Annotated in this window: 49 protein-coding genes and 1 pseudogene (1 of these 50 cut by a window edge); 19 read left to right on the forward strand and 31 right to left on the reverse strand. The window is 71.6% G+C overall.

Annotated elements, in window-relative coordinates; genetic code table 11:
- Positions 1-133: 133 nt before the first annotated feature.
- Positions 134-1,309 carry an FAD-dependent monooxygenase gene (locus ACFZCY_RS40580; RefSeq protein WP_391185480.1) on the reverse strand — a complete coding sequence of 392 codons (1,176 nt, stop codon included), beginning with the start codon at positions 1,307-1,309 and terminating at the stop codon, positions 134-136.
- 596 nt (positions 1,310-1,905) lie between these two features.
- Between ACFZCY_RS40580 and ACFZCY_RS40585 the strand changes: the two genes are divergently transcribed.
- The 3 genes from ACFZCY_RS40585 to ACFZCY_RS40595 all read left to right on the forward strand — a co-directional run bounded on the left by ACFZCY_RS40585 (position 1,906) and on the right by ACFZCY_RS40595 (position 6,264).
- Positions 1,906-4,275 carry a glycosyltransferase gene (locus ACFZCY_RS40585; protein WP_391185483.1) on the forward strand — a complete coding sequence of 790 codons (2,370 nt, stop codon included), beginning with the start codon at positions 1,906-1,908 and terminating at the stop codon, positions 4,273-4,275.
- Positions 4,272-5,519, forward strand: coding sequence for an acyltransferase family protein (locus tag ACFZCY_RS40590; protein ID WP_391185485.1), 1,248 nt, complete (start codon positions 4,272-4,274; stop codon positions 5,517-5,519). The genes ACFZCY_RS40585 and ACFZCY_RS40590 overlap by 4 nt, the downstream gene beginning before the upstream one ends.
- A gap of 124 nt (positions 5,520-5,643) precedes the next feature.
- Complete coding sequence (locus ACFZCY_RS40595; protein WP_391185488.1) at positions 5,644-6,264, forward strand: extensin; 621 nt, start codon at positions 5,644-5,646, stop codon at positions 6,262-6,264.
- 49 nt (positions 6,265-6,313) lie between these two features.
- On the opposite strand, the gene ACFZCY_RS40600 is transcribed toward ACFZCY_RS40595, so the two are convergent.
- Complete coding sequence (locus ACFZCY_RS40600) at positions 6,314-7,093, reverse strand: GH25 family lysozyme (RefSeq protein ID WP_391185491.1); 780 nt, start codon at positions 7,091-7,093, stop codon at positions 6,314-6,316.
- A 181-nt stretch (positions 7,094-7,274) separates the two neighbouring features.
- Between ACFZCY_RS40600 and ACFZCY_RS40605 the strand changes: the two genes are divergently transcribed.
- On the forward strand, positions 7,275-7,421 hold the full coding sequence (locus ACFZCY_RS40605; RefSeq protein ID WP_391185494.1) for a hypothetical protein: 147 nt from the start codon (positions 7,275-7,277) through the stop codon (positions 7,419-7,421).
- On the opposite strand, the gene ACFZCY_RS40610 is transcribed toward ACFZCY_RS40605, so the two are convergent.
- From ACFZCY_RS40610 to ACFZCY_RS40625, 4 genes are read right to left on the reverse strand one after another with little or no spacing between them, the layout of a single operon-like run.
- Entirely contained in the window at positions 7,408-8,037 is a 630-nt protein-coding gene (locus ACFZCY_RS40610; protein WP_391185497.1) for a TetR family transcriptional regulator, read from the reverse strand. The genes ACFZCY_RS40605 and ACFZCY_RS40610 overlap by 14 nt on opposite strands.
- Positions 8,038-8,047: 10 nt before the next feature.
- Positions 8,048-10,222, reverse strand: coding sequence for a molybdopterin cofactor-binding domain-containing protein (locus ACFZCY_RS40615; RefSeq protein ID WP_391185501.1), 2,175 nt, complete (start codon positions 10,220-10,222; stop codon positions 8,048-8,050).
- Positions 10,219-11,220: an FAD binding domain-containing protein gene (locus ACFZCY_RS40620; RefSeq protein WP_391185503.1), complete on the reverse strand. Its 1,002-nt coding sequence runs from the start codon at positions 11,218-11,220 to the stop codon at positions 10,219-10,221. The genes ACFZCY_RS40615 and ACFZCY_RS40620 overlap by 4 nt, the downstream gene beginning before the upstream one ends.
- Complete coding sequence (locus ACFZCY_RS40625) at positions 11,217-11,813, reverse strand: 2Fe-2S iron-sulfur cluster-binding protein (RefSeq protein ID WP_391185506.1); 597 nt, start codon at positions 11,811-11,813, stop codon at positions 11,217-11,219. Before ACFZCY_RS40625 ends, ACFZCY_RS40620 begins: the two co-directional genes overlap by 4 nt.
- A gap of 50 nt (positions 11,814-11,863) precedes the next feature.
- Between ACFZCY_RS40625 and ACFZCY_RS40630 the strand changes: the two genes are divergently transcribed.
- A complete protein-coding gene (locus ACFZCY_RS40630) occupies positions 11,864-13,015 on the forward strand; it encodes an XdhC family protein (RefSeq protein ID WP_391185508.1) in 1,152 nt (383 codons plus the stop codon).
- A 79-nt stretch (positions 13,016-13,094) separates the two neighbouring features.
- On the forward strand, positions 13,095-14,486 hold the full coding sequence (locus tag ACFZCY_RS40635) for an MFS transporter (RefSeq protein WP_391185511.1): 1,392 nt from the start codon (positions 13,095-13,097) through the stop codon (positions 14,484-14,486).
- A gap of 50 nt (positions 14,487-14,536) precedes the next feature.
- On the opposite strand, the gene gndA is transcribed toward ACFZCY_RS40635, so the two are convergent.
- Complete coding sequence (gene gndA / locus ACFZCY_RS40640) at positions 14,537-15,991, reverse strand: NADP-dependent phosphogluconate dehydrogenase (RefSeq protein WP_391185514.1); 1,455 nt, start codon at positions 15,989-15,991, stop codon at positions 14,537-14,539.
- 347 nt (positions 15,992-16,338) lie between these two features.
- Here gndA and ACFZCY_RS40645 point away from each other — a divergent pair, with 347 nt between their 5' ends.
- Entirely contained in the window at positions 16,339-17,307 is a 969-nt protein-coding gene (locus ACFZCY_RS40645) for an STM4015 family protein (protein ID WP_391185517.1), read from the forward strand.
- Here ACFZCY_RS40645 and ACFZCY_RS40650 read toward each other — a convergent pair.
- Positions 17,286-18,563 (reverse strand): MFS transporter, encoded by a 1,278-nt coding sequence (locus tag ACFZCY_RS40650; RefSeq protein WP_391185520.1) that lies wholly within the window; start codon positions 18,561-18,563, stop codon positions 17,286-17,288. The two genes, ACFZCY_RS40645 and ACFZCY_RS40650, sit on opposite strands and share 22 nt — an antisense overlap.
- A 98-nt stretch (positions 18,564-18,661) precedes the next feature.
- On the opposite strand from ACFZCY_RS40650, the gene ACFZCY_RS40655 reads away from it, so the two are divergent.
- Positions 18,662-19,114 carry a winged helix-turn-helix transcriptional regulator gene (locus tag ACFZCY_RS40655; RefSeq protein ID WP_391185522.1) on the forward strand — a complete coding sequence of 151 codons (453 nt, stop codon included), beginning with the start codon at positions 18,662-18,664 and terminating at the stop codon, positions 19,112-19,114.
- Between the two features lie 28 nt (positions 19,115-19,142).
- On the opposite strand, the gene ACFZCY_RS40660 is transcribed toward ACFZCY_RS40655, so the two are convergent.
- On the reverse strand, positions 19,143-19,988 hold the full coding sequence (locus tag ACFZCY_RS40660; protein ID WP_391185525.1) for an NAD(P)H-binding protein: 846 nt from the start codon (positions 19,986-19,988) through the stop codon (positions 19,143-19,145).
- A gap of 81 nt (positions 19,989-20,069) precedes the next feature.
- Here ACFZCY_RS40660 and ACFZCY_RS40665 point away from each other — a divergent pair, with 81 nt between their 5' ends.
- The 3 genes from ACFZCY_RS40665 to ACFZCY_RS40675 all read left to right on the forward strand — a co-directional run bounded on the left by ACFZCY_RS40665 (position 20,070) and on the right by ACFZCY_RS40675 (position 24,515).
- Positions 20,070-21,041 (forward strand): cupin domain-containing protein, encoded by a 972-nt coding sequence (locus ACFZCY_RS40665; protein WP_391185528.1) that lies wholly within the window; start codon positions 20,070-20,072, stop codon positions 21,039-21,041.
- Positions 21,042-21,091: 50 nt separating this feature from the next.
- Positions 21,092-22,075, forward strand: a complete 984-nt coding sequence (locus ACFZCY_RS40670; RefSeq protein ID WP_391185531.1) for an SUMF1/EgtB/PvdO family nonheme iron enzyme — start codon at positions 21,092-21,094, stop codon at positions 22,073-22,075.
- A 172-nt stretch (positions 22,076-22,247) separates the two neighbouring features.
- Positions 22,248-24,515: a sulfatase-like hydrolase/transferase gene (locus tag ACFZCY_RS40675; RefSeq protein ID WP_391185534.1), complete on the forward strand. Its 2,268-nt coding sequence runs from the start codon at positions 22,248-22,250 to the stop codon at positions 24,513-24,515.
- 82 nt (positions 24,516-24,597) lie between these two features.
- On the opposite strand, the gene ACFZCY_RS40680 is transcribed toward ACFZCY_RS40675, so the two are convergent.
- From ACFZCY_RS40680 to ACFZCY_RS40715, 8 genes are read right to left on the reverse strand one after another with little or no spacing between them, the layout of a single operon-like run.
- On the reverse strand, positions 24,598-25,395 hold the full coding sequence (locus ACFZCY_RS40680; RefSeq protein WP_391185537.1) for an SDR family oxidoreductase: 798 nt from the start codon (positions 25,393-25,395) through the stop codon (positions 24,598-24,600).
- 5 nt (positions 25,396-25,400) lie between these two features.
- Complete coding sequence (locus ACFZCY_RS40685) at positions 25,401-26,891, reverse strand: aldehyde dehydrogenase family protein (protein WP_391185539.1); 1,491 nt, start codon at positions 26,889-26,891, stop codon at positions 25,401-25,403.
- Positions 26,892-26,896: 5 nt separating this feature from the next.
- A complete protein-coding gene (locus tag ACFZCY_RS40690) occupies positions 26,897-27,769 on the reverse strand; it encodes an ATP-binding cassette domain-containing protein (protein ID WP_391185542.1) in 873 nt (290 codons plus the stop codon).
- Positions 27,762-28,823: an oligopeptide/dipeptide ABC transporter ATP-binding protein gene (locus ACFZCY_RS40695; protein WP_391185545.1), complete on the reverse strand. Its 1,062-nt coding sequence runs from the start codon at positions 28,821-28,823 to the stop codon at positions 27,762-27,764. Before ACFZCY_RS40695 ends, ACFZCY_RS40690 begins: the two co-directional genes overlap by 8 nt.
- The gene (locus ACFZCY_RS40700) at positions 28,820-29,698 is read right to left on the reverse strand and encodes an ABC transporter permease subunit (RefSeq protein ID WP_391185548.1); all 879 of its coding nucleotides are present in this window, start codon (positions 29,696-29,698) and stop codon (positions 28,820-28,822) included. The genes ACFZCY_RS40695 and ACFZCY_RS40700 overlap by 4 nt, the downstream gene beginning before the upstream one ends.
- On the reverse strand, positions 29,695-30,645 hold the full coding sequence (locus ACFZCY_RS40705) for an ABC transporter permease subunit (protein WP_391185551.1): 951 nt from the start codon (positions 30,643-30,645) through the stop codon (positions 29,695-29,697). The genes ACFZCY_RS40700 and ACFZCY_RS40705 overlap by 4 nt, the downstream gene beginning before the upstream one ends.
- A gap of 16 nt (positions 30,646-30,661) precedes the next feature.
- Positions 30,662-32,176 (reverse strand): ABC transporter substrate-binding protein, encoded by a 1,515-nt coding sequence (locus ACFZCY_RS40710; RefSeq protein ID WP_391185554.1) that lies wholly within the window; start codon positions 32,174-32,176, stop codon positions 30,662-30,664.
- A gap of 5 nt (positions 32,177-32,181) precedes the next feature.
- The gene (locus tag ACFZCY_RS40715; protein WP_391185557.1) at positions 32,182-33,255 is read right to left on the reverse strand and encodes an isocitrate/isopropylmalate family dehydrogenase; all 1,074 of its coding nucleotides are present in this window, start codon (positions 33,253-33,255) and stop codon (positions 32,182-32,184) included.
- Positions 33,256-33,379: 124 nt separating this feature from the next.
- On the opposite strand from ACFZCY_RS40715, the gene ACFZCY_RS40720 reads away from it, so the two are divergent.
- Positions 33,380-34,843, forward strand: a complete 1,464-nt coding sequence (locus ACFZCY_RS40720) for an amidase (RefSeq protein ID WP_391185560.1) — start codon at positions 33,380-33,382, stop codon at positions 34,841-34,843.
- A complete protein-coding gene (locus tag ACFZCY_RS40725; protein ID WP_391185562.1) occupies positions 34,840-35,607 on the forward strand; it encodes a GntR family transcriptional regulator in 768 nt (255 codons plus the stop codon). The genes ACFZCY_RS40720 and ACFZCY_RS40725 overlap by 4 nt, the downstream gene beginning before the upstream one ends.
- A gap of 27 nt (positions 35,608-35,634) precedes the next feature.
- On the opposite strand, the gene ACFZCY_RS40730 is transcribed toward ACFZCY_RS40725, so the two are convergent.
- Positions 35,635-36,096: an Lrp/AsnC family transcriptional regulator gene (locus tag ACFZCY_RS40730; RefSeq protein WP_361482571.1), complete on the reverse strand. Its 462-nt coding sequence runs from the start codon at positions 36,094-36,096 to the stop codon at positions 35,635-35,637.
- 129 nt (positions 36,097-36,225) lie between these two features.
- Here ACFZCY_RS40730 and ACFZCY_RS40735 point away from each other — a divergent pair, with 129 nt between their 5' ends.
- The gene (locus ACFZCY_RS40735) at positions 36,226-36,468 is read left to right on the forward strand and encodes a hypothetical protein (RefSeq protein WP_391185565.1); all 243 of its coding nucleotides are present in this window, start codon (positions 36,226-36,228) and stop codon (positions 36,466-36,468) included.
- Positions 36,469-36,546: 78 nt separating this feature from the next.
- Here the strand turns inward: ACFZCY_RS40735 and ACFZCY_RS40740 are convergent, their stop codons facing one another.
- The 4 genes from ACFZCY_RS40740 to ACFZCY_RS40755 all read right to left on the reverse strand — a co-directional run bounded on the left by ACFZCY_RS40740 (position 36,547) and on the right by ACFZCY_RS40755 (position 39,857).
- Positions 36,547-37,098 (reverse strand): hypothetical protein, encoded by a 552-nt coding sequence (locus ACFZCY_RS40740; RefSeq protein WP_391185568.1) that lies wholly within the window; start codon positions 37,096-37,098, stop codon positions 36,547-36,549.
- A 117-nt stretch (positions 37,099-37,215) separates the two neighbouring features.
- A complete protein-coding gene (locus tag ACFZCY_RS40745; protein WP_391185573.1) occupies positions 37,216-37,773 on the reverse strand; it encodes a DoxX family membrane protein in 558 nt (185 codons plus the stop codon).
- 107 nt (positions 37,774-37,880) lie between these two features.
- Positions 37,881-39,206, reverse strand: coding sequence for an MFS transporter (locus ACFZCY_RS40750; RefSeq protein WP_391185576.1), 1,326 nt, complete (start codon positions 39,204-39,206; stop codon positions 37,881-37,883).
- A 144-nt stretch (positions 39,207-39,350) separates the two neighbouring features.
- Positions 39,351-39,857 carry a YfcE family phosphodiesterase gene (locus ACFZCY_RS40755; RefSeq protein ID WP_391185579.1) on the reverse strand — a complete coding sequence of 169 codons (507 nt, stop codon included), beginning with the start codon at positions 39,855-39,857 and terminating at the stop codon, positions 39,351-39,353.
- Between the two features lie 55 nt (positions 39,858-39,912).
- On the opposite strand from ACFZCY_RS40755, the gene ACFZCY_RS40760 reads away from it, so the two are divergent.
- Positions 39,913-40,380 carry a DUF1348 family protein gene (locus tag ACFZCY_RS40760; protein WP_391185582.1) on the forward strand — a complete coding sequence of 156 codons (468 nt, stop codon included), beginning with the start codon at positions 39,913-39,915 and terminating at the stop codon, positions 40,378-40,380.
- A gap of 55 nt (positions 40,381-40,435) precedes the next feature.
- Positions 40,436-40,996 carry a tyrosine-type recombinase/integrase gene (locus ACFZCY_RS40765; protein ID WP_391185585.1) on the forward strand — a complete coding sequence of 187 codons (561 nt, stop codon included), beginning with the start codon at positions 40,436-40,438 and terminating at the stop codon, positions 40,994-40,996.
- Between the two features lie 47 nt (positions 40,997-41,043).
- Here the strand turns inward: ACFZCY_RS40765 and ACFZCY_RS40770 are convergent, their stop codons facing one another.
- The 5 genes from ACFZCY_RS40770 to manD all read right to left on the reverse strand — a co-directional run bounded on the left by ACFZCY_RS40770 (position 41,044) and on the right by manD (position 49,235).
- The gene (locus tag ACFZCY_RS40770) at positions 41,044-44,562 is read right to left on the reverse strand and encodes a phosphodiester glycosidase family protein (protein ID WP_391185588.1); all 3,519 of its coding nucleotides are present in this window, start codon (positions 44,560-44,562) and stop codon (positions 41,044-41,046) included.
- 140 nt (positions 44,563-44,702) lie between these two features.
- The gene (locus ACFZCY_RS40775) at positions 44,703-45,110 is read right to left on the reverse strand and encodes a YchJ family metal-binding protein (protein WP_391185591.1); all 408 of its coding nucleotides are present in this window, start codon (positions 45,108-45,110) and stop codon (positions 44,703-44,705) included.
- A gap of 47 nt (positions 45,111-45,157) precedes the next feature.
- A complete protein-coding gene (locus ACFZCY_RS40780) occupies positions 45,158-46,552 on the reverse strand; it encodes an MFS transporter (RefSeq protein WP_391185595.1) in 1,395 nt (464 codons plus the stop codon).
- Between the two features lie 44 nt (positions 46,553-46,596).
- Positions 46,597-48,021, reverse strand: coding sequence for a mannitol dehydrogenase family protein (locus tag ACFZCY_RS40785; protein WP_391185598.1), 1,425 nt, complete (start codon positions 48,019-48,021; stop codon positions 46,597-46,599).
- Complete coding sequence (manD, locus tag ACFZCY_RS40790; RefSeq protein ID WP_391185601.1) at positions 48,018-49,235, reverse strand: D-mannonate dehydratase ManD; 1,218 nt, start codon at positions 49,233-49,235, stop codon at positions 48,018-48,020. The genes ACFZCY_RS40785 and manD overlap by 4 nt, the downstream gene beginning before the upstream one ends.
- A 104-nt stretch (positions 49,236-49,339) precedes the next feature.
- Between manD and ACFZCY_RS40795 the strand changes: the two genes are divergently transcribed.
- Positions 49,340-50,095 (forward strand): FCD domain-containing protein, encoded by a 756-nt coding sequence (locus ACFZCY_RS40795; RefSeq protein WP_391185604.1) that lies wholly within the window; start codon positions 49,340-49,342, stop codon positions 50,093-50,095.
- Positions 50,096-50,148: 53 nt separating this feature from the next.
- On the opposite strand, the gene ACFZCY_RS40800 is transcribed toward ACFZCY_RS40795, so the two are convergent.
- From ACFZCY_RS40800 to ACFZCY_RS40810, 3 genes and pseudogenes are all read right to left on the reverse strand, one after another.
- Complete coding sequence (locus tag ACFZCY_RS40800) at positions 50,149-52,707, reverse strand: alpha-L-arabinofuranosidase C-terminal domain-containing protein (protein WP_391185607.1); 2,559 nt, start codon at positions 52,705-52,707, stop codon at positions 50,149-50,151.
- 251 nt (positions 52,708-52,958) lie between these two features.
- A pseudogene (locus tag ACFZCY_RS40805) lies at positions 52,959-53,867 on the reverse strand (formate dehydrogenase); the annotation flags it as partial.
- 36 nt (positions 53,868-53,903) lie between these two features.
- Positions 53,904-54,500 (reverse strand): DUF4291 family protein, encoded by a 597-nt coding sequence (locus tag ACFZCY_RS40810; protein WP_391185610.1) that lies wholly within the window; start codon positions 54,498-54,500, stop codon positions 53,904-53,906.
- Between the two features lie 121 nt (positions 54,501-54,621).
- Here ACFZCY_RS40810 and ACFZCY_RS40815 point away from each other — a divergent pair, with 121 nt between their 5' ends.
- Both ACFZCY_RS40815 and ACFZCY_RS40820 read left to right on the forward strand, forming a co-directional pair.
- Positions 54,622-54,840 (forward strand): hypothetical protein, encoded by a 219-nt coding sequence (locus tag ACFZCY_RS40815; protein WP_391185613.1) that lies wholly within the window; start codon positions 54,622-54,624, stop codon positions 54,838-54,840.
- 7 nt (positions 54,841-54,847) lie between these two features.
- On the forward strand, positions 54,848-55,579 hold the full coding sequence (locus tag ACFZCY_RS40820; RefSeq protein WP_391185615.1) for a DUF429 domain-containing protein: 732 nt from the start codon (positions 54,848-54,850) through the stop codon (positions 55,577-55,579).
- An 85-nt stretch (positions 55,580-55,664) separates the two neighbouring features.
- Here ACFZCY_RS40820 and ACFZCY_RS40825 read toward each other — a convergent pair whose 3' ends face one another.
- Positions 55,665-56,560, reverse strand: partial view of a transglycosylase family protein gene (locus tag ACFZCY_RS40825; protein ID WP_391185618.1) — the 3' portion only. It continues 292 nt past the right edge of the window; 896 of the gene's 1,188 nt are visible here — the last part of the coding sequence; its start codon lies beyond the right edge, outside the window; its stop codon occupies positions 55,665-55,667.

The raw sequence follows: 56,560 nt of genomic DNA on the forward strand, positions 1-56,560 counted from the left end.
AGCTACCTCGCCGGCCTCCACCTCCGTGCCTCGATGATCTGGATCGACGACATCCTGAAGGCAACTGGCTGATCACAACATCACACAGGCCCTAGCGGCCGAAACCGGTGGGAAGGTCAGTGGCCCTTGAGAGTCAGTAGTCCTTGAGGGGCAGCGAGTCGACCAGCTTGTAGAAGTCCTCCGCGTACTCGTCCTGGCCCGGTTCGGTACCGTCCCCCGCGATCTCGGCTTCCATCCGCTCCTGGTTGACCAGGGCGAGCTCCTGGTTGGCGGTCACGAAGTCGCGCAGCTCGCGCTCGTAGGCGGCGAAGGCCGTGGTGTGGTCACCACCCGCGGCCTTCAGCTCACCCGCCAGGACATACGCGCCGATCAGGGCCATGGAGGTGCCCTGGCCGGAGGCGGGCGAACCGCAGTAGCCCGCGTCGCCGAGCAGCGCCACCCGGCCGCGGGACCAGGTGTCCATATGGATCTGGGCGACCGCGTCGAAGTGGAAGTCGGGCGCGCCCCACATGTACTCCAGCAGCCGTGGCATCTCCCAGCGCGCACCCGCGTACCGCTCGGCCACCAGCCGCTTGTGTTCCGAGGGGGTCCGGTCGCCGAGGACTCGGGCGGGCGGCTCGTCCGAGTCGAACCCGACGTAGACCCGGGCCTCGGTGTTGTCGCGGACGCTCATCACCATCCCGCCCCACGCGCCGCCCTTCATCGGGTAGACGACCTGCCAGCGGTCCAGGCCGAGATAGTTCGGCACGGTCCACACCGCCAGATAACTCCCCAGCGGCCGGAGGAAGTTCTCCTCGGGGCCGAATACCAGCCCTCGGGTGCTGGAATGCACTCCGTCGGCGGCCACCACCAGGTCGAAGGTGCGCGACACGCCGCTGCGGAAGGTGACGGCCACCTCATCGGGGCCCTGGGTGAGTGCCGCGATCGAGTCGTCGAAGAGATATTCGATGTTCTTTCTGCCCGCGCCCACGAGAATCGTCGCCAGATCGTCGCGGAGAATCTCGACGTCGGGGCGGTCGAGCTGCCCGCCACTCACCGTCCGTTCGGTGGTGCTGAACAGTTCCTTTCCGTTGTCGTCGACCGTCGACATCCCGCGCAGACCGGTGCTGTGAGCGTGAATTTCCGCCAGGACTCCCATGCGCTCGCACACCTCCAGCGCCGAGCCCCGGACATCGATGGCCTGCCCACCGGGCCGCAGCCGGGCGGCCCGCTCCACCACGGTGACCTGGCATCCGTACCGGTCCAGCCAGTACGCCAGGGCCGGTCCCCCGATACTGGCACCGGAAATCAGGACTCTCATATTCCGCATCGTGAACTCCCTTTCGATTCCCCGAATCCGTTCTTTCCAGCAAGAGTGAGCGATGCCACCGACACCGCACCTACGTGCCGCCTACGCGGCACCGACAGGCCGCCGACAAGGCCGGATCCCGAGGGAAGCACCGGCGGGCAGTGATCGATTAATGAGAGTGTTACCTGATGGTGTTGTGCCGTTCTGTTGTCATCGATGAGACTGGGGCTTCCGACTGGCCCGTACAAAAGGCCGGTTGGTCGCACTGGTGACGTTCGGTCCTCCCCCCACGATCCGAACAAGGATGGGACCCATGCACACTTCGCCGGCACACGTTCGCGTGTCCCGAGGCCCGGCAAGAGCCGTACGCGCCTGTCCAGGGCAGCGCCGGAGACTCGGCCCTTGCGGCAGCGGACCGGCCACGGCTGCCGCGTAGAGCCTTCGAAAACCCACCCGCGAAGCCTCACCAACGGCGAGTCGCCACCCCACGGCCCCATCGGGCACATGAACGGCCACGCTCGGCATGCCCCCGCGCGGACGGGACGTCCGCGTGCCCGGCATCGCGCCTCCGTGCCCCGTTCGGTGACGCACGACTTGGCAAGGAAGGAACTCCTCAGGTGCTCATTTCGCACCATCCGCGGTCCCTCGCATCATCCGAAGAGCCGTCCGACGGATCGTCCGAACCCGGCGAGTCCGGAACTCCCCAGGCCATCGCCGGCGGCCCGAGCGGACATGTGCTGGCGGTCGGCGCGCCCGGCCCGGGAATCGACCAGCTGACCCGGACCCTGGTGTCCGCGGGCCACGAGGTGAGCCACGCCCGGCCCGGCGAAGTCGGCCGGCAGCTCCGGCAGACCCCGCCCGACGCGATCGTCGCCCTCGACGGCGGCCACGACGGACTGGAGGTGATCCGCGAGGTCCGCGCCGCCCCCGCGGGCCGGGCCCTGCCCCTGCTCATGGTCACCACCGACCCCGGGCCCACCGGCGTCGCCGACATGCTGCGCGGCGGCGCCGACGACTGCGTACCGGACACCTCCGACCCCGTCGAGCTGTCCGCCCGCATCGAGGCCAAGCTGCGCCGGGTCCCGGTGCCGGTCGAGAACCTGCTGCTGGACCCGCGTACCGGCCTCTACTCCCAGCCGCACTTCCTGGGCGAACTCGACCGGGAACTCAAGCGCGCCGACGACAGCCGCAGCGGCGGGGTCGTGGCCATGGTCGGTGTCGCCGAGATGGCCGCGCTGGAGGCCCGGCTGGGGCCCCGGGTGCGCCGCGAGGTCGCCGAGCGGCTGGCCGGTGTGGCGGAGAAGCTGGGCGGGGTGTGCGACCGGCTCGGCTGGGACGACGACGGGCGGCTGCTGATGCTGATGCCGGGCGTCGACGAGGACACCGCGCGCCGCGGCCTGCAGAAGTTCGCGAACACCGTGGCCGGCACCCGCTTCGTGGTCGCCGACGAGAACGTCCGGCTGACCCCGGCCATCGGCTGGACCCCGCTCGCCGACTGCCCCGACCGCCACCAGGCCGTGGACCAGGCCCGGGACGCCGTGGCCGAGTCCATCCGCCACCGGGATCTGCGCCCGGTGAAGTACGCGGCCTGGATGCGCGGCGCGACCCGGGGGCGACGCCGTCTCACCGTGGCGGTGCAGGCCCTGCTCTCGGCACTCTCGCCCTTATTCGTCCTCGTACTCGGCGTCGCCATCCCCTTCGTGTTCTACCAGCAGACGTACGAACTGGGCTGGGACATCGGATCGGCCGCCTACTGGGTGGTGGTCGGCGGCCTCATCGTCTCGGCCGTACTCATCGTGCTGGAATGCCTCTTCTCGCTCGACGCCATGTCCCGCCCCGAACGGCCCGCGCAGCCGTATCCACCGGCCAGCGCGGTCATCGCCGCCTACCTCCCCAATGAGGCCGCGACCATCGTCGACACCGTCGAATCGTTTCTGCGGCTGGACTACCCCAACGAGCTCGAAATCGTGCTCGCGTACAACACCCCGCACCCGATGCCCGTCGAGGAAACCCTCCGGGACATGGCCCGCCGCGATCCGCGCCTGGTGCTGCTGCCGGTGGCAGGATCCACCTCCAAGGCGCAGAACATCAACGCCGCCGTCACCCGGGTGCGCGGCGACATGGTCGGCATCTTCGACGCCGACCACCACCCGGCCCCCGACGCCTTTCGGCAGGCCTGGCACTGGCTCTCCCATGGCTACGACGTCGTCCAGGGCCACTGCGTGATCCGTAACGGTGACAGCTCCTGGGTCGCCAAGCTGGTGGGTGTGGAGTTCGAGGCCATCTACGCCGTCAGCCACCCCGGCCGCACCCGGCTCTACACGTTCGGCGTCTTCGGCGGCTCCAACGGCTTCTGGCGCACCGATCTGCTCGCCCGCACCCGCATGCACGGCTCGATGCTCACCGAGGACATCGACGCCACCATGCGCGCCCTCCACGAGGGTGCCAAAATCGCCACCGACCGCACCCTCGTCTCCCGTGAGCTGGCCCCCACCACCGTCAAGGCGCTGTGGAACCAGCGGTCGCGCTGGGCGCAGGGCTGGCTGCAGGTGTCGCTCAAGTACCTGTGGCGCGCGATGCGTTCCCCGGACCTCACCTTCCGCCAGAAGGCGGGGCTGTTCGTCCTCCTCGGCTGGCGCGAGGTGCAGCCGTGGCTGACCCTGCAGATCCTGCCCGTCCTGCTGTACGCGGCCTGGCGCGCGGGCGGTCCCGGCGAACTCGACTGGGCCGTGCCGCTCTGCCTGCTGGCCACGCTGTTCACGCTCTCCGCCGGAGTGGTGCAGGCGCTGTTCGCCTGGCGGCTGGCGATACCCGAGCTGCGCCGCCGCAGGGCATGGTTCTGGCGGTATCTCTTCGTGTCGACCTTCTTCTACAGCCACTTCAAGAACATCGTGGCCCGTCAGGCGCTGCTCAAGGAGGTGCTGCGGGACCACCAGTGGCGGGTCACCCCGCGGTCCGGCGGCGGCAAGGCGGTGCCCCGGGCATGAGCACCCTGTCCACGGTCAACAACCACAGCCACCCCGCCGCGGCCACCGCGGTGAAACCGGCGCGGTCCGCGAGCGCCCGCCGCCGCAACGGTGAGATCCAGGGCTACCGGGGGCTGGCCGCGATGGCCACGGTCGTCTTCCACGTGTGGCAGCAGTACTTCACGTACGACGCGAACGGCTCGCATCCGCCGGTGTCCAACACCTACGCGAACGCGCTCGTCTCGCTGGAGGTCATCGACTTCTTCTTCGTGCTGTCCGCGTATTTGCTGACCCTGTCGTACGCGCGGGCCGCGATCGACGGCGGCTCGACGAAACCCGCCCGGGTGTTCCTCTTCCGGCGCGCCATCCGCATCGTGCCGCTGTACTTCCTGGCCATCCTGTTCATCTGGGCGACCCGCAATCCGTCGCTGCCCGGAGACTGGCCGGACCTGCTCCGGCATCTCACCTTCACCCAGGTGTTCGACAAGGAACAGATCTTCTACACCATCGGCCCGACCTGGTCGCTGTCGCTGGAGATCATGTTCTATCTGGCGCTCGTCGCACTCGGCCCGCTGGCCGCCCGTGCCTGCCGCCGGCTGCGGCGCAGGGCCGCGCGGGTGGCGGTGTGCGCCGCCGGATGCGCGCTGCTGTACGTGGGGCCGATGGTCTGGATCGCCGTCGCGCACTACGGGTTCGAGGTGCCGCACACCGAATGGCCGGTGTACTTCGGGCCGCAGGCCCGCTTCGGCGGTTTCGCGGCGGGCATGGGGCTCGCGGTGCTGACCGTCGCCCTCGGGGAGCGCGGGCGGCTCGGTCCGAAGGCCACGATCCCGCTGCGGGTGGCACCGCTGGTGGCCCTGTACGCGCTGTCGCTGCTCAGCGCGGATCCCGAGGACTTCGCCACCACCTTCTACCATCCGCTCTCCGCTCTGCTGTGGACCGTGCTGCTGTTCGCCACGCTCCATGTGCGGACACAGGGCCGTTTGGAAGCGTGGCTGTCCGCCCGGTGGCTCACCGGGATCGGACTGGCCAGCTACAGCCTCTTCGTCTGGCACGAGCCCATCATGCTCGGTCTCTACGAGGCCGGACTGCTGCCGCCCGCGGGTGAGCAGGGGTTCCCGCTCGCCGTGCTGATCGTGCTGGTGGTGGCGGTCGCCGCGGCGCTGGTGAGCTACTGGGTCATCGAGTACCCGGCGAGCCTGCTCGGGCGGCTGAAGGACGCCAAGGGACAGTCGCGGGACTTCTATCCGGAAGTGGCGCGCTAGGACTGTGCCACCTTGAATGCCGGTGTGTCACTGGTTGTCCCCGGTGTGCGGCCCTTCGCACACCGGGGACCTGTGACTATCATCTGGCTTGTTCTTGACGTGATAACGGGGAGACATCAGCGATATGGGCCGACACAGCCGCCCCACGCCTGCCCAGCAGGCCCGAGCCACATCCCTCAAGGCAGCCGCCGCCCTCGGAGTGGCCGGGACCATAGCCTTCGGCCTTCACTCCTCGGTCGGGGGCGACAAGTCCACCGAGGCCCGTTCCGATGTCCACGCGTCTCAGGAGCAGGTGCCGGACATCGATCCCACGGCCGATGAAAAGCCCACGGGCAGCCATGTTTCGCCGTCCGAGTCGGCGAAGCCGCGGCCGCTCGCGGACCAGACGGATCAGACGGACCGGGCCGACCGCACGGGCGGTACGGGCGGCGGCGGTACGGAGCCCTCCGCGGCGGCCACCCCGTCGCACACGCCGAGCGCGACGCCCTCCACGCCCGCGCACACCGATGTGGCCACCTCGCCCCAACAGCGTGGCGACCAGACCCCCACCGCCCCCTCGTCGCCCACCCGGACACCCAGCGGCGACCCGGCCACGCCCGGCACTCCGAGCGGGCAGCCCGGCGATTCGCCGCAGCCGGGGAACGGCGGCGGCCAGGGGAAGGGTGTGGTCGGGGATGTGGTGGACGGCCTCGGCAACACGCTGGACGGTGTGGTCGGTGGCCTGACCGGCGCACTTGGCGGCTGACCGCTCGCCACCCCCGCCCCGGAGCGGGGCGGGGGTGGCCGGTTACTCCTTACCCCTTGGCCAGCGCCTTCAGCGCGGCCAGGCCGCCGTTGAAGCGGTTGTGGTCACCCACCACGGGCCCCGTGGAGGTGTACTGCCAGATGGTGTGCGTCTTCCACCCCGTCGGCAGTGCCCCCGGTGTGGCGGCATAGCGCGCCACCCACAGCGGGTTCTTCGAGGCGAAGGCGCCGCTGTTGCCGGTGCAGGACTTCCACCAGCCGGTGGACGTGTAGATCACCGGATCGCGGCCGGTGCCGGACTTCACCCGATCACTGAAGTCCTTGATCCAGCCGACCATCTGAGCCTTCGTCTTGCCGTAGCAGGGCGCGCCGTACGGGTTGTATTCCATGTCCACCACGGGCGGCAGCGTCTTGCCGTCGTCCGACCAGGCGCCGCCGTTGCGCAGGAAGAAGTCCGCCTGCTCGGCGCCGCTGGACTTGTTCGGCAGGGCGAAGTGGTACGCGCCGCGGATCATGCCTTTCTTGAAGGCGCCGTTGTATTGCGAGGAGAAGGCCGGGTTCTTGTACGTCGTGCTCTCGGTGGCCTTGACGTAGGCGAACCGGACGTTCTTGTTCCAAAGGGATGTCCAGTTGACCGAGCCCTGGTAGTTGCTGACGTCGACGCCTTCCACCGTCGCGGCGTCGGGGGTGGCCGCCGGGGCCGCCTTCGGGGAGGCCTTCTCGTGCGCGGAGAGGGTCGAGCCCATCCAGTCGCGCTCGGGGTGCGGGACGGGCGAGGACTGGGCGCGGCTGGGTGCGGAGTCGGTGTCGATGTCGGTCGTCGATGCCATCGCGGGGACGAGTGTGGCGAGGACGGTGGCGCCGACCGCGGCTCCCAAACCGCCGACGGCGTGCGGCGAGCGCCAGCGCGAGGGGGCCCGGTGTCGCCCTTTTCCGGCCTTTAAGGACATCTGTTCCTCCGGAATTGGTGCTCCGTGGGGAGAGCGGTCCGCACCGAAGGTACGCGCGTAGATGAAACATATGGAAGAGATTTTGGAAATTCCATGGGGCCGCGCTGCGGTTGCCGTCGTCACTGCCGACGGTATGGCCGGCCATAAAGCGGAAAACCTTGAATTTCCGGGCCGGGTGGGGAATTTCGGAGATATCAGCCGTCCGTAGCCGCGGTGGAATACCCCGCCACCAGGGCCCGCGCCGACCGCGTCGCCCGGGCGGCGACATCCTCCACCACCTCGTCCGGGTCACCGAACACGCCGTCGAGCAGCAGGGTGGCGTACCCGCGGGACAGCGCCTGCAACGCCTCCAGCAGCGCCACCGCCCCTTCCTCCGCCCCGCGTTCCACCGATACCACCTCGAACGCGCTCGGCAGCAGCAGTTCCACGAACTCCCGCTTGGCTGTGAGCACCTCGGGGTGGGCGGTGCGCACACCGGGGGCGTAGAGGAGTTCGTAACCGCCCCGGAAGCGGGCGGCCGCGCGCACGACACTGCCCGCCATGGTGGCCAGCCGCTCCTGCGGCGAGGCGACCGTGGCCACCGCCTCCAGGTAGCCGGCCCGCAGCCGCCGCGAGACCTCCAGCGCGGCGGCCGCCAGTAGCGCGTCGCGGTCGGCGAAGTGGCGGTAGGGCGCGCCGGGGCTGACGCGGGTGCGGCGCGCGGCCTCCGCGACGGAGAAACCGCGCACCCCGACCTCGTCGACGATCTCCAGCGTCACCCGTACCAGCGCGGCGGCGAGATCGCCGTGGTGGTACGTGGCGCGCCCCTTGCAGGTGGGTGCCATCCGGGCGACCCTACCCGACCGGTTTCCCCTGCTCAGCCGCCCCCGGCCGGCGCTTCCGCGCCCCGGCGTGCGCTGCCCGCAGAGCCTCGCGCGAGCGTTCCACGCGGATCGGCAGATCGCGCACCCGCTGTCCGGTCGCATGGTGGAAGGCGTTGGCGATCGCCGCCGCCGCGCCCACGATGCCCAGCTCGCCGATGCCCTTGCCGCGCACCGGATTGGGGGTGTCGTCCCGCTCGTCCAGCCAGACCGCCTCCAGCTTCGGGACATCGGCGCTGGCCGCGACGTGGTAGCCCGCGAAGTCGTGGTTGGCGAAGTCGCCGAAGACCGGATCGACCTCGCCGATCTCCAGCAGCGCCATCGACAGACCCATCGTCATGGCGCCCAGGAACTGCGAACGGGCCGTCTTCGGATTGATGATCCGCCCCGCGGCGAACACGCCCAGCATCCGGTCGACACGGACCTCGCCGGTGTCGGTGTCCACCCGGACCCGCGCGAAGTGGGCGCCGAAGGAGTGGCGGGAGAGCGAGGCCCGCAGCTCCACGTCCTCGGTGGTGTCGGCCCGCACCTCCAGCCCCCCGTCCGGGACGCCGCCGCCGTACGTCTCCAGCTCCGCCAGCAGCGCACGGCAGGCCTTGTCCACCGCCCAGCCCCAGGAGGCCGTGCCCATCGAACCGCCCGCGAACGGCGCCATGCCGAGCGAGGCGCGCCCGATCTCCAGCCGCAGCCGCCCGACCGGGACATCGAGGGCGTCCGCCGCCAGCTGGGTCAGCGCGGTGCGCCCGCCGGTCCCGATGTCGACGGCGCCGACCCGTACCGTGAACGTCCCGTCGGCCTCGGCCCGCGCCGTCGCCGATGAGGGGAACACATAGTCCGGATGGTGCGCGGAGGCCACGCCGGTGCCCACAAGCCAGCGTCCCTCGCGCCGGATGCCGGGCTTGGGGTCGCGCAGCGCCCAGTCGAAGCGCGCGGCGCCCTCCCGCAGACACTCCACCAGACCGCGGCTGCTGAACGGCTTGCCGCTGTCGGGGTCGACACCGGTGTCATTGCGGATCCGCAGCTCGACGGGGTCGATCTCCAGCTCGGTGGCCAGCTCGTCCATGGCCGACTCCAGCGCGAACATGCCCGGAGTGTGGCCGGGCGCCCGGAACCACGCCGGGGTGAGCACATCGAGCGGCGCCACCCTCACCGTCGTACGGACGTGGGGCGCCCCGTACATCAGCCGCGTCGAGCCCCCCGTCTGGTCCGCGAACTCCACCATCGTGGAGCACTGCTGCACCACCTCGTGGTCGATCGCGGTCAGCCGCCCGTCGCGCTCGGCACCCAGCCGGATCCGCTGGATGGTGGGCGCCCGGTAGGGGATCAGCTGGAACATCTGCTGCCGGGTCAGCGCGATCTTCACCGGCCGGTCGAGGTGCTTCGCGGCGAGCGCCGCCAGCACGGCGGGGGAGCGCGGGATGCCCTTGGAGCCGAAACCGCCGCCGACGTACTCCGCGATGACCTCCACCGCGCCCTCTTCGAGCCCGAACACCCCCGCCAGCAGCTGAGAGGACATGAACGGGCCCTGATCGGAGTTGTACAGCGTCAGCCGGTGCTCGTCCCAGACGGCGATGGTGGCATGCGGCTCCATCGGGCTGGTGTGCTCCACCGGGGTGGTGTACATGGCCTCGGTCCGCACCGGCGCGGCCGCCAGCGCGCTCTCGGTGTCACCGCGCTCGACGAACCCGGGGCTGCCGTCGGTCACCTTCTCGGCGACACGGGCCCGCTCGTCGTCGAAGCGCAGCAACACATCGTGCGGCTCCTGCTCGTAGCTCACCCGCACCGCCGCCGCGCCCTCGCGCGCCGCCTCCAGCGACGTGGCCACCACCGCGGCCACGATCTGGCCGTGGTACGCCACCTCGGGGGACTGCAGCACGAACAGATCGGGGCTCGCCGGCGCCTCCGTGTTCAGCCGCGGGGCGTTGCCGGAGTCCAGCACCGCCAGCACACCGGGCCGGGCCAGCGCCGGGGCGCCGTCGACCGCCGTCACCCGGCCGCGGGCGATGGTGGCCTGCACCGGCCACACATAGCCCACGTCCGGCGTCGGGAACTCGTAGGCGTAGCACGCCGCGCCGGTGACCTTGTCGAGGCCGTCGATCCGGGTCATCGGCGCGCCGACGGTCTGCCGGGTGGTGGTCGCGGTGGTCATGCGCGGTCCTTCCTCACGACGAGATCGCGGATGACCGCGACGATGAGATCGGTGGCCAGGTCCACCTTGAACGCGTTGTCCGGCAGCGGGCGCGCCCGCGCCAGTTCGGCCCGGGCCGCCTCGCGCAGCGTCTCCTCGTCCGGCAGCGCACCGCGCAGCCGCTCCTCGGCGATCCGGGCGCGCCACGGGCGCGGTGCCACCCCGCCGAGCGCGATCCGCACGTCGGTGAGCGTGCCGCCCTCCGCCACCGACACCGAGGCCGCCACGCTCACCAGCGCGAACGCATACGACCAGCGGTCGCGCACCTTGCGGTACCGCATGGCGGCGCCGCCCGGGGGAGGGGGCAGCTCGACGGCGGTGATGAGGTCCCCGTGGCCGAGCACGGTCTCCCGGTGCGGAGTGTCACCGGGCAGCCGGTACAGCTCCGCGACCGGGACGGTGCGCGTGGCGCCGTCCACCGACCGCAGATGCGCCACCGCGTCCAGCGCGACGAGCGCCACCGCCATGTCGGAGGGATGGGAGGCCACACAGTGGTCGGAGGTGCCCAGAACGGCCAGATCGCGGTGCGCGCCCCCGATGGCCGGACAACCCGAGCCCGGCTCACGCTTGTTGCACGGCTTGGACACGTCCTGGAAGTACACGCAGCGGGTGCGCTGCAGCAGATTGCCACCCACCGTGGCCACCGTGCGCAACTGTCCGGAGGCGCCCGCCAGCAGCGCCTGAGCCAGCAGCGGGAAGCGCTCCCGGACGCCCGGATCGCCCGCCAGATCGCCGTTGCGCACGGTGGCGCCGATCAGCGCCGAACCGTCGTCGCGGTGCTCGATCCGGTCGTACGGCAGCCGGGACACGTCGACGAGCAGCCCCGGGTCCGCCACCCCGAGCTTCATCAGGTCCACGAGATTGGTCCCGCCGCCCAGATACGTGGCGTCGGGCCGCTCGGCCATCAGCGCGGCCGCCTCGGTGGCATCGCCCGCACGGGCGTAGGCGAACTCCTTCACCGCACGCCTCCGGCACCGCTCGCGGAGCGGGCGCCCTCGACGCCCTCGGCACCCGCCGCCTCCATGACGGCGTCCACGATCCCGCCGTAGGCGCCGCAGCGGCACAGATTGCCGCTCATGCGCTCGCGCACCTCCGCCTCGTCCAGCCCCGCGGCCCCCGGCACACCGGCGGCGGTGTCCTCGGTGACATGGCTCGGCCAGCCGCGCCGGGCCTCGCCGAGCGCCCCGATCGCCGAGCAGATCTGGCCCGGGGTGCAGTAGCCGCACTGGAGACCGTCATGGCCGAGGAACGCCTGCTGCACCGGGTGCAGCCCCGCACCGCCGGCCAGATCCGCCACCCCCTCGATCGAGACGATCTCCCGCCCCTCGGCCGTCACCGCGAACATCAGGCAGCTGTTCACCCGCTCGCCGTCCATCAGCACCGTGCAGGCGCCGCATTGCCCGTGGTCACAGCCCTTCTTGGTGCCCGTGAGACCAACCCGCTCGCGCAGCACATCGAGCAGCGTCGTCCGGTTGTCGATGGTCAAAGCGTGGGTCGTGCCGTTGATCCGCAAACTGATGTCGCTACTCGGAGAGCGATGTGAGAGGCTCATACATTGAATGTATCAACCTCTTACATTCGCGGCGAGGAGAATGGGGAGCCATGCGAGACGTCGAAGCGGAGATGCACCGATGGTGGCGCGCCGGTGAGACCTTCGCCCGGGCGACGGTGGTCGCCACCTGGCACTCCTCACCGCTCCCACCGGGCACGAGCATGCTGGTCGGACCCGACGGGTCCGCCGTCGGCAGCGTCTCCGGAGGATGTGTGGAGGGCGCGGTCTACGAACTGGCCCAGGAGGTCACCGCAAGCGGCACACCGGTCCTCGAGCGCTACGGGGTCAGCGATGACGACGCCTTCGCGGTCGGCCTGACCTGCGGGGGAGTCATCGACGTCTTCGTGGAGCGCGTCGACCGCGCCGCCTTCCCCGAATACGACGAGGTGGCCGCGGCGGTGCGCGACGGCGAACCGGTGGCCGAGGTCATCTGCGTGGCCGTCGACGGCCCCGACCCGGCCGGGCGGCTCGGCCGGCGGCTGGTGGTCCGGCCGGACACCGCCACCGGCTCTCTGGGCTCGCCACGGCTGGACGCGGCGGTCGCCGAGGACGCGCGCGGACTGCTGGCGGGCGGGCGCACCGGCACCCTGCGCTACGGCTACGACGGCGTCCGCACCGACGAGGAGTTGACCCTGTTCGTGTCGGTGCACGCCGCACCGCCCCGGATGCTGGTCTTCGGCGCCGTGGACTTCGCGGCGGCCATGGCCCGTATCGGCGGGTACCTCGGCTACCACGTCACCGTCTGCGACGCGCGGCCCGTCTTCGCCACGAAGCGCCGCTTCCCCGAGGCCCACGAGGTGGTGGCCGACTGGCCGCACCGCTATCTGCGCACCGAGGCCGAGGCGGGCCGGGTGGACGAGCGGACCGTGGTGTGCGTCCTCACCCACGACCCCAAGTTCGATGTGCCGCTGCTGGAGGAGGCGCTGCGGCTGCCGCTGGCGTACGTCGGCGCCATGGGCTCCCGCCGCACCCACGAGGACCGGCTGCGCCGACTGCGCGACACCGGGATCGGCGAGGACCGGCTGGCCCGGCTCGCCTCCCCGATCGGCCTGGACCTCGGCGCCCGGACCCCGGAGGAGACCGCGGTCAGCATCGCCGCCGAGATCATCGCCGACCGCTGGGACGGCAGCGGCACCCGGCTGACCTCGCTCACCGGCCGCATCCACGGGTCCCATCCGGTGCGCCCGGCGGCCGAGGGCTGAGACGGGAACACGGTCCCGGCCGCGGACCGCCATCATGGTCCGACGACCGAAGCGGGCACAGGAGGGGACCACAACAGCCGTGGAAACCGCGCGTAATACCGACGACACCGGAGAACCACGCCAGGGCGACCCGATCGCCGACCCGCCCGACGGCACGGCCGCCCCGCCGAAGACCGGCTGGCGCCGCTGGGTCATGGACACCCGGCCGCTGCGCCACCGCCCCTTCCGCCGGCTGTGGACGTCCACCACCGTCACCGCCATCGGCAGCCAGCTGACCGCCGTCGCCGTACCCAAGCAGGTGTACGACATCACCGGCTCCTCGGCCTGGGTCGGCTATGCGAGCTTCGCCGGACTCGTGCCGCTCGTGGTGTTCGGGCTGTGGGGCGGTGTGGTGGCCGACCGGATGGACCGGCGCACCCTGATGCTGGTCACCAACGCGGGGATCGCCGTCACCTCGCTGCTGTTCTGGGCGCAGTCCTTCGCCGGTCTCGACTCGGTGCCGCTGCTGATCGTGCTGCTCGCCGCCCAGCAGGGGTTCTTCGGTATGAACTCCCCGGCCCGCAACGCCTCCATCGCCCGGCTCGTCCCCGCCGATGAGCTGCCCGCCGCGGGCGCCCTGCAGTCCACCGTCGCCCAGACCGGCATGATCGTCGGCCCGCTGCTGGCGGGCGCGCTGATACCCGTCGTCGGTCTGCCCGCCCTCTACCTGGCCGACGCCATCGCGCTCTGCTTCACCTTGTGGGCCGTCTGGCGGCTTCCCGCCCTGCCGCCTCTGTCGTCGTCCGTGCGGGAGTCCTCCGCGAAGGGGTCCTCCGTGACGGGGTCCTCCGTGCGGGAGGGCGAGCCGGACGGGAGGTCGCGGGCCGGATGGCGCGATGTGGCCGACGGGTTCCGCTACATCACCGCCCACCGGGTGCTGCTGCTGTCCTTCCTCGCGGACATCATCGCCATGGTCTTCGGCATGCCCCGGGCGCTGTTCCCCCAGCTCGCCTCGCACACGTACGCGCCCTGGGGCGAGGGCTTCGCGCTCGGCCTGCTCTTCGCCGCGATCCCGCTCGGGGCGGTGGCCGGCGGGCTGCTCTCGGGCACTTTCTCCCGGGCCCGCCGCCACGGCCTCATGGTCATCGTCGCCGTGGTGGCCTGGGGCTTGGCCATCAGCGGCGTCGGCCTCAGCTCCAGCCTGTGGTGGGCCGCCGCGTTCCTCGCCGTGGCGGGCGTGGCCGACATGGTGTCCATGGTGTTCCGCGGCGCGATCCTCCAGTCCGCGGCCACCGATCACATGCGCGGCCGGATGCAGGGCGTGTTCACCGTCGTGGTGGCGGGCGGCCCGCGCATCGCCGATCTGCTGCACGGCACGGCGGGCTCCCTCCTCGGGCCCCGCACCGCGGTCGCCGCGGGCGGGCTGCTGGTCGCCGTGCTGATGCTCGGCCTGGCCGTCGCGGTGCCCGACTTCCGGCGCTACACGGCCTGACGGCCGCCCCCGCGCGCGCCCACGGACGGGCGCGCGCGGGGGCCCCGGCCTCAGGCGCCGCGCTCGCTGCGGTCCTGACCCCAGTAGGTGTGGAACGAACCGTCGCGGTCGGTGCGCCGGTAGGTGTGGGCGCCGAAGAAGTCCCGCTGCCCCTGCACCAGCGCCGCGGGCAGCCGCTCCGAGCGCAGCGCGTCGTAGTACGCCAGCGCCGCCGAGAAGCCCGGCGCCGGGACGCCCAGCTCGACGGAGGTGGACACCACCCGCCGCCAGGCGTCCTGCGCCTCGCCCAGCGCCTGCGAGAAGTAGTCGTCGGCCAGCAGCGTGACCGGCTTGTGCTCCTTGCCGTACGCCTCGGTGATCCGGTTCAGGAAGCGGGCCCGGATGATGCAGCCGCCGCGCCAGATCCGGGCCACCGCACCGGGGTCGATGTCCCAGCCGTACTCCTGGCTGCCCGCCTGGATCTGGTGGATGCCCTGCGCGTACGCCACGATCTTCGACGCGTACAGCGCCTGCTCGACCTCATCGGCGAACCGCTCCGCCGCCTCGCCCGTGAGCCGCTCGGCGGTGGGCCCGGGCAGCCCCTGCGCGGCGTCCCGCACATCGGCGTGGCCCGACAGCGAGCGCGCGAACACCGCCTCGGCGATACCGCTCACCGGAACGCCCAGGTCCAGTGCGGTCTGCACGGTCCAGCGGCCGGTGCCCTTCTGCTCGGCCTGGTCCAGCACCACGTCCACGAACGGCTTGCCCGTCGCGGCGTCGGTGTGCGCCAGCACCTCGGCGGTGATCTCGATCAGATACGACTCCAGCCGACCGCCGTTCCAGGTGCGGAACACCTCCGCGATCTCGCCCGGCGTGAGACCCAGCGCACGCCGCAGCAGGTCGTACGACTCCGCGATGAGCTGCATGTCCGCGTACTCGATGCCGTTATGGACCATCTTGACGAAGTGTCCGGCGCCGTCCGGGCCGATGTGGGTGCAGCACGGGGTGCCGTCCACCTTGGCGGAGATGTCCTCCAGCAGCGGGCCGAGGGACTTGTAGGATTCCGCCGATCCGCCGGGCATGATGCTGGGCCCGTTGAGCGCGCCCTCCTCGCCGCCGGAGATGCCGGAGCCCACGAAGTGCAGCCCGCGCTCACGCAAGGCCTTCTCCCGGCGCCGGGTGTCCTCGAAGTGGGCGTTGCCCCCGTCGATGATCACGTCGCCCTCTTCGAGGAGGGGTGCGAACTCCTCGATGACGGCGTCGGTGGGCGCGCCCGCCTTGACCATGATGACGAGCCGCCGCGGCCGCTGCAGGGCGGCGACGAACTCCGCGGCGGTCTCGGTGGCGACGAAGTTCCCCTCGTGGCCGTGCTCCTCCACCAGCGCCTTGGTCTTGGCCGACGTGCGGTTGTGGAGGGCGACGGTGTGCCCGTGCCGGGCGAAGTTGCGGGCGAGGTTGCTGCCCATGACGGCGAGCCCGGTGACGCCGATCTGGGCGGTGGGCTGGGTGGTGGACGGGCTGGGCATACGGTGTTCCACTCCTGTCACGCGCGTCGAAATCTTATGCGAGCAGCAACGACGAGAGGGTGCGGATCATCCCTCCCGGTCAGCCGGGTATCGCCCGGTCATAGTTACACGATGTGCTCGACGCCGGGATGTGTGTCCGGAGAAACCGGCCGGAGTGTGTCGCTTTTCTCCCGCCCGCGCGGTGTGCCGGGTTGTGGGTGTCCACAAGGCGGAGTGGTGGCGCCCGCGTATGCGGGAGCTGTCGGTGGGGTTTGGTAGAACTGCACCGCCTGGCCACGCTCATCACGCGTGCCGGGCGTTCGGCGAGCAAAGTCATCCACTGGCACGCATCGAGGGAACGGGCATACATGGGCATCATGGACCACCTGCAGGAATACCACGGCCTGCCCGTCGTCGACTTCCCCGAATCGGTGAAGGACCCGCACGACGCCGCCGGTCTGCCGGCTCCCGGGGCGGTGACCTGGCGTATCACCGTGGAGCCCTACTCCGGCCCCGAGCTGTGGACGGAGACCTTCACCCGGTTCCTCACCACCATCGACAGCTCGCGGGTGCGCGCTTTGATCGTGGGCTGCTGGGAGGACATCCACGACACCGGTCCGGAGGAGGTGATCGAGGCCCTGGTGGCGGCGCATGACCGGCTGCCCGCCCTGCGCGCGCTGTTCCTCGCCGACATCGTCGCGGAGCAGTGCGAGATCTCCCATATCAACCAGGGCGAGGTGACCCCGTTGCTGAACGCCTTCACGGAGCTGGAGGAGTTCGGTGTGCGCGGCGGATGGCAGCTGAGCTTTCCCGCGGTGCGCCACGAGCGGCTGCGCAGGCTGTTGGTGGAATCCGGTGGCCTGCCCGCCGAAGTGGTCCGTGGTGTGGCGGACAGCGACCTGCCCGCGCTGGAACACCTGGACCTGTGGCTGGGCCGCAGGGAGTACGGTGGCGACTGCGAAGTGGCAGACCTCGCGCCGATTCTGGCCGGCACCCGGCTGCCGGCTCTCAAGCATCTGGCCCTGCACAACAGCGAGATACAGGACGACATCTGCACGGCCCTCGCCGCCGCGCCCGTCGTGGCGCGGCTCGACGAACTCAGCGTGTCCATGGGCACGCTGACCGACGACGGTGCGGCCGCGCTGCTGACGGGCCAGCCGCTCACCCACCTCACGACGCTGGACCTGCACCACAATTTCCTCAGTGACGAGATGCGCACCCGCCTGAAGGAGTCCCTGGAGGCGGCGGGCGTCCACGTCGACACCGACGCCGGCGAAGCGTATGCCTACGAGCCCGGCGACGGCACGGTCCGGCGCTACGTCGCGGTGGGTGAGTGAGCGCAGCGGCGTCGCCGTCGTAGGGCGCGCGGAGTGCTGTGACGTGTGAACGCCCACAGCACGAGCCCGAGGCAGCTGAACGCGCCACCCAGTGCGCATACGGCGCCCCAGCCGGCGGCCGTGTAGAGGGAGGTGGCGGCGATGGCGCCGGTGGCGCTGCCGATCGAGTAGAAGACCATGTATCCGCCGATGAGGCGGCTGCCCGCGTCCGGGTGCAGCGCGTAGATCAGGGTCTGGTTGGTGACATGGACCGCCTGCACGGCGAGGTCGAGAAGGATCACCCCGGCGAACAGGGCCCAGAGCGAGCTGCGGGTGAAGGCCAGGGGCAACCATGAGGCGGCGAGCAGTGCCAGGGCGATGCCGGTGGTCCGCTGGGAGAGTCCGCGGTCGTTCAGGCGGCCCGCAACGGTCGCGGCCAGGGCGCCGGCGACACCGATCAGCCCCAGCGCCCCGATCGCGCCATGAGACAGGAAGTACGGGTCCTCGCTGAGCGGCAGCGCGACACTGCTCCACAGGGTGCTGAAGGCGGCGAAGATCAGCAGGCCGAACACGGCCCGGAGCCGAAGCAGTCGCTCCCGCGCGAACAGGGTGATCGTGGAGCGCAGGAGTTGTCCGTAGCGCAGGGTCGTCGGCGGAGCGCCACTGTGGTGTGGCAGCACTCGGTACAGGACCAGGGCGAGCAGAGCGGTGAGCGACGCCGAGGCGAGGTAGACGGAGCGCCAGCCCGCGAGGTCGGCCAAGAGGCCGGACGCGGTGCGGGCGAGCAGGATTCCGATGACCACGCCGCTGGTGACCAGGCCGACGACCCGTCCGCGCCCGGCGGGAGCGGCCAGCGATGCCGCGAAGGCCACCAGCGTCTGCGTGACGACCGCGAGAAGCCCCACCGCGGCCATGCCCATGAGCAGGGTCGCCGCCGTGCGGGCGGCGGCGACCACGGTCAGCGCCACCACCAGGAGCAGTAGCTGGGTCACGATGAGCCGTCTGCGGTCGACCACGTCGCCCAGCGGTACGAGGAAGAAGAGCCCCAGTGCGTATCCGACATGCGTGAGGGTGACCACGCTGCCGACAAGTGCCGGACGCATGGCGAGGTCATGGCCCATGGTCACCAGGAGCGGCTGCGAGAAGTAGACGTTGGCCACCGCCGCCCCGCAGGCGACGGCGAACAGCGTGACGACGCCTCGGGACAGGACGAACGCGGGCCCCTCCCCACTTCGGGCCTCGGTCCGTCGTGTTGTGGCGTCACCCTCGCCGGGCATCAGCACACCCCTCCCCGCATTCTGGTTTCATCTTGCTACCGGTGGCGACGGTAGCTTCTCTGGTAGCATGTTGCAACCACGTGAGAATGAGGGACGTCATGGTGACCAGGACGCGCTTCGACGACAGCGAATGCCCCGTCGCGCGGTCGGTGGACGCGATCGGCGACTGGTGGTCCCTGCTGATCGTGCGGGACGCCTTCGACGGAAGCCGTCGCTTCGGGGAGTTCCAGCGCAGCCTCGGCGTGGCGAAGAACATCCTCACCGCGCGCCTGCGCACCCTGGTCGCGGGCGGTGTCCTCGAAACCGTCCCCGCCTCGGACGGCAGCGCCTACCGCGAGTACGTACTGACTCCGAAGGGCGAGGCCCTCTTCCCCGTCATCGTGGCGCTGCGGCAGTGGGGCGAACAGAACTTCTTCGATCCCGGCGAACCGCACTCGGAGTTGGTCGACCGCCAACAGGGGCATCGCCTCCGCGCACTGGAAGTGCTGTCCGCGGACGGGCGACGGCTGAACCCCGAGGACACCGCCGTCCACAAGGTCTCCGCCCAGTGATCCGCGCCGGGGCCGGTCGCCGGAGGGGTCATCGGCGCCAGGCTCCGGCCGCCGCGCCCCGCAGGACGTAGTCCTCGAAGGTCCGGGGCGGGCGTCCCAGCACGGTGGCGACGCCGTCCGTCGTCCCGGCGATCACCCCGCGCTCCATCAGCACGAACATCTCGGTGACGTGGTGGGCGTCGTCCTCGCCCCAGCCCTCCTTCATCAGCGCCGCGGTGTACTCGGCCGGGGAGATCTGTGTGTAGGCGATGGGCAGACCGGACGCGCGGGAGATCAGCTCGACGGCCTCGGCGAAGGTCAGCGCGCGCGGCCCGGTCAGCTCGTGCACCCGCCCGGCGTGCCGATCGGGCTCGGCGAGCACCGCGGCCGCGACATCGGCGACGTCCTCGAGGTCGATGAACGGTTCGGGGACCGCACCGGCCGGAAGCGCCAACTCGCCGGCGATCAGCGGGGCATGGAAGAGGTCCTCGTCGAAGTTCTGGTTGAAGTTCGACGGGCGCAGGATGGTCCAGTCCAGCGCCGAGCCGCGCACAGCGTCCTCGGCCGAGCGCATGTCCAGCCCGAACGCGGAGTCGCCCCAGGTGTCGGCGCCGTGCCCGGAGAGCAGGACCAGGTGCCGCACACCGGCGGCCTCGGCCCGCGCCACGAACGCGTGCACCGGGCCGGGCACGGGCGGCGGCACCACGTAGACGGCGGTGACGCCCCGCAGGGCCGGGCCCCAGCCGTGGGGGTCGGACCAGTCGAACCGGGTCCGGCTGGATCGGGAGGCGGCACGCACCTGCGTGCCGCGCAGCCGCAAGCGGGCGGCGACCCGCCGGCCGGTCTTGCCGGTGGCGCCGAGGACGAGGACGGTGTCGTTGCTGTCGTTGCTCATGGCAGCAGTCAACGGCCTCCACCCGGACGAATCCATGGGCGAAAAGCCGGATTGCCTTTGCCATCGTCTAGCCTCATGGGGATGGACGCGTTCGGTGACCTTTTGCGCGGCGTACGGGCCCAGGGCTCGTTGTTCGGCAGCTCGACCCTGTCCCCGCCCTGGGCGCTGCGCTTCGTGGACGGCGCGCCGCTGACGTTGTGCACCGTCATCGCCGGGGCGGGCTGGATCGTGCCGGAGCATCGCCCGCCCGAACGACTGCGCGCAGGTGAGACGGTCATCGTGCGGGGCCCCGCGCCGTTCACCTTCGTCGACGAGGTCGGCACCCGGGCCGAACCCGTCGCGTGCGGCGAGCACTGCGCGACGCCCGAGCAGGGCGGAACCCGGCACCGCCGCGGCTGGAACGACCGTGGCGACGCGGACGACGGCGCGACGACGCTGATCGTCGGCGCCTACCCGGTGCACGGCGAGATCAGCCGCAGGCTGCTGGACGCGCTCCCCGTCGTGCTGCGGGTGCCTCCCGGCGGCGAGTCCGACCCCATCTGGGACCACCTCGCCGCCGAGGTCGCCGCCGACACCCCGGGCCAGCAGGTGGTCCTCGACCGGCTGCTGGACTGGATGCTGGTGTGCGCGCTGCGCGAGTATTTCGACCGGCCCGGCGGTGAGCCGCCCGCCTGGTACGCCGCCCAGCGGGACCCCGTGGTCGGCGACGCGCTGCGCCTGCTGCACACCGAACCGGCGGCGCCGTGGACGGTCTCCTCGCTGGCCGACCGGACCGGGGTGTCGCGTTCCACGCTGGCGAAGCGGTTCGCCGAGCTGGTCGGCGAACCGCCGCTGACCTATCTCACCCGCTGGCGCATGACGCTCGCGGCGGACCTGCTGGCCGAGCGCGAGGCCGCCACCGTCGCCGAAGTCGCCCGCGCCGTGGGCTACTCCGACGCGTTCGCCTTCAGCGCGGCGTTCAAACGGATCCGGGGCATCAGCCCCAGCGGGTTCCGGCGCACCGCCACGGCCGTATCCCAGCAGCCGACCGGGACGCCCACCGGGGCACACTGAACGGGCCGTACGCTCGAGCCCACGGAACACCAGCCGCGGTCGGAGGAACCATGTCAGGCGCATGTTGCGCCCCCAGCTCAGGGGGCGGCCAGGAGATTCCCGAGCCGTCCGCCACGCCGGGGGTCCAGGCCCCGGAGCGGGACCGGGCACAAGCGCTGCGCGCCATGCTGCGCATCCCCGGAGGGGCGTATCTGATGGGAGGCGACGACGCCGACGAGTTTCCCGAGGACGGTGAGGGCCCGGTCCGGGAGGTACGGCTGTCGCCGTTCCTCATCGACGCGACCGCCGTCACCAACCGGCAGTTCGCGGCGTTCGTGCGCGGCAGCGGCTACCGGACCGATGCCGAGCGCTACGGCTGGTCCTTCGTGTTCTACGCACTCGTCCACCCCGGCGCCCGGCGCATGGTGCGGGACGGCACGGTGGCGCAGGCGCCCTGGTGGCTCGCGGTCGACGGCGCGTGCTGGCGGGCCCCCTACGGGCCGGGATCGTCATGGACCGAGCTGGAGAACCACCCCGTCGTCCACGTCTCCTGGCGCGACGCGGCCGCCTACGCGGCATGGGCGGGCAAGCGCCTGCCCACGGAGGCGGAGTGGGAGAGGGCGGCGCGTGGCGGTCTGGAACGCTCCCGCTTTCCCTGGGGCGACGAGCTGCTCCCCCGGGGAAAGCACCGCTGCAACATCTGGCAGGGGAAGTTTCCCCAGGTCAACACCGGCGAGGACGGATATCTGGGGACCGCGCCGGTCAAGACCTACCGAGCCAACAACTTCGGCCTGTACAACACATCGGGCAACGTGTGGGAGTGGTGTTCCGACTGGTGGAGCACCACATGGCACGCGGCCGACCGCCCGGAGACCCGCCAGGACCCGGCCGGACCTCCCACGGGGGAGGCGAGGGTGATCCGCGGCGGCTCCTATCTGTGCCACGCCTCGTACTGCAACCGCTACCGCGTCGCCGCCCGCACCTCCAACACACCCGACAGCAGCACCGGGCACATGGGGTTCCGCTGCGCGGCGGACCTCCCCGGCACCCCCTGACGAACCGGGCCCGCTGACGGTCTCCCCGGCCACCGGCCGGGGGTGGACGGTGGTTGACACAGGCAACGGGAGCGGGCGAGACTGACGCCCAGATTACTGGTAAGGCCAGTTAACTGGAGCCTTTCCCGGGCGAAACTCCAGGGTCTGCCGGCCGCGCAAAGGAGCGTCCTGGATGACCAACGCCTCCCCGCATCCGCCGTCCGCGAGCGGGACTTTCCAAGGCAAGATCGGCACCACCTACGACGAGTCCACTCCGTGGTGGCCCGAGCAGCGAACACCTCCCGAGGACACGCCCAATGTCGTGGTCATCGTGCTCGACGACGTCGGCTTCTCCGACCTCGGCTGCTTCGGCTCGGACATCGACACCCCGGCCATGGACGCCCTCGCCGCCGGTGGCCTTCGCTACGCGAACTTCCACACCACGACGCTGTGTTCGCCGACCCGTGCCTCCCTGCTGACCGGCCGGAACCACCACTCGGTCGGCATGCGCATGCTGTCCAACTTCGACACCGGTTTCCCCAGCGGCCGCGGACGGATCACCACGGCCGCCGCGACCCTGCCCGAGGTGCTGCGCGACAGCGGCTTCAACACCATGGCCGTGGGCAAGTGGCATCTGGCGCCGATGGAGCAGACCACCCCGTCCGGGCCGTACACCCAGTGGCCGCTGTCGCGCGGGTTCGAGCGCTACTACGGATTCCTGGAAGCCGAGACCGACAGCTTCCATCCGGAGCTGTTCTACGACAACCACGCCGTGGATCCGCCGAAGACCCCGGAAGAGGGCTATCACCTCAGCGAGGACCTGGTCGACCGGTCGATCGAATTCGTCCGCGACCAGACGTCCGTCACTCCGGAGAAGCCCTTCTTCCTGTACTTGGCATTCGGCGCGGCGCACGCCCCGCACCAGGCACCCCAGGAGTACCTGGACAAGTACCGGGGCCGCTTCGACCACGGCTGGGACGCCGAGCGCGCCACCCGGCACGCCCGCCAGATCGAACGGGGCATCCTGCCGCCCGGCACCGAGCTGGCGCCGCGCAACCCCGGGGTCGTTCCCTTCGACGAGCTGTCGGACGACGAGAGGAAGCTGTCGGTACGCCTCCAGGAGGCGTACGCGGCGATGCTCGACCACACCGACCACCAGATCGGCCGGCTGATGGAGTTCCTGGAGCGGATAGGGCAGATGGAGAACACCATCACCATCCTGCTCTCGGACAACGGGGCCAGCCAGGAAGGCGGGCAGAAGGGGTCGCTCAACCCCACCGCGTTCCAGAACGGCATCGCCGAGGACCTGGACGAGATGGTCGCGCGGATCGATGACATCGGCACCGAGCGCGCTCACGCCAACTACCCCTGGGGCTGGGCGCAGGCCGGGAACACACCGTTCAAGCGCTACAAGCAGAACACCCACGAAGGCGGTGTCCGCTGCCCGCTCATCGTGCAGTGGCCCCGGGGGCTGCCGCGCACCGGCGAGGTCAGGCAGCAGTTCCACCACGTCAACGACATCGTCCCGACCCTTTTCGACCTGCTCGGTGTGCGGGCGCCCGAGGTCTACAACGGCATCCCGCAGCTGCCGATCCACGGCGTCAGCATGGCGTACACCTTCGGCTCGCCGACCGCGCCGACGCGCAAGGAAGCCCAGTACTTCGAGATGTTCGGGCACCGCGCCATCTGGCACGACGGCTGGAAGGCCGTCGCCTTCCACCAGCGCGGAACGTCCTTCGACGCGGACCAGTGGGAGCTGTACCACCACGACACCGACTTCTCGGAGTGCAAGGACCTGGCGCAGACCCGGCCCGAGCAACTGCAGAAGATGATCGCCCGCTTCTGGGTGGAGGCGGGGAAGTACGACGTGCTGCCGCTGGACGACAACGGATTCGCCTACCGGGCGAAGATTCCGCGCCCCGGCTCCCCGCGCAGGCGCACCACCTTCACCTACTACCCCGGTATGGCCCACCTGCCCATCGCCGCGGTGCCACCGGTGATGAACCGCGCGCACCGCATCACCGCCTACGTCGACCGGGCCGCCGCGTCGGACGAGGGTGTCCTGGTGTCCCTGGGCAACATCAGCAGCGGATACGTCCTGTACGTGAAGGACAACCGGCTGGTGTACGAGTACAACTTCCTCGGCACCCGGTACACGGTGACCTCGACCGAGGAACTCCCGACCGGCCCGGCGGAGCTCACCTTCGAGTTCGTCAAGACCGGTGACATGCGGGGCGTCGGCCACCTGTATGTGTCGGGAAGGCCGGTCGGCACCGAGGACATTCCGCGGGTGCTCCCGCACTTCCTGGGATGGCAGGGCCTCGACGTCGGCCGGGACACCCTGTCGCCCTCCTCGCCCGGCTACGACGGCGAGTTCGCGTTCACGGGCGCGTTCGAGAAGGTCGTGTTCACGGTCGCGCCGGACGAAGAGGGCACCGTACCCTTCGAGCGCATCGACTGATCCGCGCCCCTGACACCACCAGGCCCCTCTTCCGGGGTGAAACACCCGGATGAGGGGCCTGAGGTGTGCCCGGCGCCGCCTGTCAGCTGGGCGGCGTATAGCGTCCGTCGATCGCCGTCCAGCCGCCGTCCACGAAGAGCTGACTGCCCGTGACGAAGGACGACGCGTCCGACGCGAGGTAGACGACGGCACCGGCCAGCTCGTCCGGCCGGGACCAGCGGCCCAGGGCGCTCTTGGACGCGTAGGCCTCCGACCACTCCGGTACGGCCCTGATCTGCGCGGTCAGCGGGGTGTCCACGATGCCCGGGGCGACGGTGTTCACCCGCACCCCCGACGGGCCCAGCTCGGCCGCCGCGGTCCGCAGCATCTGGACCAGGCCCGCCTTCGTGGCCGCGTACACGCCCTGTCCCGGCTCGACGGCCACCGCGCGGATCGAGCTGAAGCCGATGATGCTTCCGCCGCCGCGTTCGGCCATGCCACGGCCGAACGCCCGCACCAGGTCGAAGGAGGCGCGCAGATTGAGCGCCACGACCCGCTCGAACTCCTCGGCCGTGTAGTCGAGCAGGGGCTTGCGCACGTTCGTCGCGGCGGTGAAGACGAGCACGTCGACGGGTCCCAGCTCCTCGGCGGCCCGCGCCACCGCCTCGCCGTCGAGCACGTCGAGGGCGTGCGGGACAAGGCCCGGCCCCATCGACGCCGTCGCCGTGGCCGCCGTCAGGTCACGGTCGGCGCACACGACCGTGGCGCCGTGCGCGGCGAGGGCCAGGGCGCTCTCGCGGCCGATTCCGCTGCCCGCGCCCACCACGACGGCCTTGCGGCCGTCGAGCCTGAACAGACGGGAGTACGCGTCCACCGGATCGGTGTGGTCCTTTGCTTGCATGGTCCTCACGGCTTCGTCGTCGGACGGATCACTGCCATACGGGTCACGGTGAGTTCTTCGATGGCGAACCTCGGGCCTTCCCTTCCGGCCCCGGAGTCCTTGACGCCGCCGTACGGCATGACGTCGGAGCGGAAACCGGGGACCTCGTTGACGACCACTCCGCCCACCTCCAGGCGGTCGAGAGCGGTGAACGCCGTGTCCAGGGCGCTGGTGTAGACGCTCGCGTGCAGTCCGTAGCGCGAGTCGTTGACCACGTCGAAGGCGGTCTCCAGATCGGGGACGGACCGTACGGCGACCACGGGGCCGAACACTTCCTCGTCCCAGACGGAGAGGGCGCGGTCCACATCGAGCAGTACGGTGGGCTCGATCACCCCGTCGGTGACCTGGCCTCCGGCCGCCAGTGACGCCCCCGCCTCCACCGCCTCCGCCAGCCACGCGCGCACCCGCTCGGTCGACCGCTCGTCGATGAGTGCCGAGACACGCGTCGCCGGATCGCGGGGATCGCCCACGGCCACCTGGGCCACTCGCTCCGTAAGACGGGCCACGAACTCCTCCCGTACGGCGTCCACCACGATGACCCGCTGCACGCTGATGCACGCCTGGCCCGACGCGTAGTACCCGCCGCGCACGACCGCGTCGGCGGCGGCGTCGAGGTCGGCGTCGGCGGCCACCACCAAGGCGGCGTTGGAGCCGAGTTCGAGCAGCACCTTCGTGGGGGCGGCGTCCCGGGCGATCCGGTGGCCCACGGCGGCGGAACCGGTGAAGGACACCGCCCCGATCCGGCGGTCGGTGGTCAGCGCGACGCCCACCTCGGGCCCGCCGGTCACCAGCTGCACCGCCGCCTGCGGCGCGTCGTGGGCGCTCAGGGCCTCGCGGAGGAGGTGCACCAGCCACAGGGTGGCCAGCGGTGTCTGCGGGGCGGGCTTGGCGATGATCGGGCAGCCGGCGGCCAGCGAAGGCGCGATCTTGTGCGCGGCGAGCAGCAGCGGGTAGTTGAAGCCCGCGATGCCCACCACCACGCCGATCGGCTTACGGGTCCAGAAGCCGAGCAGCCCCTCACCCGACGGCAGCAGGTCCAGCGGCACCGTCTCCCCGTGCAGCCGGGCCACTTCCTCGGCCGCGGTCAGCAGGGTCAGCAGGGTGCGATCCACCTCGACACGGCAGTCGACCAGCGGCTTTCCGGTCTCCAGGACCAGAAGCCGCTCGAAGTCCGCGCGCCGGGAGGCGACCGCCTCGTGGGTGGCGAGGAGCGCGGCCCTGCGGGTGTGCGAGGGGAGTCGTCCGACCCTCTCGCGGACGGAGAGGGCCGCGTCCACCGCCCGGCGTGCCAGGCCGGTGTCCCCGACGGGGGCCCGGGCGACGAGTGTCCCGTCGTAGGGGAAGCGGACGTCCTCGGTGGCGGGTGCCGCCACCCAGCTGTCGCCGATGGGAAGGCCCGCGGGGAACTCCTTCCCCGCGGGGGATTCGCCGTCGCCGGATGGGACTTGGGTGGTCACGGTCGCTACTCCCGGTTGAGGTCGGCCGCCGACACCCCGGACAGTGCCTTGCCCAGGGTCGGAACGGCGGCGATCAGCCTGCGTGTGTAGGAATGCTGCGGGTCCTCGTACACCTGCTCCGTGGCCCCGGTCTCCACGATCTGTCCGGCGTGCATGACCGCGACCCGGTCGCACACATGGCGGACCACGGACAGGTCGTGGGAGACGAAGACCAGCGTGAGGGACAGCTCCTCGACGAGGTCGGCGATGAGGTTGAGCACCTGGGCCCGTACGGACACGTCCAGGGCGCTCACCGGCTCATCCGCCACGATGATCTTCGGACGGGGCGCGAGGGCGCGCGCGATCGAGATGCGCTGCCGCTGGCCGCCGGAGAACTGGTGCGGATAGCGGTTCGCCGCGTCGGCGCCCAGGCCGACGGCCTCCAGCAACTCGGCCACCCGCTCCCGGCGGTTCCCGTGCCCCTGCGCGACCAGCGGCTCGGCCACGATGTCGCCGACGCGCATGCGCGGGTCCAGCGAACTCATCGGGTCCTGGAACACCAGCTGCAGCCGCTCGCGGACGAACTTCAGCTGTCTCTCGCGGAGCCCGGTGATGTCCCGGCCGTCGATCGCGACACTGCCGCTGGTGGGCCGGTCGAGCCCGGCCAGAATCCGCAGCAGGGTCGACTTGCCGCATCCCGACTCGCCCACGATGCCGAACCGCTGCCCCTGGGGGACGGTGAAGCTGACGCCGCGCAGGGCGTGCACGGGCGGGCTGGGGTGGCGCAGCGAGGTACGGGCCCGCCGGTAGTCGCGCGTGACGTCGCGGACGCTGACGGCGTCCACGGGGCCGGTCCGCGGCCCGGGCGCGAGGGGGGTGCTGGTCGGCTGCTCAGCCACGGCCGGCCTCCAGGTTCGCAGGGGTGCCGGTCCCGGGCGCGCCGCCGTCGGGCACCGGGTGGAAGCAGGCGTAGCCGGAGTCCGGCCCGGTCGGGACCCAGTCCGGCCGGGTGGCGCACTCCTCGGTCGCCTGGGCGCATCTGTTTCTGAAGACGCATCCGGCGGGGAACTGCCCCGCCGGTGGAACCGACCCGGGGATCGTGGCCAGCCGCCCTCGGTCGTCGACCGCGGTCAGGTCCGAGGCGCCGATCAGGCCCTGGGTGTAGCGGTGCCGGGGGCGGGTGAACACCTCCCGGACCGGGCCGGATTCGATCAGCCGGCCGCCGTACATGACCATGACCCGCTCGCAGGCGGTGGCCACCACGGCCAGGTCGTGGGTGATGAAGAGCATGGCCGACCTGCGGTCCCGCACGCCCCGCACGATCAGGTCGAGCACCCGCGCCTGCACCGTGACGTCGAGCGCGGTGGTGGGTTCGTCGCAGACCAGGAGCGCGGGGTCGTTCGCGAGGGCGATGGCCAGCACCACCCGCTGCCGCTGGCCGCCGGAGAACTGGTGCGGATAGGCGTCCGCGGCGGTCTCGGGGTCGGGAAGCCCCACCTGGGCGAGCAGTTCCACGGCGGCGGCGCGGGCGGACGCCCGGTCGGGCCTGGTCCGGTGGATCAGCAGCACCTCGGCGATCTGCCGCCCGACCTTCATGGTGGGGTTCAGGGCGGTCATGGGCTCCTGGAAGACCATGGCGATCTCCTTGCCCCGCACCCGGGACATGCGCCCTTCATCGGCGCCCACCAGGTCGTGGCCGACTCCGGCGAGCCGTACCGAACCGGTGGCACGGACCCCCTCGGGGAGCAGGCCCATGACGCTCAGAGCGGTCAGCGACTTGCCCGAGCCCGACTCGCCGATCAGGCCGACGCGTTCGCCCGCCCTGATGGTGAAACCGACATCTTCGACGAGCGTGCGGCCGCCCACCGTGACGTCGAGGTTCCGCACGGCCAGCACGTCATCGGGGGAGCCATGGGCGGCGGCGGCCGGTCCCGTCTCAGGTACCGGGGTCATCGGCGGTCCTCCAGCTTGGGGTCGAAGCGGTCGCGCAGCCCGTCGCCGAGCAGGTTGAATCCGAGCACCGCCACCGCGATCGCGAGGCCCGGGAACACCGCGAGCCGGGGAGCGATGGACAGCAGCTCCTGGCTCTCCTGCAGCATCCGGCCCCAGGACGGTGTGGGCGGCGGGGTGCCGAAGCCCAGGAAGGACAGCGCGGCCTCGGCGAGTACGGCGATGGCGAAACCCACCGACGCCTGCACGATGACGAGACTGCTGACGTTGGGCAGAACGTGCCGCACCGCGATCGCGAACGGCCCGCGTCCCGCCGCGCGTGCGGCGGTGACGTACTCGGTCTGCATCACCTGCAGGGTCCCGCCGCGGATCAGCCGGGCGAAATGGGGGATGGACGCGATGCCGATGGCGATCATCGCGACCAGCGTGCCCGCGCCGTACACGGCGGCGAACATGATGGCCAGCAGCAGCGCCGGGAAGGCGAGCAGGAGGTCGTTGCCGCGCATCAGCAGCTCGCCGAACCAGCGGGGCCCCATCCCGGCGACGATGCCGAGGGGCACCCCGATCAGGGCGGCGACCCCCACCGCCACGAAGCCGACGAACAGCGTGGTGCGCGAGCCGATCAGGATCTGGCTGAACACATCGCGGCCGAACTTGTCCGTGCCGAACCAGTACTCGGCCGACGGCTCCTGCAACCGCACCGCCGGATCCACCAGGGTCGGGTCGTGCGGGGTCCATACGAAGGACAGCAGCGCCATGCCGATCACGAGCGCCACGATGAGCCCGCCCACCAGGAGGCTGCCCGTGACCGGGCGGCGCCGTCGGCGGGCGGCGGGCGCCGCGGACGCGACGGTGGCTTCGGCGTCGAGAGCACTCATGCCGCACCTCCCCTGAGCCGCGGGTCGATCAGGAGATAGACCATGTCCACCACGAAGTTCACGAGCAGCACCGCCATTGCGATGATCATGACCACGTCCTGCACCACGATGAGGTCCCGGTTGGCGACGCTGTCGAGCAGCAGGCTGCCGAGCCCGGGGATGACGAAGACCCGTTCGATGACGACGGAGCCCACCAGCAGCGTGGCGAGCTGCAGCGCCAGGACGGTGACCACGGGCACCGACGCGTTCCGCAGCCCGTGCCGCAGCAGCGCCCGCGTGGGGCGGAGTCCCTTGGCGCGCGCGGTGCGCAGATAGTCCTCCCGGAGGACGTCGAGCACGGCGCTGCGGACGTAGCGGGTGAGCACCGCCGCCTGCACCATGCCGAGGGCCAGCGCGGGCATGGTCAGTTGTTTGACGAACAGCACCGGATCCTGCACCGGGGGCGTCCAGCCGTTCGCGGGCAGCCATCCGAGCCCGACCGCGAACACGGTGATCAGGAGGATGCCCGCGAGGAACGCCGGGACGGCCACGCCGACTTGGGAGACGGCCGAGAGGAGGAGCCCGGAGGGCTTGCGGTGCCGCACGGCCATGAGCGTGCCCATGGGGACGGCCAGGATCAGGGCGATCACCATGGCGGTGCCGACAAGCCACAGGGTGACCTGGAGGCGGTCGGCGAGCTGCGGGCCGATCGGGGCGTGGGAAATGTAGGAGTCCCCCGGGTCGAAGGTCAGCAGCCCGTGTATCCAGTGGAGGTACTGGGCCACGAGTGGCCGGTCGAGCCCGAACTGCTCGCGCAGTTGCGCCACTGCCGAGTCCGACGCACTGGTTCCGAGGGCGACGCGGGCCGGGTCCCCCGGCAGCACCGCCATGAACGCGAAGACCAATACGGAGCTCACGGCCAGGCTGGCCAGGAGGATCCCGGCCCGCTGTACGAGACGGACGATCATTGGTTCACGCCGCCTTTCAGGACCGGCCCAGGCCGGTGAGGTCCAGTGACTCGGTCACGGAGTTCACGGGCAGACCGGTGATGTCCTTGTCCGCCACCATCAGGTTCGGCAGCAGGAACAGCCAGTCGGCTGCCGCGTCCTTGGAGAGCAGCCGGGCGGCCGCTCGCATGTGGGTGATCTGCTGCTCCCGGGTGCCCTGGTCCGCCTTCGCCAGCAACGCCCGGAACGTGGGGTTGTCGTAGCGGATGTAGGACGTCTTGTTCCCGAACACCGTCTGCATGTCGCGGGGCTCCACGTGGCCGATGATGGACATGTCGTAGTCGGCGTTCTTGAACACGGTGGACAGCCAGGCGGCGGGGAACTCCAGCTGGTCCAGCTTGACCTTGAACCCCACCTGTTCCAGCTGGCTCTTGACCACGGTGCCGCACGCGGTGGCATACGGCAGTGTCGGAATCCGCAGCCGCAGCGTACGCCCGGCTTCGCCGGACTCCTTCACGAGCTTCTCGGCCTTGTCGCGGTCGTACGGATACAGGTTGGTGAGGTTCTGATACCACGGGTCGGTCGGCGGGACCATGCTGCCGATGAGCTTGCCGCGGCCCGCCCAGCAGGTGTCCATCAGGGCCTTGTGGTCGATGGCGTAGCGGACCGCCTGGCGGGCCTTCGGATTCTTCATCGGGCCCGAGCCGTTGTTGAGGGAGAGGACCACCTCGCCGTTGGTCGTGCCCTCGATGACCTTGTACTTGGAGTTGTTCTGGAACCGGTACAGGGACTCCGGGGACTGCATCTGGCCGATCACGTTGATGGTGCCCGTGAGCAGCGCGTTGTTCATCGCCGTCGGGTCCTTGAAGTACTTGAGGGTGACCGACGCGAAGTGCGGTTCGCGCCCCCAGTAGCCGTTGCGACGGGCCAGCGTGATCGAGTCGCCGCGATTCCACTTCTTCACCACGTACGGGCCGGTGCCCACCGGCTCGGTGGCCAGCTTGCGCACGCCGGTCCGGCTGAACATCGCGCCGACGCGGGTGGTCATCCGGTACAGCCAGTCGTTGCTCGGCCTCTTCAGGGTGACCTTGAGTTCAGTGGGCGACACCGCCCGCGCCGAGTCCACGACATCCATCTGGGTCTTCTGCACCAGCGTCCAGTCGGTCTTGACGCGTTCGATGGAGAACGTGGCGTCCTCGGCCGTGAACCGTGCGCCGTTGCTGAACGTGGCGTTCTTCACCAGGTGGAACGTGTATGTCCTGCGGTCCTTGGACAGGCTCCAGGACGTGGCCAGTTGGGGCCGTATCTTCCCGGACTGGTCCAGCTTCACCAGGTTCTCGTAGACGTTGTTGAGCAGTGCCTGCGGAATGGCGGCACCTTCGGTCTTGGTGAAGTCGAAGTTGGCCGGCTCGGCGGTGAGGCCGATGTTCAGGGAGTTCTTCCCCGCACTGCCGGTTGCCGTGGATCCGGCGGAGCAGGCTGCCAGCGGCAGGCATGCGAGCATGGCCGCGACCGCCCCGGGGCGCCGCGCCAGCCGCTTGTGATGTCTCATCCGTGCTACTCCTGGCCTTCCATCGCGTGCAGAACGGCTGTTGCGACGTCCGCCGTGGTGGCGGTGCCACCGAGGTCGGCCGTGTGGTGCCTGGTATCTCGCAAGGTGTCCGCCACCGCCTCCCGGATGCGGCGCGCCGCGGTGATGTGCCCGAGGTCGTCGAGCAGCATCGCTCCGGAGAGCATGCAGGCCACCGGATTCGCCACGCCCTTCCCGGCGATGTCGGGCGCGGAGCCGTGGACGGGTTCGTAGATGCCCGGCACATCCGCGCCCGGAAGGACGTTGGCGCTGGGCGCCATGCCCATACCACCGGCGAGCACCGCGGCGAGATCGGAGAGGATGTCGCCGAACAGGTTGCTCGCGAGCAGCACGTCGAGGGAGCGCGGCGCCTGGATCATGCGGGCGGCCATCGCGTCGACCAGCACGGTTTCCAGCCGGACGTGCGGATACTGCTCGCCCACCTCGCGCACCACCCGGTCCCACAGCGGATAGCCGTAACGCATCGCGTTGGACTTGGTCACCAGGCACAGGCGGCCCGACCGCCGGCCGGCCAGGGCGAACGCCTGGTGCGCCGCCCGCTCGATGACCCGACGGGAGTGCACGGCGACCTCGATGCCGAGATCGTGTCCGCTCCCGGCGTGCGCCACCCCGCCGGCGCCGACGTACTCGCCCTCGGTGTTCTCGCGCACGATCACCAGGTCCACGCCATCGGTGTCGCGCACCTTGGTGGGGACGCCGGGGAACGCGCGCACCGGGCGCAGGTTCACGGCGAGGTCGAGCTGCTGCCGCAGGCCGATGATCAGGCCCCAGACCAGTTCGTGCTCGGGCACATCGGGGCGTCCGACGGCGCCGAACAACACGGCGTCCGTCTTCTTGACCTGGTCGGCCGCGTCGGCCGGCATCGCCGCGCCCTGCCGGAGGAACCGCTCGCCTCCCCAGTCGAACGAGGTCACATCGAGCCGGTGGCCGTCGGCCTCCAGGGCGGCCCGGACCGCGGGCACGGTCGCCGCGACGACCTCCGGGCCGATTCCGTCGCCCGGAATGACCGCGAGCCGTACGACTTTGGTGTCCCGCGTCATCGACGCCACCCTTCCGCTATGACTGGCCTGACCAGTAAGCTCACTTGCCAGGTACCGTGGCGACTGAAGCTGTTCCTGTCAAGGGTTCGAACGCCCCGGGTATCGCGACCGAAGGAGAGTGCGGGTGCTCACGGAACAGAACCTGGCCGCCATACCGGCCGTCGAGATGATCGCCGGATTCGCCGACCGCACGCTGTCGCCGGTCGAGGTGCACGACGCCGTCCAGTCGGTGATCGAGGCGCGGGAGGGTGTGCTCAACGCGTTCTGGGTGCGCGATCCCGACGAGTCCCGCAAGGCGGCCCAGGCCAGCGAGGCCCGATGGGCCGCGGGTGAACCGTTCGGGCTCATCGACGGCGTGCCGGTGACCCTGAAGGAGAACGTCGCCCGCAGGGGCGTGCCCATGCCCTCGGGCAACGCGGGCACCGAGCCGGTCCTCCCCGAGGCGGACGCGCCCATCACCGCGCGGGTCCTCGAATCCGGCGGGGTGATCCTCGGGTCGACCGTGATGCCGGACTGGGGCATGCTCTCCTCCGGGGTCTCCAGCCGCCACGGCATCTCCCGCAGCCCCTGGAACCCGGAGTGGACCACCGGCGGTTCCAGCTCCGGCGCGGGGGCGGCGGCCGCCGGGGGATACGGCCCGCTCCACGTCGGCACCGACATCGGAGGGTCGATCCGGCTGCCGGGCACCTGGCTGGGCCTCGCCACGCTCAAGCCCAGCTACGGGCGGATCCCGCTGGACACCCCGTACCTGGGGCGCGCGGCCGGTCCCCTGACGCGCACCGTGGCGGACGCGGCCCTGTTCATGCGGGTTTTGAGTCAGCCGGATCCCCGGGACTGGTCGAGCCTGCCGCCGCAGGACATCGACTGGTCGGCGCTGGACGGCGGGGTGCGGGGACTGCGGGTGGGGGTCCACCTTGAGGCGGGCTGCGGGGAGCCGTGCGACGCCGAGATCCTGGCCGCGGTGAACCACGCGGCCGAGGTCTTCGAGGCGGCGGGGGCCGTCGTGGAGCCCGTCGAGCGGTTCATGACCCAAGAGCTCCTGGACGACCTGGACCTGTTCTGGCGGGTGCGGTCCTGGAACGACTTCCGCGAGCTGACCCCCGAGGCCCGGCTGCGCGTCCACCCTCACATCATCCGATGGTGTCAGGGCGGCGCGGATATACCGGGCACGAAGGTCCTTCAGTGCTACCAGCAGATCATGCGCATCCAGGCGCGGACCGTGGCGGCGACGCTCCCCTACGATCTGGTGCTCTCGCCGGTGGCCCCGGTGGCGGCGTTCCCCGCCGAGCGGCCGATGCCGTTCCCGGGGGACGCGAAGACCATGGCGCACATCGGCTTCACCGCGCCGTACAACATGTCGGGACAGCCCGCGGCCACCGTCAACTGCGGTTTCATGGCGGACCGCCGGCCCATCGGGGTGCAGATCTCGGGGCGCCGTTTCGATGATCTCGGCGTCCTGCGGGCGGCGGCATGGTACGAACGGAACCGGCCTGCCGAGGCGGTCCCGCGCTGGCCGGACCACGCCCTCGGGGCGCCCACGGGGGAGAAGAAGACGACATCGACCACGCCCGAAGGGGAGAAGCCTTGAGCGACGGGGCACAGTTCCGGCAGGTCTCGCCGGTACGGCTCTACCAGCGCATCGTCGAACAGATCGAGCAGGCGATCGCGCGAGGTGACCTGAAGCCCGGTCAGCGGCTGCCGAGCGAGCGGGAGTTGGTGACACAGTTCGGGGCGAGCCGGCCCACCGTGCGGGAGGCCCTGCGCGTGCTGGAGAGCAACGGACTCGTCCGCTCGCGCCCGGGGGACCCCAACGGCCCGGAGATCCTGCCGTTCTCACCGGCCGGCCTGACCAAGGAGATGACCCGGCTCGTCCAGTTCGACAACATGTCGATGGCCGAGCTGATCTCGTTCCGCATGATCCTCGACGGGTCGGCGAGCCTGCTGGCGGCCCGGCTGCGCTCCGAGGAGGAGCTGTCCGCCATGGAACGGACGCTCGCCGTCATGTCGGAGGCGATCGAGACCGGGTACGAGGAGTTCAGCAAGGCGGACGTCGCCTTCCACGAGGCGGTGGCGGTGGCCAGCCGCAACTCCCTCATCGAGGTCTGCAACCAGGTGGTCCGGGGCGCCGTCCTCACTCTGATCTCGGACAAGGTCGTCCACGCGCACAACAGCACGGCGCTCATGCGCGAGTCGCTCCAGCACCACCAGGAGGTGCTGGAGGCGATCCGGCAGGGGGACGGCCCGGCGGCGGCCCGCATCTCGCGGCGCAAGCTCTACGAGTACTACGCCGTCTACGTCCCCGAGGACGAGCGGGAGCCGCTGCTCGCGCTCATGGACGACGAAGAGGCCTGAACGGTCCCGCACCGTGCCCTGACCCGCTCAGGGCACGGGCGTTCCGCGTTGCCAGGAGTCGATGACGATCAGCGTCTTCGTCTGCAGCACACCGGCGCCCTTGCGGCGCAACCGGTTGACCACCTTCTGCAGGTCGTCGACGCTGTCGACATGCAGCCGGACGAGTGCGTCCACATCGCCGGTGAGCGTCAGCACCTCGTCGACCTCCGGCAGCGTCGACGCGAACTCCACGATGTCGTGGATGTCCGTGTCCCCCGTGAATCGCAGCTCGGTGACGGCCTGAAGGCCCTGGCCGAGCTTGGCCTGATCCGTGGTGATCGTGTAGCCGGTGATGACCCCCGACTCCTCCAGGCGCGCGATGCGCCGCCGGACCGGCGCCGGGGAGAGCTGCACCAGGCGAGCGATGTCCCGAACGGTGCGCCGCCCGTCGGCTCGCAACAGCTCCAGGATCCGCAGATCGACCGAGTCGAGATGTACGGGCGCCGACATGCCGCAAGTGTAAGCGGCACTTCCCGCAACGGTCACTCCTCGCCCCGATGGACTTCCCGCAAAGAGCGTCCGCGCATCGCTGCGCGCACTTTTGTTGTGCGCGGCCCGCACCCTTGAAACCGTGTCCTCATGCCAGCCGCAACACACTCAGCAACGCTCCTGCGCCTCGATGTCGTCGCCGTGCCCTTGGCGGTGGCCCGGGTTTCCCTGATCTTGGCGCATCGCCAGTTCGACGTGCTCACCATGGACGTCGCCGCGCCCGTCGACGGGCTGCGAAGGATCACCATCGAGCTGGACACGGCGGACGAGATCAGGGTGCGGCAGCTCGTCGATTTCCTGAACCGGTCGCTCGACGTCGTCAAGGTCGTCTGAGGGGCGGCTGACGTATGCGTGAGGGTGCCGTCCGCGCCGGACGGCACCCTCACGCATACGGCGGCTACGCCGTGGTGCTCATCTCGGCATCTCGGTGGCCGTGCCGTTCAGCGACCCCGGGCCGTGCCCGGTGCCGTTCACCGGGCCGGTGGCCCGGGCGGGCCGTTCCAGGATTCCGCGGTCGGCGGGCGGGGTGTCCGCGGTGGTGGCACCGGGCGGCGGGCCGGAGGTCTCGGTGCCGCTCTGCGAGCCGCCCTGACCGGCCCCGCCGTGCGTGGCCCCGTTCTGACTGCCGTTGGAGGAGGGGGCGGAACCGTTGATCTTGTCGATCGCCTGGCGGGCCTGTTCGCCGGGGGAGCGGGGCGCGGGCTGCGCCGAGGGGGACGGCGTGGGCGCGGGCTGGTTCCGCTCCAGCTGGGGCGGCTTGGCGTGGGTCGCGCCCATGGCCTGGGTGCGCAGCCGGTGGCTGACCGCCTCGTCCAGGCTCACCGGCCGGTGCATCTGGGCGGCCAGCCGCCCGGCCTCCTGACCCAGTGCGGACACCACGTCCCACGGCAGATGGAGCACCAGACGGACTTCGGCATCCCCGTCCGGAAGGGCTTGGATGGGAGGAGTGAACCGTTCACTCATGAGCTGGTCCTCCGTAGGGTTCTTCGGTCCGCGCCCCGCCTGCCAGGGCGCGTACAGAGCCATACGGAGAACCGCCGCGCCCCGTTCACCGGAAGCCGGACGGATCGGGGCGCCGCGTCAGGTGCGCAGCAGGATCGTGACCGTCGCCAGGATCGCCGCGAGGACGAGCGCCGCCACACCGTAGCCGATCCGCTGCGACCGCAGGCCCGGAATGAGCGCGTCGATGGCGATCCGGCCCGACCCTGTGAGCGCGAGCCCGGCCGCACAGACGCCGATGAGCAGCGGAAACTCAAAACCGCCGAAGAGTCCGAGTTTCCAGGTGGCGGCGACCGCGTTGGCCATCGTGCCCGCCACGGCGGCTCCGGCCAGCGGCGTGAGCAGCCCCACGGCGAGCCCCAGTCCGCCCAGGGTTTCGGTGAGCCCCGCGCAGACGGCCATCGCCCGGGGCGCCGGGTAGCCGAGGTGGGCGAATTCCACGGCGGTCCGGGAGATCCCGAGCCCGCCCCACCAGCCGAACAGATGCTGCGCCCCTCGCGCGGCGACGATCAGCCCGACCCCGAGCCGCACCACCAGCAGGCCGGCGTCATGGGCGCGCAGTACGCCCGGCGCGCTCCTGGGGGAGGCGTGGACGGGCGTACCCATCGGGGGAGTGTTCTCGTCGCCGTAGTACGACATGGCGCCCTCGTCGGGTCGGGGTTCGGTGCGCGGCCACCGAGCCGGATAAGGGATATGAGCCTTATGTTCACTTTGTCGCAATCAAGCCGCGGCTTCAATCCGTACCCTCACCGGAGGCGCGTCAGGCCGCGGCGCGCCCCGGCGGCGAGCGGCAGGGCGGCGGCCAGACAGCTCACACCGGCCAGGGTCAGGGACGTCCCGGGGGCGGGGGCGCACAGGGCCACACCGAGACCGGCCGCGGTCGTGATGGCCGTCTTGGTCACGCCGGACGCCTCGCCCGCCAGCTCCGGGCCCGCGGCCGCCTGGGTGGCGATGAGCGTCAGGGCACCCGCCACCCCGAGGGCCGCCCCGCAGCCCGTGGCCACCAGCACGTAGCCCGCCAGCGAGGTCGCCGTCGGCGCCGCGCACAGCCCCGCCCCGCCCAGGCCCAGACACCCCGCCATCGTCCCGACCGCCCTCGCCGGACCGATCCGCCCGGCCAGCGGACCGGCCACGGACATGGCCGCGGCGGGGGCGAGGAAGGCCGCCCCGGCGGCCGCCGCCGACAGCCGCCACGGCCCCTGCAGCGATATCGGCACCACGAAGAGGAACACCACGGTCGCGGCATTGGCCACCGCCCCCGCCGCCGTGAGCGCCACGAAGGGCCGGTTGCGCAGAAGGGCCGGGCTCACCAGGGGGCTCGGCGCTGCCCGTTCGCACCGCAGAAAGACCATGAACAGGGCGACGGTCAGGGTCAGGGCGGCGACCGTGCGCCCCGACGCCCAGCCCCACACCGGCCCGCGGTCGATGCCCACCGCGAGTGCCCCCACCGCCGCGGTCGCCGCGACCAGGCCCTTCCCGTCCACCGGGCGTGGCGCGCTGCCGTCCCGGGGCTCCGCCGCCCGCACCGCGCAGCCCGCCGCGAGCGCGGCGACCGGCACATTGAGCCAGAACACCGCACGCCACGACACGGCCTCGGTCAGCACCCCGCCCACGAACGGGCCGCACGCCGTCGCGACACCCCCGACGCCCATCGCCCACCCCAGGGCCCGTCCGCGCAGCGCGGGCGGATAGGTGTGCGTCAGCAGGGCCAGCCCCACCGGCATGGCCAGCGCGCCGCCCGCTCCCTGGACGGCCCGGGCGCCCACCAGCACCGGCAGCGAGGGGCTGAGCGCGCACACCAGCGAGGCGCCCCCGAACACCGCGAGGCCCGCCGTCAGCAGCACGCGCCGCCCCAGCACATCGCCCAGCCGCCCGGCACCCAGCATCAGCGAGGCCGCCGCCAGCAGGTAGCCGCCGACCACCCACGACAGCCCGCCGCCGGTCCCCAGATCCCGGCCGATCCGGGGCAGCGCCGGATTCAGCGCGAAGGCGTCCAGCTGGACGCAGAACATGGCCAGCGACACGGCGGCCAGCGCCGGGCGCCGTACGGAAGCAGCACTCCGTACCGTCATCGGTCACTCCTCTTCAGCACCACGGAGGGGGACAGGACAGGGGCTGATGAGAGAAGTGAGCATGCGACGAGAGGGCTCGACGAGAGGGCTCGACGAGAAATGAGAGGAACGGGCGGAAGGGTCACGCCCGGGGGAACGGCGGCTTCAGCGGCGGGGCGGCAGCCGGTGCAGCTCCACGGCGGTGAGCCGCCCGGCCTCGATCGCGGCCGTCATGAACGTACAGTACGGCTGCCGTCGCCGGTCGGTGGGGGAGCCGGGGTTGAGCAGCCGGAGCCGTCCGTCGGCCGATGTGGAGTCCCACGGAATGTGGCTGTGGCCGAACACCAGCACGTCCAGCTCCGGGAACCGCTCCGCGCAGCGCCGCTCACGCCCTTGCGCCGCGCCCGTCTCGTGCACCACCCCGAAGCGCAGCCCGCCCAGCTCCGCGTACGCCACCTCCGGCAGCCGCGACCGCAGTTCGGGCCCGTCGTTGTTGCCGTACACGCCGATCAGCCGGTGCGAGCGCGCCTCCAGCAGATCGAGGGTGGCGGTGTCGACCCAGTCGCCCGCGTGGATGACCACATCGGCGCGGGCCACATGGTCCAGCAGTTCCCCCGGCAGTTCCTTGGCCCGGCGCGGGAGATGGGTGTCCGACATCAGCAGGAGACGCACGCGTCGACCGTACCGTGTGGATCGGCATCCATTGACCATCGCACAGGGAGAGAATGTGACCGAGCGCCCGCCGCTTCCGCCGTTCACCCGGGAAACCGCGATCCAGAAGGTCCGTCAGGCGGAGGACGCCTGGAATTCCCGCGACCCCGAAAGGGTGGCCCTGGCCTACTCCGTCGACTCCCGCTGGCGCAACCGTACGGAATTCCCGCACGGCCGTCCGGAAATCGTCGACTTTCTGACCCGAAAGTGGGCGAAAGAGCTGGAATACCGGCTCATCAAGGAGCTGTGGATCCACGAGGGCAATCGCATCGCGGTGCGTTTCGCCTACGAATGTCATGACGCGTCCGGAAACTGGTTCCGCTCCTTCGGTAACGAGAACTGGCAGTTCGGCGCCGACGGGCTGATGACGCAGCGCCACGCGTCCATCAACGATCTGGCCATCACGGAGGCGGACCGCAAGTTCCACTGGCCGCTCGGGCGCCGACCGGACGACCACCCGGGTCTCAGCGATCTGGGGTTGTGACCCGCCCGATGACATAAATAATGTGCCAAGCGGACTATCAGAAGAAGGTGACGGTGTGACGGCGGAAGCGGGCGAGACGGCTGAGACGGCGAAGGACCGGTATCCGCGTCCGGTGGTGTCTGCCGCGGAGGCCGAGTGGATCTGGCGGCTGCTGTCGGTGCAGGCCCTGGAGAGCGGCGCGAAGCCGGAGACGGTGCGGCTCGCGGTGATCGTGGGCCTGGCCCGGGCCAGCGGCGCCCGCTACGGCGGTCTGCTGCGCTGCACCATGTCCTCGCTCGACCTGGACGCGGGATGGGTGACCATCGAACACGGCAAGCACCGGATCCCCCGGCGGCACGGTCTGGACGCGGGAACGATCCTGGTCCTGCGCCGCTGGCTGCTGGTGCGCAAGGAGCTGTGCACCGAACTGGAGGGATCCATCCCGGACGCGCTGCTGCTCACGGTGCACCACACCCATGACAACGGGGTGACCGTCGCCGCCGGGCTGCCCATCACCCGGCAGGGACTGGTGCTCTCGTGGCGCCGCTTCGTCCACCGTACGAACGCCCGGTACGCCGCGCGCCGTCCGCCGCTGCCGACCCGCTTCGAACAGGTCCGCCGGGTCTGGGACGCCTGATGCCGGTGGGGCGGGGGCCGCCGTAGCCCCCGCCTGCACCGGCCCGTTCACGCCGCGGGAGCCTCGCCCCGGGCCGCCGCCGTGACCGAGAAGCGCGCCTGCGCCGTCGCGCCGTTCACGGTCACCGTGAGGGTCGCCGTACCCGGGCGCAGCGCGGTGAGCTTCCCGGTCGCCGGGTCGAACGCGGCGACATAGCGGGCCGGGTGCCGGGCGTGGGTCACGTCGCCGACGTAGACGTGTCGCGAGCCGGTCCAGTCCGCGCTGAGCGGCCAGCCGACCGGCACCGTGCGGGCACCGGCCCCCTCGCCCTGGATCACCGCCGCCGTGACGTTGGCGTCCTGCCCGGTGCGCAACTCGGCCGGGGCGGTGACGGTGAGCCCGTCCACATGGGCCCGGGTCTGCACCGACACCCAGTCGGGCCCGCCTCTCCACGGGGCATGGCGCGCCGCCGCCCGCTGCCGGGGCGAGACGGGGTCGACGCCCACCATCGACCAGCCGGTGAAGCCGCCCTGCGCGGCCGGGGTGGCCGGGTTCTTGCCCGCGTTGCCGTTGATCAGATACGGGACGCCGTCCACCCGCGAGGCGTGGAAGGTGCCCACGTGGCTGCCGATGAACGCCGCGCCCTTGCCCGTCGTGCGGCGGAAGTCGGCCAGCCAGTTCTCCAGCAGCGCGGCCTCCTTGCGGTCACTCAGCTGGCTGCCCTGCTGCGGGGTGGGATCACGCGGCGGGACGTGCTCGATCACCATCACCGAACCGATGGCGGGATCGGCGGCGGCCGCGTCCAGCCGCTCCCGCAACTCCTTGACCTGGTCGAAGCCGCCGCCCCGGAGCCGCAGGCTCGATGTGTCGAGCGTGATGAACCGGGTGCCCCGATGGTCGAACGTGCGGTGCGCGGGACCGAATTCGGCCATGAAGTCACCGATCGAGCCGCCCATCACCTCGTGGTTGCCCGGCACGTAAGTCCAGGGCAGGTCATCGCCCAGCTCCTCGGTGAGCACCCGGTGGGCGAAGGCGAGATCGGCGGGGGACCCCTCGTCGACCAAGTCGCCGTTGACGACGAGGAAGTCGGGCTTCGCCGCCTTGATCTCCCGCAGGGTGCGGCGGGCCTGGGCCACGATCGGGCTGTCCGGGGCGCGGGCCACGAACTGGGCGTCCGACATCACCGCGAACCGCCAGTCCCGGCCCTCGGTGCGCGCGGCCGTGGTGATGAGCGGATCGGGGCGGACGTCCTCCTTCGGCAGGCCGACGGCGGGCGGCACCCGGGCGGTGAGGTCGTCGAGGGTGACACCGCCCGTGTACTGACGGCCGGCGGCCGTCTCCGCGAGGTAGAAGCGGCTCACCTTCAGCGGATACGCGATCCCGGCCGGAACCGCGAAGTCGACATGTCGCCAGCCGGTCCAGGTGATGTACGGGCCGCGCAGCAACTGGTCCGAGCCCGCCGCGTCCTTCAGGTGGAGGGTCGGCCACGCCCCCTTGCCGTCGCCCTTGATCCACAGGCCGAACGACTGCGGCTGACCGTCCACCGCGATCGGCTCCGGCGGGGTGACATAGGCGGCGCGGGTGGCGGTGGACTGGCCGAAGTCGTAGGTCAGCTCCAGCCCGGTGCCGCTGTGGCCGTCGGGCGTGGCCTTCGCCGAACCGGAGGCGCGGGCCTGGCTGAACGTCCAGCGCCCGGCGTCGTCGAAGGACGCCTCCGGCTGGTCGGTGAGGCCCACGGTGACGGCGAGCACGGTGACGGCGCCGCCGACCGCGACCTCGACCTGGCCCGCGGCCCGGTCGCCGCGGGCCTTGACGGTGAAGTTCCCGGTCGCCGGGTCCGGGGCGATGTCGAACAGCGCGTGGTCGTAACTCAGCCGGACGTCGGACGGCTCGATGGGTGCGCTGGTGCCGTGCGCGTCCAGGCCGACGATCCCGAAGCGGCCGGTGGCCCCGGCGTCGGCGAGCCCGATCAGCCGGGTGGTGGGCCGGATCCGGTCCAGTTCGTCCAGCACGCTCAGCTCGAGGGAGCCGCGGGCGGCCCCGCGCCGTGCGACGACCGCCGTGTCGCCGCCGTGGCGCGCGGTGAACGTACCGTCGGCGGCGACCCGTCCGACCCGGGGGTCGGCCGTCTGCCAGTGCGGCGCGCCCTCGGCCGGGCCGTACGTCTCGTCGTAGCCCGCGGCGGTGAGACGGCGGGTCAGCCCCGGGAACACCCGCTCCGGGTGGCCGCCCCGGACCGGATCGACGGTGGGCGCGTCGGCCGCGCCGGTCGCCGTCTCCACCCAGAAGCCCCGGAGCCGGCCGCTGCCGTCGGGGGCGGTGAAGGCGAGCCCGTTGGGCACGGGCCGCTCGCTGCCGTCGGACGGGCTGTTCTCCACCCGGCCCGTGTCGCTGCCGGGTTCGCGCGCGAGAAGCGTGGAGGAGCCGCCGCCGTCGAGGTTGAGCGCGCTGTAGGAGCCCGCGTCCTTCATCATCCGGCCCAGCTCGGTGAGGGTGACCCCGCCGCTGTCCGCCTGCCGCCCGTCCACGGTGAGGACCTGCATCGTCCGCCCGTCCCGGGAGAAGCCGACGGCGGTGCGCGGCGCCGCGGTGTTGTTGCCCTCGCCCTCGTGGCCGACCGGTGCGCCGTCCACGACGAGAAGTTCACGGCCGCCGACCGCCGTGCGCGGGGTGTCGCCGCTGTCGGTACGGGGCCGGTACTCCCACGACACCGCGTCCCCGACCGCCAGCCTGCCGAGGGCGTCCGCCCCCGCGTCACGCCCCACCAGCACCGTGGCGCCCTCCGGGATCGCCCCCTTGCCGGGAGCTCCGGCCGCCGCGGTGACCTTGCCGTCCGCGACCGTGACCTCGGCGGTGCGCCGCGCCCCGTCCACGGTCTGCGCCCGGTCCGCCTCGCCCCACTGGGCGTTGTACGCGCCGATGCCGCCCGCCGGGACGTTCGCGGCGTTGATCGCAGCGAGCGGACGCTGACCGTCCGGGAGGGTCAGCGTGCCGTCGAAGTACAGCTGGAGGATGCGTCCCGCGGCGGCCGGACCGATGCCGACCGCGTTGCCGGAGCCGGAGGCGGCGGAGTTGACGATCCGCCCGTCGCCGATGCCCGTGCCCTCGGGGGCGCCGGTCTGGTTGATGTCGAAGAAGTCGCCGTTGATCGCGGCGACCGTGCGGCGTCCCGGCCCGGCGTCATGCTCCTGGGCCAGTTGGGAGACGGGCTTGCGCAGGGCGACCTTGTCCGGGTGCAGATAGTCGACCTTCGTGGCGCCGGTGAGGTCCACCGACAGGGCGTCGGCGCGCAGCCACTTGTCCGACTCCAGCCGGTCGTACGAGGTCAGCCGCACCCCCGGGGCCACCGGCCGCGACGAGCGGGCGGTCCGGATGCCGTCGCCGTCGGCGATCGACCGCGCGCCGGGAGCGGGATTGACGGCGGCCGGTGGGGCGACCGGCCGCAGCATCTCCGACGAGGAGCGGGGGAGGGGTTCGGGCGCCGGGACCGGGGTGCTGTCGGCGGCGGCCTGGTCTACGGCACCCAGCACGAGGGCACAGGCGGCGGCCAGCGCCGCCACGGGTCTGGTGAACGCGACAGGGGACATGGCAACTCCATGGGGCCATGGGACGCGCGTGGTTTCCACGCACAGCGCCCCAGCATCGCCATGGAGGTGACGGCGCGCCAGAAGGCGTGGGCGACATCATGGAGAACAAACGCCGTTCGGCTGCCGCCGATGGGGGCGCGTCAGGGCAGGGACACCCCGTCCACGTACACCCACGCGCCCCCTTCCCGGGTGAAGCGGCTGTTCTCGTGCTGCTCGCCTGTGCGCCCACCGTCCACGTAGTGCGCGCGGAACTCCACCGTGCCCGTCGAATGGAACGCGCTGCCGTCCGTCGTACCGAGGATCTCCAGCCGCACCCACCGCGGCCCCGGGTCGAGTTCGAGCCGGGGCGGCCGGGTCGTCGAGTGCCAGCTGCGGAGCAGGTACGCCTCGTCCCGTACCGCGAAGGCGCTGTACCGGGACCGCATCAGCTGCTCGGCCGTGGCCGCCCGGGCCTCCCCCCGGTGGAGGCGGCCGCAGCAGTCGGCGTACGGCGCGGGCAGTCCGCAGGGGCAGGTCACGGGGGCGGTACGGCGCGTGCGTCGGGACATGGACCCATTGTGACGTCCTCGGTGACGCCCCCGGTGACGGCCCGGGCTCAGGCGGCGGACATCCGCAGGGGTTCGACGCGCTTGATGACCAGGCCGTAGGTGAGGGCGCCGACCACGCACAGCGCGCCGGACAGCATCAGCGGGGCGACGAACGAGTGGTTGAAGAAGCCCAGCAGCAGTCCGGTGGTGGTCGAGCCGAGCACACCGGCCAGGTTGGACGCGAAGTTCTGGATGCCGCCGAGCGAGGCCACATGGCGCGGGGTGGGCGCGACGTCGGCGGGCAGGCTGGCCACCGAGGCGGCGGAGAAGGCCAGGCTGGCGTAGCTGACGGACAGCAGCGCCAGGGCCCACATGGCGCTCGGGACGAGCACGGCGAAGGCGATGACCGAGGAGAAGAGCATTCCGCACACCAGGCAGGTCTTACGGGCCCGGGTGACCGACCAGCCGCGGCGCAGCAGGGTGTCGCTGGTCCAGCCGCCGAGCAGACTGCCGCCGATGGCGACGACGCCGGGCAGGGCGCCGTAGAAGCCGAGCTTCAGCAGGTCGAAGCCGCGGGCGTCGACGAGGTAGCTGGGGAACCAGGTGATGAAGAAGTAGATCACGTAGTTGAGGCAGAAGAAGCCGATCATCATGCCCCAGACCGTGCGGTACCGGAACAGGTCGCGCCAGCGCACCGCGGGCTCTTCCGGCGCCGCATCCTCGGGCCTGCCGGCCGTGTCCTCGGCGGAGGCCTCCTCCAGCCGGGCGCCGCCCGCCGCGACGTAGGCGCGCTCCTCGGCGCTGATACCGCCGGCCGCCGAGGGCTCCCGGTACGCCTTCAGCCACAGCGCGACCCACAGCAGGGCGACCGCGCCGGTGACCCAGAACGCCATCCGCCAGCCCTGCCAGGCGATCAGCGCGGTCACCACCGGGGCGGCGACCGCGGTACCGGCCCGGGCTCCGTTGTCCCAGACGCTGTTGGCCAGCGCCCGTTCGCGGACCGGGAACCAGCGGGAGACGGACTTGGCGCACGAGGGGTACGCCGGTGCCTCGCCCGCGCCGAGGGCCAGCCGCGCGAACAGCAGGCTGCCGATGCCGCGGACGAATCCGGTGGCGATGGTGACCACCGACCAGATCAGCCCGCCGATCGCGAACATCTTCTTCTCGCCGTACCGGTCGATCAGCGCCCCGGCGGGCAGCTGGCCCAGCGCGTAGGTCACGAAGAACATGCTGAGGATGACGCCCTGCCACTCGGGACCGATGTGCAGGTCATCGGTCATGTAGGGCAGGGAGAGGGAGATGGTGGCGCGGTCGACGTAGTTGACGGTCATGCCGAGGAAGCAGAGGAAGACCATCAGCCAGCGGGTGTTGTGCCGCAGGCCGCGCGGGCGCGGTGGCGCGGTGGCGGACTCGTCCTGGGCCGGCGGGCCGGTGGGGGTGGTGGCGACTCTGGGGGTCTTCAAGGCGGCTCTCCTTTGAAGGTCCTTCGAAGGGGTGGTGCGTGAGGTCAGCGCGTCCGGGCGCCGGAGGGCAGCTCCGCCGTCACGGAGGCGATCAGGGAGGTGTCGTCCGCCAGGTCCTCGGCGCCCAGCAGGCTCAGCAGACGGCGCAGGGCGTCGCGCGGGGGCCGGGCGTCCCAGGCCCGGCGCAGCGCTTCGGCCTCGGGGTCGTCCAGGGGGTGGTCGCGGGTGACGAGGGCCCAGGCGGCGAGGGCCGAGACCAGTTCCGGGGTGTCCCGTCCGGCGGCGCGCAGCTCGCGCAGCGGGGCCAGCCACCGTTCGGGGATCTTCAGGGATCCGTCCATGGCGATCTGCCGGATCCGGTGGTGCATGGCGGGGTTGGCGAAGCGGACGACGAGGCTGTCGATGTACCCGGCCAGGTCCAGGCCCTCGGCCGGCGGCAGGCTCTGCGCCGCCTCCGCGCAGTAGGCGCGCACGGCCGCCTCGCCCCAGGGCGTGGCGAGGACGTCGGCCACGGTCTCGCGGCCCTCGGCGAGGCCCCGGTAGGCGATGAGCGAGTGCGCGCCGTTGAGCAGCCGGAGCTTGGCGGACTGGTACGGGGCCACATCGGCGACGAACCGGGCGCCCGCCTCCTCCCAGCGCGGGCGGTCGGTGGCGAAGATGTCCTGGAGCACCCACTGGGTGAACGGTTCGCCGGTCACCGCGCCCTCGTCCGCCACGCCGAGCGCACGGGCCGCGGTCTCGCGGTCGGCGTCGGTGGTGGCGGGCACGATGCGGTCGACGACGGTGGCGGGGAAGGCCACCGAGCCGGTCATCCAGTCCAGGAGGCGATCGCGCTCGTCCCACGCGCTCGCCGCCACGAAGTCCCGTACCAGCCGTCGCAGGACCGCGCCGTTGCCCGCCATGTTGTCGCAGGACACCACCGACAGCGGCGCACCGCTCGCCCGCAGCCGGGCGCGCAGCCCCGCGGCGAGCTGCCCGACGACGGTCGCGGGGGCGGCGCCTTCGAGGTCGGCCCGTACGAGCGGGTCCTCCAGCGCCAGACCGCCGCCGGCCGGGTCGCGCCGGTAGCCCTTCTCGGTGACGGTGAGCGTCACCACGGTGACGTCCGCCGAGGCCAGGAGCCCGATCAGCCGGGCGCTGTCGTCGGCGGCGTGCAGCACCTCGGTCACCGCGCCGACCACCCGGGTGGCCGGGCCCTCGGGCCGCCGCTCGGTGAACGAGTACAGACCGTCCTGCGGGCGCAGCGCGTCCACCACCGCACGGCTGCGCTGGGTGACCCCGGCGATGCCCCATCCGCCGCCGTGCGCCGCCTCGGCGGTCTGTGTGGCGAGCGCCTGGTGGGCGCGGTGGAAGGCGCCGATGCCCAGGTGCACGATCCGCGGGCGCAGCGCGCGCGGATCGACCGGCGGGCGCGACGCCGCCGGTACGGCGGGCAGGGTGGCCAGGGACAGCCGCTGTGTCGCGCTCACCAGTCGTGCACCGACCCGTCGGTACGGCGGCTGACCGGCAGGTACTTCGGGTCGTACGGGAAGCGGGCGGCGGCCTCCTCGTCCAGCTCGATGCCGAGGCCGGGCGCCTCGGAGGGGTGCAGCGCGCCGTCGCGCAGCTCGTACGTCGGCCGGAACACCTCATGGGTGAGCGGGTCGTGCGCCATGTACTCCTGGATGCCGAAGTTGGGCACGGTGACGTCCAGATGGACGGCGGCGGCCATGCTCACCGGCGACAGATCGGTGGCGCCGTGCGAACCGGTGCGCACCTGGTACAGCTCGGCGAGGTTGAAGATCCGCCGCAGATGGGTGATGCCGCCGGCGTGCACGACCGAGGCGCGGATGTAGTCGATGAGCCGTTCGGTGATGAGCTGCTGGCAGTCCCAGATGGAGTTGAACACCTCGCCGACCGCGATCGGGGTGGTGGTCGACTGGCGGATCTGGCGGAAGGAGTCCTGGAGTTCGGCGGGGGTGGGGTCCTCCATCCAGAACAGCCGCAGATCCTCCACGCTGCGGCCGAGCCGCCCCGCCTCGGTGGGGCTGAGCCGGTGGTGCACATCGTGCAGCAGGTGGAAGCCGAAGCCGAACCGCTCTCGGACCGCCTCCAGATAGCGCGGCGCGAAGTCCAGATACGCCTCGGTCGACCACGGCTGCTCCTCGGGGAGGGCGCCGGTGGCGGGCTCGTAGACCGTGGCGACCGTGCCGTGGCGGATGCCGTAGGTCCCGGGCGAACCGGGGACGGCCGCCTGGGCGCGGATCGCGCGGTAGCCCATCTCCTGGAACTGGGCGACGTCGTCCAGCAGCTCGGGGATGTCGCCGCCGCTGGCGTGGCCGTAGACCATGGCCCCGTCGCGGGCCTTGCCGCCCAGCAGGTCGTACACCGGCATCCCGGCGACCTTGCCCTTGATGTCCCACAGCGCGGTGTCGACCGCCGAGATCGCGGTCATGGTCACCGGCCCGCGGCGCCAGTACGCCCCCTTGTAGAGGTACTGCCACATGTCCTCGATGCGGGCGGGGTCGCGGCCGATCAGCAGCGGTACGAGATGGTCCTCCAGATAGGAGGCGACCGCCAGCTCGCGCCCGTTCAGCGTCGCGTCACCGAGACCGGTCACACCGTCCGACGTGGTCACCTTCAGGGTCACGAAGTTGCGACCGGGAGAGGTGACGATGACCGTCGCCTCCGTGATCGTGGCCATGCATCTGCTCCTCACTGCGCCGGCTCCGGGGTGGAGCCCGGGCTGCTGGTCGGCTACCATACAAGTACGTCAGCGAGTTCGGTCAAGGGTTCGGAAGGGGTCGGATGGGATCGGCGGAGGGACTGCACGCGGCACGCTCCCGGGGGCGCAACACCCGGCAGCTCGTCCACGAGGTGCTGCGCGCGCGCATCGTCGGCCTGGAGCTGGCCCCCGGCTCGGCCGTATCGGAGAACGACCTGGCGGCCGAGCTGGGCGTCAGCCGCACCCCGGTCCGCGAGAGCCTGATCCTCCTCGCCGACGAGGGGCTGGTCGACATCTATCCGCAGATGGGGACGTTCATCTCGCGCATCCGCGAGCGCGATGTGGCCTCCGCCCAGTTCATCCGGGAGGCCCTGGAGTGCGCGGCGCTGCGCGACGCCGTCGGCAGGGCCACCGCGCGCGACGTGGCGGAGCTGCGCGTGCTGCTCATCGCGCAGGAGGAAGCCGACGCGCAGTCCGACATGGCGGGCTTCTTCCAGCTGGACGAGCAGTTCCACCAGCGGCTGATGGCGGTGAGCGGACACGGCTCGGCGTGGCCCGTGGTCAGCCAGGCCAAGGCCCAGCTGGACCGGGCCCGCCGCCTCTCGCTGCCCATGACCCAGCAGATGTCGCTGCTCATCGGCCAGCACCGGGAGGTGGTCGACCTCCTGGAGGAAGGCGATCTGGAGCGGGCCGACGGGGCGCTGCGCTCGCATCTGCGGCTGGTCTTCAGCGATGTGGAGAAGATCCGCGCCAAGCACCCGGAGCTGTTCAGCGACCAGGACGCCCCGCTCAAACCGCGCCGCGACAGCGCCCGGCGCGCCGCCGCCCGCGAGGACTGAGCACATGACAGCGGGGCGGACCCGTTGTGGACCCGCCCCGTGACCTGCCCGTATCAGCGCTTGGTCTTGATCCTCATGAACGTGACCGAGTCCGCCGGGAAGGTGTACGTGAAGGTGTTCGCCACCCCGTCCAGCTTCGACCCGACCGGTTTGACCGGCTGCTCGGAAGCGGTGTTGACCGCGTCCGGCGCGCCCTGGAGCGTGGTCAGCCGCGCCGTCCGCGCCACCTTGCCGCCGCCCAGGTCGATACGGGTGCGGGCGGCCGTGCTCTGCGCGTTGACGACCTTGACGATCAGCTCACCGGTGGCCTTGTCCCGCGTCACCACCTGGCGGAAGGGCTCGGCCACCTTGTCGTCGGTGAAGCCGCCCCACTTCTTGCCGTCCAGGTACAGCGTCACCTGACGGCCGCGCACCTCGACGCGGGCATCGTAGGTGCGCCCCGTCTCGATCTTCGTGCCGTCCTCGATCATCGCCTGCTTGGCGCCGCCGACCGCCTTCTCCACGGCCGAGCGGGTGTTGCCCCAGCCGCCGAGGTTCCACCAGTAGTAGTTGCCGGTGTCCTTGACCCCGAACGCGATGAGGAAGCCCTCCTTGCCGGACTGCTTCGTCGCCTTCACCCGCAGGTCGTAGTCGCGCCACGCCTTGTCGCCCGCCGTGACCATCGGGTTCTCGGCGGCGGTGTCGGACTGGACGTACGCACCGTCCCGGACCGTCCACGAGCCGGTGCCGGTGGCCTTGGTCCACTGCCCGTCATCGCCCGAGAAGTCGTCGCTGAGCAGCGTCGAACCGTCCGCGGCGGTCACCTTGACGTCGTCGTACGCCGCGCTCGTGGCCCAGGTCGACAGGCCGACCGCGCCGCTGATCGGCTCGCTCGGGGCGGGGGTGGCGGACGCCTTGCTCGGCACCACCTCGTCCCCGACGTTGTTCATGAACAGCTTCTGCGTCTCGTAGCTGGTCGAGCCCCAGGAGGAGGAGTTGTCGAACCAGATCATGTCGGGCCGCCACTGCACCGCGTTCTCGTTCGCCAGCAGCGGCGCGTACGACGCCAGCTTGACCACGTCGGCGTTGCGCTCCAGGCCCGTCATGTACGCCGCTTCGGTGAGCGAGTTGTACCACTTGTTGTCCTGCGAGGCGTACTCGCCGAGGAACACCTTCGGGCCCGAGCGGTCGTAGGTGTCGTAGCGCTGGTTGTTCTCCAGGAACCACTGCGGGCTGTTGTAGTAGTGCTCGTCGACCATGTCGACGCCCGCCGCCCGGTTCAGTGCCCAGGCGCGGTCGAAGGTCTGCCCGCTGTCGTCGGGGCCGGAGTTGCTGATCACCGTGATGCCGGGGTACTTGGCCTCGATGGCCTTGCGGAACTCGGTGAACCGCGCGAAGAACTCGTCCGGCAGGTTCTCCTCGTTCCCCACCTCCAGATGGGTCAGGCCGAACGGCTTCGGGTGGCCCATCTTCGCCCGCAGCTTGCCCCAGGTCGAGGTCACCGGGCCGTTGGCGAACTCGATGAGGTCCAGGGTGTCCTGGATGTGGCGCTTCAGCAGCGCCGGGTCGTCGGTGGCCTTGTTCTGGCCGCAGCCGGTGACCAGCGCGGGCACCACCGGCAGCGCCATCGCGCCGATGTCCTCGGCGAACTGGAAGTACTCGTAGTAGCCGATGCCGTAGGACTGGTTGTAGCCCCAGAAGTTGGCGTTGACGGCGCGCTGCTCGACCGGGCCGACGGTGTCCTTCCACTGGTAGGACCGCTTGCGCGGCCAGTTGGGCGCCTCGTACGCCTCGTGGCTGCCGGTGTTCACCAGGCAGCCGCCGGGGAAGCGCAGGAAGCCCGGCTTCAGCGCGGCGATCTTCTGCGCGAGGTCCTTGCGCATGCCGTTCGGGCGGTGCTTGTAGGTGTCGCGGGGGAAGAGCGAGACCATGTCGAGGCGGAGCGTGCCGCCGCCGCCCGCGGCGACCGTGAGCCGCCCGGTGGTGCTGGAGGTGGTGGCGGTGAGGGTGCCGGTGTACTTGGCCCAGTGGTCGCCGCGCACGGTGGCGCGCAGCGGACGCGCGAGCGTGTCGCCGCCGGAGCCGTCGCCGAGGCCGATGGTCAGCGGTGTGCCGGATGCCTGGTCGGTACGCGCCCACACCGAGAAGTCGTAGGCCTCGCCCGCCTTGATGGCCATCCCGGTGGTGTAGCCGGAGTTGGTCACCCCGTACCGGGCCGTCGATCCGCCGCCGTCGAGCGACAGCCGCAGATAGCGCCGGTTGCGCTCGTTCAGCCGGCCGTCGTCGTCCACGACCTCGGCCTTCCCGGTCGCGCCACCGGTCGCGGTCTCGGTCCACGCGGTCATGGGCCGGTACGAGGCGTGGTCGGCGGGGTCGTACTCGAAGGACCGGTTCTGGACCAGCTCGGCGTACAGACCGCCGTCGGCCGCGCGGTTGATGTCCTCGTAGAACACCCCGTACATCGAGTCGTCGATCGCCGGGCCCTTGGCGGCCGGGTCGACGGAGAGCGTGTAGTCGGTGGCGTCCGCCGCCGGGTGCGCGGGAGCGCCGGCGGCGGCTGTGGGGACGGCGGTGACGGTACCGGCGAGCAGGGCGCCGATGGTGAGGCCGAGTCTCCAGCGTGTGCGGGGCATGCGTCTCCCGTTCCGAATCGTGTCGTTCGAAATCCCGTACGTCGCTCAGAACTTCGAACGAAAGATAAGGGGGAGGGAGGGGCGCGTCAACGCCATGGACAAGCCCCTCAGCTCTGCCGCGCCTCCGGCGACTCCCGTGCCGCCACCCGCTCGCGCTGCGGAACGACGGTGTACTTCGGGCCCTCGGCCGACCGCATTCCGGCGTGGAACACACCGAAACGCGTGCACGTCGAGGCCGCCAGCAGGGCCGTGCGGTTGTGCTCCCGGGAGAACACCTGCCGCACGGGACTGCGCTGCTGCTCGAGGTGGAGCGGATTGCGGACGGGTGAATCCTGCGGTTCGTAGTGCACCGGCAGCGGCCCGTCCACCAGCCCGGCCGGCGCGTACAGCCAGCCCTTGCCGTCGGCCTGCATGATGAACGGGTCCACACCGCTGAGCGCGTCCGGGCCCTTCGCGTCCTCCGGCGGCCGGTACGACGGCGCCCGGTCGGGGATGAAGTCCGGGATGTCATGGCCGGTCCAGCGCCCCTGGCGCTCGTCCCACCACACCAGAGCCGTGCGTTCGCTCCATGGCGCGCCCGAGGGGTCGGCCGAGGCGCGGTTGTAGGGGATGCGGCGGTTGGCGGGCCAGGACCAGGCCCATTCGGCGGCGATCCAGTCCTGTTCGGTGTGCGGCTTGCGGCGGGCGGCCTGGTTGACGCCGTCCGCGTACACACCGCAGTAGATCCAGCAGCCGCAGGAGGTGGATCCGTCGTCCTTGAGCTGGGTGTACGCGCTGAGCGGGGTGCCGTCCGTGGCACGGCCGTTGATCTCGGCGAGCACGGCCTCGGCGACGGCTTCGGCCAGCGGCCCTTCGGTGGGGTAGTCCCAGGTCAGGTCGAGGATGGCCCGGTCCATGGGATCGGTGGACCCCGCCAGCCGCTCCCGGATCCGCCGGCCCAGGTGGTACATGAACCACAGATCGCTGCGCGCCTCGCCGTCCGGATCCTTGGCGGGGAAATGCCACTGCAGCGTCCGGTTGGTGTTGGTGAAGGAGCCCGCCTTCTCGGTGTGGGCGGCGGCGAGGAAGAAGAACACCTCGGTGGCGATGTCCTCGGTGCGCAGCTCCCCGGTGTCGATCTCCGGGCCGTCCTTCCACCAGGTGGCGGACTCGATTCGCGACGGGTTTCACACCCCGCCGGCCGCCGGATGCGTCCGCTACGCGACCCGAAGGTGGGAGAGAAGATCATCGGCCGCCGGGTAGGGGCGTTCATCGGGCAGACGCCCGGCCGCCGCGTCGAGGTTTCCCGCCCGCACGAGGGCGTGGACCTCGCGGGCCAGCGGCGTGACATCGGTGATGGACACCGTCCACTCGTCCGCGTACCGGCGGGCCGCCTCGCCCGCCAGGCCGAGCTGGAGGGAGCGGTACGGCAGCGGCCGGAGGTGGAGGTCGCGTTCCGGGTCCCACTGGACCCGGGTGGCGGACCGGTGCAGTTGGCGCTTCCAGGCCGCCTGGTCGGGGTGGAGGCCGCGTACGTAATGGGAGAGGCAGGCGTTGCGCAGCGCCCAGGCGAAGCCCTCGTGGGTGATCTCGACGGCCAGGACCGTTTCCTGGCCCTCCTTCAGACCCCAGCCGCAGCGGTACATCATCCACAGGAACGACGGTTTGATCCAGGTCATCCGGTCCCGCTTCCAGGCGGCGGGGAACCGGCCGTCGCGGGCCGCGGGCAGGCCGATGTGCGGGCCGTACGCCTGGTAGACGGTGACCGTGGTGGGGGTGTGCTGTGCGCGGATCTGGTGGGACTGGTGTTCCATGGCCAGTAAGCGTGGCGGGGCGGGCGGTGTCCGGCCACCGAATTTTTAGGCGGCCGTGCCTGGTTGACCGGCGGCGGCCGCACCGGCCACCGACCGTCAGGGACTGTGTACGGTGAGCCCCATGCCCGACGCGTCGCGCCGCCCCGAGCCGTTCCGCCGGCAGACCGGCCACGCGCGGCCGCCCTGCTGCTGGTACTCCGACCGCCCCACCGGACCGCCGCTCGGCTCCATCGCCGCCGCCGGACTGTGGGCCGAGCCGATGGGCGTCCTCGGCTACGAGCGGTTCGGCGCGGCGGGCGGGGACATCGCGCGCTCTTCCGCCCCTACCGGGCGGCGGTGACGGGCTGATGGTTTCCCGTCGGGACGCCGTGTCCACTCCGCCCGCGGCCGGAGGCGCCGGACCGGCCGTCGTCGGGGTGGACGCCTGCCGCTCCGGCTGGGTCGCGGTGACCCTGCGCGGTGGCGCGTTCGCCGGTGCCGAGACGGCCGGCGGGCTGAGCGATCTGCTGGCCCGGGTGGGGGACGTGGCCGTGGTCGCGGTCGACATGCCGCTGGGGATGCTGAAGTCCCGGCGGCGCCGTGCGGAGGAGCTGGCCGCCGAGCGGCTGGGGGCACACCGCTCGCGGGTCTTCCCGGTGCCGCCGCGGGAGGTATGGGAGCAGCCCGACTACGACGCGGCGAACGCCTGCTGCCGCCGGCTGACCGGCGCCGGGCTGAGCCGCCAGTCGTGGGGGCTGGCGGCGAAGCTGCGCGAGGCCAACGCCTGCCGGGACGGCGGCGACCACCGGCTCCACGAGGTCCATCCCGAGGTCTCCTTCGCTGCCATGCGGGACGACGTGCCGGTCGCCTGGAGCAAGAAGGGCTGGAACGGCCAGGCCGTACGCCGCCGTCTGCTCGAAGGCCAGGGCATCGTCCTGCCCGACGACCTCGGCCCGGCCGGGCGGGTGCCGTCCGACGACGTCCTGGACGCCGCGGCGGCCGCCTGGAGCGCACACCGGATCGCGCTCGGCACGGCCGTGAGCCTGCCCGCCCCGCCCGAGGTGTCCGACACGGGACTCCCCATCGCCATCTGGTACTGACCACGCCCTGCGGTGGGAGACGGCGGGAGGCCGCCCGGGCCGTGCCTCGGGCGGCCTCCCTTTCCCCCACCCCCGGAAATGGTCCTCAGGCGCCGATGCCGTACGGGCGCAGATGGTCGAGCGGGTCGACGTCCGACGCGTAGCGCGAGGTGGTGCGCACCTCGAAGTGCAGATGCGGACCGGTGGTGTTGCCGGTGTTGCCGGACCGGGCGATCCGGCGGCCCGCGTCGACGGTCTGCCCGCTGCGTACTGTCAGCGCCGACAGATGGGCGTACTGGGTGTACAGCCCCTCGGCGTGGCGGATGATCACCTGGTAGCCGAAGGCACCGGCCCAGCCCGCGGCCACCACGGTGCCCGGGGCGACCGCGTGCACCGAGGTCCCGACGGGCACCGCGTAGTCCACGCCGGTGTGGTGGCCGCTCGCCCAGCGCGGGCCGCGCACCCCGTACGCCGCGGTGATCGGGCCGCTGACCGGGGCCGCGAGCCGATGGGCCGCGGACTTCCGCGCGGCGGACTGCCGGGCGGTGTGGCGGGAAGCGGCGGCCGCGCGCTGGGAAGCGGCCCGGTGGGGCTGCCGCGTGACCGGGCGGGCCTTGCCCGAGGGCAGGGCGAGCCGCTGCCCCGGGTGGATCAGGTGCGGATTGGCGCCGATGGTCCTGCGGTTCGCGTGGTACAGCGCCTTCCAGCCGCCGCTGACGGAGCTGCGGGTCGCGATGCGGGACAACGTGTCGCCGCTGCGCACCGTGTACGACCCGGACGCGGACCCGGACCCGGCCGCTCGCCGGGGGCTGTGTTTACCGGATGGCTTGACCGTGCGCTTCGGGTGGTGCTTGGCGGGAGGCTTGGCGCTGCGCGCGGCGCCGCGGTTCGCCGCCTCGGCGGCGGGCGGGCCGGACCGGGACAGCCGGCCACGCACCGAGCAGACCGGCCAGGCGCCTGGGCCCTGGGCGCGGAGCACCGCCTCGGCCACGGCGATCTGCT

Source organism: Streptomyces sp. NPDC007983, from assembly GCF_042958345.1.
GTDB lineage: Bacteria > Actinomycetota > Actinomycetes > Streptomycetales > Streptomycetaceae > Streptomyces.

Coding starts and splice junctions, on each gene's coding strand:
- ACFZCY_RS40580 (WP_391185480.1), bottom strand. CDS start 1,309: ATGCGGAATATGAGAGTCCTGATTTCCGGTGCCAGTATCGGGGGACCG.
- ACFZCY_RS40590 (WP_391185485.1), top strand. CDS start 4,272: ATGAGCACCCTGTCCACGGTCAACAACCACAGCCACCCCGCCGCGGCC.
- ACFZCY_RS40595 (WP_391185488.1), top strand. CDS start 5,644: ATGGGCCGACACAGCCGCCCCACGCCTGCCCAGCAGGCCCGAGCCACA.
- ACFZCY_RS40600 (WP_391185491.1), bottom strand. CDS start 7,093: ATGGCATCGACGACCGACATCGACACCGACTCCGCACCCAGCCGCGCC.
- ACFZCY_RS40605 (WP_391185494.1), top strand. CDS start 7,275: ATGAAACATATGGAAGAGATTTTGGAAATTCCATGGGGCCGCGCTGCG.
- ACFZCY_RS40610 (WP_391185497.1), bottom strand. CDS start 8,037: ATGGCACCCACCTGCAAGGGGCGCGCCACGTACCACCACGGCGATCTC.
- ACFZCY_RS40615 (WP_391185501.1), bottom strand. CDS start 10,222: ATGACCACCGCGACCACCACCCGGCAGACCGTCGGCGCGCCGATGACC.
- ACFZCY_RS40625 (WP_391185506.1), bottom strand. CDS start 11,813: ATGAGCCTCTCACATCGCTCTCCGAGTAGCGACATCAGTTTGCGGATC.
- ACFZCY_RS40630 (WP_391185508.1), top strand. CDS start 11,864: ATGCGAGACGTCGAAGCGGAGATGCACCGATGGTGGCGCGCCGGTGAG.
- gndA (WP_391185514.1), bottom strand. CDS start 15,991: ATGCCCAGCCCGTCCACCACCCAGCCCACCGCCCAGATCGGCGTCACC.
- ACFZCY_RS40645 (WP_391185517.1), top strand. CDS start 16,339: ATGGGCATCATGGACCACCTGCAGGAATACCACGGCCTGCCCGTCGTC.
- ACFZCY_RS40650 (WP_391185520.1), bottom strand. CDS start 18,563: ATGCCCGGCGAGGGTGACGCCACAACACGACGGACCGAGGCCCGAAGT.
- ACFZCY_RS40655 (WP_391185522.1), top strand. CDS start 18,662: ATGGTGACCAGGACGCGCTTCGACGACAGCGAATGCCCCGTCGCGCGG.
- ACFZCY_RS40660 (WP_391185525.1), bottom strand. CDS start 19,988: ATGAGCAACGACAGCAACGACACCGTCCTCGTCCTCGGCGCCACCGGC.
- ACFZCY_RS40665 (WP_391185528.1), top strand. CDS start 20,070: ATGGACGCGTTCGGTGACCTTTTGCGCGGCGTACGGGCCCAGGGCTCG.
- ACFZCY_RS40670 (WP_391185531.1), top strand. CDS start 21,092: ATGTCAGGCGCATGTTGCGCCCCCAGCTCAGGGGGCGGCCAGGAGATT.
- ACFZCY_RS40675 (WP_391185534.1), top strand. CDS start 22,248: ATGACCAACGCCTCCCCGCATCCGCCGTCCGCGAGCGGGACTTTCCAA.
- ACFZCY_RS40680 (WP_391185537.1), bottom strand. CDS start 25,395: ATGCAAGCAAAGGACCACACCGATCCGGTGGACGCGTACTCCCGTCTG.
- ACFZCY_RS40695 (WP_391185545.1), bottom strand. CDS start 28,823: ATGACCCCGGTACCTGAGACGGGACCGGCCGCCGCCGCCCATGGCTCC.
- ACFZCY_RS40700 (WP_391185548.1), bottom strand. CDS start 29,698: ATGAGTGCTCTCGACGCCGAAGCCACCGTCGCGTCCGCGGCGCCCGCC.
- ACFZCY_RS40705 (WP_391185551.1), bottom strand. CDS start 30,645: ATGATCGTCCGTCTCGTACAGCGGGCCGGGATCCTCCTGGCCAGCCTG.
- ACFZCY_RS40710 (WP_391185554.1), bottom strand. CDS start 32,176: ATGAGACATCACAAGCGGCTGGCGCGGCGCCCCGGGGCGGTCGCGGCC.
- ACFZCY_RS40715 (WP_391185557.1), bottom strand. CDS start 33,255: ATGACGCGGGACACCAAAGTCGTACGGCTCGCGGTCATTCCGGGCGAC.
- ACFZCY_RS40730 (WP_361482571.1), bottom strand. CDS start 36,096: ATGTCGGCGCCCGTACATCTCGACTCGGTCGATCTGCGGATCCTGGAG.
- ACFZCY_RS40735 (WP_391185565.1), top strand. CDS start 36,226: ATGCCAGCCGCAACACACTCAGCAACGCTCCTGCGCCTCGATGTCGTC.
- ACFZCY_RS40740 (WP_391185568.1), bottom strand. CDS start 37,098: ATGAGTGAACGGTTCACTCCTCCCATCCAAGCCCTTCCGGACGGGGAT.
- ACFZCY_RS40745 (WP_391185573.1), bottom strand. CDS start 37,773: ATGTCGTACTACGGCGACGAGAACACTCCCCCGATGGGTACGCCCGTC.
- ACFZCY_RS40750 (WP_391185576.1), bottom strand. CDS start 39,206: ATGACGGTACGGAGTGCTGCTTCCGTACGGCGCCCGGCGCTGGCCGCC.
- ACFZCY_RS40770 (WP_391185588.1), bottom strand. CDS start 44,562: ATGTCCCCTGTCGCGTTCACCAGACCCGTGGCGGCGCTGGCCGCCGCC.
- ACFZCY_RS40775 (WP_391185591.1), bottom strand. CDS start 45,110: ATGTCCCGACGCACGCGCCGTACCGCCCCCGTGACCTGCCCCTGCGGA.
- manD (WP_391185601.1), bottom strand. CDS start 49,235: ATGGCCACGATCACGGAGGCGACGGTCATCGTCACCTCTCCCGGTCGC.
- ACFZCY_RS40795 (WP_391185604.1), top strand. CDS start 49,340: ATGGGATCGGCGGAGGGACTGCACGCGGCACGCTCCCGGGGGCGCAAC.
- ACFZCY_RS40800 (WP_391185607.1), bottom strand. CDS start 52,707: ATGCCCCGCACACGCTGGAGACTCGGCCTCACCATCGGCGCCCTGCTC.
- ACFZCY_RS40810 (WP_391185610.1), bottom strand. CDS start 54,500: ATGGAACACCAGTCCCACCAGATCCGCGCACAGCACACCCCCACCACG.
- ACFZCY_RS40815 (WP_391185613.1), top strand. CDS start 54,622: ATGCCCGACGCGTCGCGCCGCCCCGAGCCGTTCCGCCGGCAGACCGGC.
- ACFZCY_RS40820 (WP_391185615.1), top strand. CDS start 54,848: ATGGTTTCCCGTCGGGACGCCGTGTCCACTCCGCCCGCGGCCGGAGGC.